General features: G+C 69.2%; 55 protein-coding genes (1 of these 55 only partly in view). 25 read left to right on the plus strand and 30 right to left on the minus strand.

Annotation, left to right across the window (positions count from 1 at the left end; all coding sequences use genetic code 11):
• Positions 1 to 138 precede the first annotated feature (138 nt).
• Together PV762_RS22945 and PV762_RS22950 are read right to left on the minus strand one after the other, a co-directional pair.
• Positions 139 to 1077 carry an MBL fold metallo-hydrolase gene (locus PV762_RS22945; RefSeq protein WP_421037297.1) on the minus strand — a complete coding sequence of 313 codons (939 nt, stop codon included), beginning with the start codon at positions 1075 to 1077 and terminating at the stop codon, positions 139 to 141.
• Positions 1078 to 1104: 27 nt separating this feature from the next.
• Positions 1105 to 2799, minus strand: coding sequence for a long-chain-fatty-acid--CoA ligase (locus PV762_RS22950; RefSeq protein WP_421037298.1), 1695 nt, complete (start codon positions 2797 to 2799; stop codon positions 1105 to 1107).
• A 223-nt stretch (positions 2800 to 3022) separates the two neighbouring features.
• Between PV762_RS22950 and PV762_RS22955 the strand changes: the two genes are divergently transcribed.
• On the plus strand, positions 3023 to 3979 hold the full coding sequence (locus PV762_RS22955) for an esterase/lipase family protein (RefSeq protein WP_421037300.1): 957 nt from the start codon (positions 3023 to 3025) through the stop codon (positions 3977 to 3979).
• Here the strand turns inward: PV762_RS22955 and hppD are convergent, their stop codons facing one another.
• Entirely contained in the window at positions 3980 to 5104 is a 1125-nt protein-coding gene (gene hppD, locus PV762_RS22960) for a 4-hydroxyphenylpyruvate dioxygenase (protein ID WP_421037301.1), read from the minus strand.
• A 138-nt stretch (positions 5105 to 5242) separates the two neighbouring features.
• On the opposite strand from hppD, the gene PV762_RS22965 reads away from it, so the two are divergent.
• Positions 5243 to 5725: an Lrp/AsnC family transcriptional regulator gene (locus PV762_RS22965; RefSeq protein WP_088407753.1), complete on the plus strand. Its 483-nt coding sequence runs from the start codon at positions 5243 to 5245 to the stop codon at positions 5723 to 5725.
• 33 nt (positions 5726 to 5758) lie between these two features.
• Here PV762_RS22965 and PV762_RS22970 read toward each other — a convergent pair whose 3' ends face one another.
• The 6 genes from PV762_RS22970 to fusA form a co-directional block, all read right to left on the minus strand.
• On the minus strand, positions 5759 to 6370 hold the full coding sequence (locus PV762_RS22970) for a methyltransferase domain-containing protein (protein WP_421037302.1): 612 nt from the start codon (positions 6368 to 6370) through the stop codon (positions 5759 to 5761).
• A 4-nt stretch (positions 6371 to 6374) separates the two neighbouring features.
• Entirely contained in the window at positions 6375 to 7148 is a 774-nt protein-coding gene (locus tag PV762_RS22975; RefSeq protein WP_421037303.1) for an HDOD domain-containing protein, read from the minus strand.
• 264 nt (positions 7149 to 7412) lie between these two features.
• Complete coding sequence (locus PV762_RS22980; protein ID WP_421037304.1) at positions 7413 to 7664, minus strand: hypothetical protein; 252 nt, start codon at positions 7662 to 7664, stop codon at positions 7413 to 7415.
• A 66-nt stretch (positions 7665 to 7730) separates the two neighbouring features.
• Positions 7731 to 7916 (minus strand): hypothetical protein, encoded by a 186-nt coding sequence (locus PV762_RS22985; RefSeq protein ID WP_421037305.1) that lies wholly within the window; start codon positions 7914 to 7916, stop codon positions 7731 to 7733.
• 286 nt (positions 7917 to 8202) lie between these two features.
• On the minus strand, positions 8203 to 8799 hold the full coding sequence (locus PV762_RS22990; RefSeq protein WP_421037306.1) for a hypothetical protein: 597 nt from the start codon (positions 8797 to 8799) through the stop codon (positions 8203 to 8205).
• 54 nt (positions 8800 to 8853) lie between these two features.
• Positions 8854 to 10986: an elongation factor G gene (gene fusA, locus PV762_RS22995; protein WP_421037307.1), complete on the minus strand. Its 2133-nt coding sequence runs from the start codon at positions 10984 to 10986 to the stop codon at positions 8854 to 8856.
• Positions 10987 to 11300: 314 nt separating this feature from the next.
• Between fusA and PV762_RS23000 the strand changes: the two genes are divergently transcribed.
• The gene (locus PV762_RS23000; protein WP_421037308.1) at positions 11301 to 12470 is read left to right on the plus strand and encodes a PQQ-dependent sugar dehydrogenase; all 1170 of its coding nucleotides are present in this window, start codon (positions 11301 to 11303) and stop codon (positions 12468 to 12470) included.
• A 45-nt stretch (positions 12471 to 12515) separates the two neighbouring features.
• On the opposite strand, the gene PV762_RS23005 is transcribed toward PV762_RS23000, so the two are convergent.
• Both PV762_RS23005 and PV762_RS23010 read right to left on the minus strand, forming a co-directional pair.
• Positions 12516 to 13025, minus strand: coding sequence for a GNAT family N-acetyltransferase (locus tag PV762_RS23005; protein WP_421037309.1), 510 nt, complete (start codon positions 13023 to 13025; stop codon positions 12516 to 12518).
• Positions 13016 to 13561, minus strand: a complete 546-nt coding sequence (locus tag PV762_RS23010; RefSeq protein ID WP_421037310.1) for a GNAT family N-acetyltransferase — start codon at positions 13559 to 13561, stop codon at positions 13016 to 13018. The genes PV762_RS23005 and PV762_RS23010 overlap by 10 nt, the downstream gene beginning before the upstream one ends.
• A gap of 49 nt (positions 13562 to 13610) precedes the next feature.
• Here PV762_RS23010 and PV762_RS23015 point away from each other — a divergent pair, with 49 nt between their 5' ends.
• A complete protein-coding gene (locus PV762_RS23015) occupies positions 13611 to 14447 on the plus strand; it encodes a TetR/AcrR family transcriptional regulator (protein WP_421037312.1) in 837 nt (278 codons plus the stop codon).
• A 1-nt stretch (position 14448) separates the two neighbouring features.
• Here PV762_RS23015 and PV762_RS23020 read toward each other — a convergent pair whose 3' ends face one another.
• Together PV762_RS23020 and PV762_RS23025 are read right to left on the minus strand one after the other, a co-directional pair.
• Positions 14449 to 15081 (minus strand): GNAT family N-acetyltransferase, encoded by a 633-nt coding sequence (locus tag PV762_RS23020; protein ID WP_421037313.1) that lies wholly within the window; start codon positions 15079 to 15081, stop codon positions 14449 to 14451.
• A 250-nt stretch (positions 15082 to 15331) separates the two neighbouring features.
• Complete coding sequence (locus PV762_RS23025; RefSeq protein WP_421037314.1) at positions 15332 to 16513, minus strand: GGDEF domain-containing protein; 1182 nt, start codon at positions 16511 to 16513, stop codon at positions 15332 to 15334.
• Positions 16514 to 16641: 128 nt separating this feature from the next.
• Between PV762_RS23025 and PV762_RS23030 the strand changes: the two genes are divergently transcribed.
• A complete protein-coding gene (locus PV762_RS23030; RefSeq protein WP_421037315.1) occupies positions 16642 to 17658 on the plus strand; it encodes a lactonase family protein in 1017 nt (338 codons plus the stop codon).
• A 105-nt stretch (positions 17659 to 17763) separates the two neighbouring features.
• On the opposite strand, the gene ftrA is transcribed toward PV762_RS23030, so the two are convergent.
• On the minus strand, positions 17764 to 18711 hold the full coding sequence (gene ftrA, locus PV762_RS23035) for a transcriptional regulator FtrA (RefSeq protein WP_421037316.1): 948 nt from the start codon (positions 18709 to 18711) through the stop codon (positions 17764 to 17766).
• Between the two features lie 100 nt (positions 18712 to 18811).
• On the opposite strand from ftrA, the gene PV762_RS23040 reads away from it, so the two are divergent.
• The gene (locus PV762_RS23040; RefSeq protein ID WP_421037317.1) at positions 18812 to 19231 is read left to right on the plus strand and encodes a rhodanese-like domain-containing protein; all 420 of its coding nucleotides are present in this window, start codon (positions 18812 to 18814) and stop codon (positions 19229 to 19231) included.
• Here the strand turns inward: PV762_RS23040 and PV762_RS23045 are convergent.
• Positions 19225 to 20169 carry an AraC family transcriptional regulator gene (locus tag PV762_RS23045; RefSeq protein WP_421037319.1) on the minus strand — a complete coding sequence of 315 codons (945 nt, stop codon included), beginning with the start codon at positions 20167 to 20169 and terminating at the stop codon, positions 19225 to 19227. The genes PV762_RS23040 and PV762_RS23045 overlap by 7 nt on opposite strands.
• Positions 20170 to 20288: 119 nt before the next feature.
• Here PV762_RS23045 and PV762_RS23050 point away from each other — a divergent pair, with 119 nt between their 5' ends.
• The gene (locus tag PV762_RS23050; RefSeq protein WP_421037321.1) at positions 20289 to 21170 is read left to right on the plus strand and encodes an oxidoreductase; all 882 of its coding nucleotides are present in this window, start codon (positions 20289 to 20291) and stop codon (positions 21168 to 21170) included.
• A 3-nt stretch (positions 21171 to 21173) separates the two neighbouring features.
• On the opposite strand, the gene PV762_RS23055 is transcribed toward PV762_RS23050, so the two are convergent.
• From PV762_RS23055 to PV762_RS23070, 4 genes are all read right to left on the minus strand, one after another.
• Positions 21174 to 21599 (minus strand): CreA family protein, encoded by a 426-nt coding sequence (locus PV762_RS23055; protein WP_421037377.1) that lies wholly within the window; start codon positions 21597 to 21599, stop codon positions 21174 to 21176.
• Positions 21600 to 21723: 124 nt separating this feature from the next.
• Positions 21724 to 22914 (minus strand): acyltransferase family protein, encoded by a 1191-nt coding sequence (locus tag PV762_RS23060; protein WP_421037323.1) that lies wholly within the window; start codon positions 22912 to 22914, stop codon positions 21724 to 21726.
• A gap of 109 nt (positions 22915 to 23023) precedes the next feature.
• A complete protein-coding gene (locus tag PV762_RS23065; RefSeq protein WP_421037324.1) occupies positions 23024 to 23371 on the minus strand; it encodes an antibiotic biosynthesis monooxygenase family protein in 348 nt (115 codons plus the stop codon).
• Entirely contained in the window at positions 23368 to 24405 is a 1038-nt protein-coding gene (locus PV762_RS23070; protein WP_421037325.1) for a hypothetical protein, read from the minus strand. Before PV762_RS23070 ends, PV762_RS23065 begins: the two co-directional genes overlap by 4 nt.
• Before the next feature lie 51 nt (positions 24406 to 24456).
• Here PV762_RS23070 and PV762_RS23075 point away from each other — a divergent pair, with 51 nt between their 5' ends.
• The 3 genes from PV762_RS23075 (at position 24457) to PV762_RS23085 (ending at position 27319) form a co-directional block, all read left to right on the plus strand.
• Positions 24457 to 25164 (plus strand): ArsR/SmtB family transcription factor, encoded by a 708-nt coding sequence (locus PV762_RS23075; protein ID WP_421037326.1) that lies wholly within the window; start codon positions 24457 to 24459, stop codon positions 25162 to 25164.
• A complete protein-coding gene (locus tag PV762_RS23080; protein ID WP_421037327.1) occupies positions 25161 to 25958 on the plus strand; it encodes a DUF72 domain-containing protein in 798 nt (265 codons plus the stop codon). Before PV762_RS23075 ends, PV762_RS23080 begins: the two co-directional genes overlap by 4 nt.
• Positions 25959 to 26122: 164 nt before the next feature.
• Positions 26123 to 27319: a diguanylate cyclase gene (locus PV762_RS23085; protein WP_421037328.1), complete on the plus strand. Its 1197-nt coding sequence runs from the start codon at positions 26123 to 26125 to the stop codon at positions 27317 to 27319.
• Positions 27320 to 27390: 71 nt separating this feature from the next.
• Here PV762_RS23085 and PV762_RS23090 read toward each other — a convergent pair whose 3' ends face one another.
• Entirely contained in the window at positions 27391 to 27705 is a 315-nt protein-coding gene (locus PV762_RS23090) for a DUF1801 domain-containing protein (protein ID WP_421037329.1), read from the minus strand.
• A gap of 59 nt (positions 27706 to 27764) precedes the next feature.
• On the opposite strand from PV762_RS23090, the gene PV762_RS23095 reads away from it, so the two are divergent.
• Positions 27765 to 28880 (plus strand): calcium:proton antiporter, encoded by a 1116-nt coding sequence (locus PV762_RS23095; protein ID WP_421037330.1) that lies wholly within the window; start codon positions 27765 to 27767, stop codon positions 28878 to 28880.
• A gap of 33 nt (positions 28881 to 28913) precedes the next feature.
• Here PV762_RS23095 and PV762_RS23100 read toward each other — a convergent pair whose 3' ends face one another.
• On the minus strand, positions 28914 to 30041 hold the full coding sequence (locus PV762_RS23100) for a serine hydrolase domain-containing protein (RefSeq protein WP_421037331.1): 1128 nt from the start codon (positions 30039 to 30041) through the stop codon (positions 28914 to 28916).
• Between the two features lie 175 nt (positions 30042 to 30216).
• On the opposite strand from PV762_RS23100, the gene PV762_RS23105 reads away from it, so the two are divergent.
• On the plus strand, positions 30217 to 30900 hold the full coding sequence (locus tag PV762_RS23105; RefSeq protein WP_421037332.1) for a glutathione S-transferase family protein: 684 nt from the start codon (positions 30217 to 30219) through the stop codon (positions 30898 to 30900).
• A 28-nt stretch (positions 30901 to 30928) separates the two neighbouring features.
• On the opposite strand, the gene PV762_RS23110 is transcribed toward PV762_RS23105, so the two are convergent.
• The 7 genes from PV762_RS23110 to PV762_RS23140 are packed head-to-tail and all read right to left on the minus strand — an operon-like array spanning position 30929 to position 39326.
• Positions 30929 to 31999, minus strand: a complete 1071-nt coding sequence (locus PV762_RS23110; protein WP_421037333.1) for an ABC transporter ATP-binding protein — start codon at positions 31997 to 31999, stop codon at positions 30929 to 30931.
• Between the two features lie 55 nt (positions 32000 to 32054).
• Positions 32055 to 32927, minus strand: a complete 873-nt coding sequence (locus tag PV762_RS23115) for an ABC transporter permease (protein WP_421037334.1) — start codon at positions 32925 to 32927, stop codon at positions 32055 to 32057.
• Positions 32924 to 33757, minus strand: coding sequence for a hypothetical protein (locus PV762_RS23120; RefSeq protein WP_421037335.1), 834 nt, complete (start codon positions 33755 to 33757; stop codon positions 32924 to 32926). Before PV762_RS23120 ends, PV762_RS23115 begins: the two co-directional genes overlap by 4 nt.
• Positions 33754 to 34728, minus strand: coding sequence for an alkaline phosphatase family protein (locus PV762_RS23125; protein ID WP_421037336.1), 975 nt, complete (start codon positions 34726 to 34728; stop codon positions 33754 to 33756). The genes PV762_RS23120 and PV762_RS23125 overlap by 4 nt, the downstream gene beginning before the upstream one ends.
• Entirely contained in the window at positions 34725 to 35852 is a 1128-nt protein-coding gene (locus PV762_RS23130; protein ID WP_421037337.1) for an ABC transporter substrate-binding protein, read from the minus strand. The genes PV762_RS23125 and PV762_RS23130 overlap by 4 nt, the downstream gene beginning before the upstream one ends.
• Positions 35849 to 37060 carry an alkaline phosphatase D family protein gene (locus PV762_RS23135; RefSeq protein ID WP_421037338.1) on the minus strand — a complete coding sequence of 404 codons (1212 nt, stop codon included), beginning with the start codon at positions 37058 to 37060 and terminating at the stop codon, positions 35849 to 35851. The genes PV762_RS23130 and PV762_RS23135 overlap by 4 nt, the downstream gene beginning before the upstream one ends.
• A 4-nt stretch (positions 37061 to 37064) precedes the next feature.
• On the minus strand, positions 37065 to 39326 hold the full coding sequence (locus PV762_RS23140; protein WP_421037339.1) for a TonB-dependent receptor: 2262 nt from the start codon (positions 39324 to 39326) through the stop codon (positions 37065 to 37067).
• Between the two features lie 243 nt (positions 39327 to 39569).
• Between PV762_RS23140 and PV762_RS23145 the strand changes: the two genes are divergently transcribed.
• Entirely contained in the window at positions 39570 to 40328 is a 759-nt protein-coding gene (locus PV762_RS23145; protein WP_421037340.1) for a DeoR/GlpR family DNA-binding transcription regulator, read from the plus strand.
• Between the two features lie 13 nt (positions 40329 to 40341).
• On the opposite strand, the gene PV762_RS23150 is transcribed toward PV762_RS23145, so the two are convergent.
• Positions 40342 to 41301 carry a tetratricopeptide repeat protein gene (locus tag PV762_RS23150; RefSeq protein ID WP_421037341.1) on the minus strand — a complete coding sequence of 320 codons (960 nt, stop codon included), beginning with the start codon at positions 41299 to 41301 and terminating at the stop codon, positions 40342 to 40344.
• A gap of 193 nt (positions 41302 to 41494) precedes the next feature.
• On the opposite strand from PV762_RS23150, the gene purE reads away from it, so the two are divergent.
• The 12 genes from purE to PV762_RS23210 all read left to right on the plus strand — a co-directional run bounded on the left by purE (position 41495) and on the right by PV762_RS23210 (position 54392).
• Positions 41495 to 41959 (plus strand): 5-(carboxyamino)imidazole ribonucleotide mutase, encoded by a 465-nt coding sequence (gene purE, locus PV762_RS23155; RefSeq protein WP_421037378.1) that lies wholly within the window; start codon positions 41495 to 41497, stop codon positions 41957 to 41959.
• Positions 41959 to 43128: a 5-(carboxyamino)imidazole ribonucleotide synthase gene (locus PV762_RS23160; RefSeq protein WP_421037342.1), complete on the plus strand. Its 1170-nt coding sequence runs from the start codon at positions 41959 to 41961 to the stop codon at positions 43126 to 43128. The genes purE and PV762_RS23160 overlap by 1 nt, the downstream gene beginning before the upstream one ends.
• A gap of 16 nt (positions 43129 to 43144) precedes the next feature.
• A complete protein-coding gene (locus PV762_RS23165) occupies positions 43145 to 44152 on the plus strand; it encodes an L-threonylcarbamoyladenylate synthase (protein ID WP_421037343.1) in 1008 nt (335 codons plus the stop codon).
• 22 nt (positions 44153 to 44174) lie between these two features.
• Positions 44175 to 45113, plus strand: a complete 939-nt coding sequence (locus PV762_RS23170) for an esterase (RefSeq protein ID WP_421037344.1) — start codon at positions 44175 to 44177, stop codon at positions 45111 to 45113.
• Positions 45114 to 45368: 255 nt separating this feature from the next.
• Positions 45369 to 46766 (plus strand): alpha/beta hydrolase family protein, encoded by a 1398-nt coding sequence (locus tag PV762_RS23175; protein WP_421037345.1) that lies wholly within the window; start codon positions 45369 to 45371, stop codon positions 46764 to 46766.
• A 30-nt stretch (positions 46767 to 46796) separates the two neighbouring features.
• Positions 46797 to 47495, plus strand: a complete 699-nt coding sequence (locus tag PV762_RS23180) for an OmpW/AlkL family protein (protein WP_421037346.1) — start codon at positions 46797 to 46799, stop codon at positions 47493 to 47495.
• Between the two features lie 94 nt (positions 47496 to 47589).
• Positions 47590 to 48324 carry a tRNA (adenosine(37)-N6)-threonylcarbamoyltransferase complex dimerization subunit type 1 TsaB gene (gene tsaB / locus PV762_RS23185; protein WP_421037347.1) on the plus strand — a complete coding sequence of 245 codons (735 nt, stop codon included), beginning with the start codon at positions 47590 to 47592 and terminating at the stop codon, positions 48322 to 48324.
• A complete protein-coding gene (gene rimI / locus PV762_RS23190; protein WP_421037348.1) occupies positions 48321 to 48818 on the plus strand; it encodes a ribosomal protein S18-alanine N-acetyltransferase in 498 nt (165 codons plus the stop codon). The genes tsaB and rimI overlap by 4 nt, the downstream gene beginning before the upstream one ends.
• Entirely contained in the window at positions 48815 to 49693 is an 879-nt protein-coding gene (locus PV762_RS23195) for a uracil-DNA glycosylase (RefSeq protein WP_421037349.1), read from the plus strand. The genes rimI and PV762_RS23195 overlap by 4 nt, the downstream gene beginning before the upstream one ends.
• Positions 49694 to 51799 carry a putative bifunctional diguanylate cyclase/phosphodiesterase gene (locus PV762_RS23200; RefSeq protein ID WP_421037350.1) on the plus strand — a complete coding sequence of 702 codons (2106 nt, stop codon included), beginning with the start codon at positions 49694 to 49696 and terminating at the stop codon, positions 51797 to 51799.
• Complete coding sequence (locus PV762_RS23205) at positions 51796 to 52992, plus strand: class I SAM-dependent methyltransferase (protein ID WP_421037351.1); 1197 nt, start codon at positions 51796 to 51798, stop codon at positions 52990 to 52992. The genes PV762_RS23200 and PV762_RS23205 overlap by 4 nt, the downstream gene beginning before the upstream one ends.
• A 170-nt stretch (positions 52993 to 53162) precedes the next feature.
• On the plus strand, positions 53163 to 54392 hold the full coding sequence (locus PV762_RS23210) for a histidine kinase (protein ID WP_421037352.1): 1230 nt from the start codon (positions 53163 to 53165) through the stop codon (positions 54390 to 54392).
• Here PV762_RS23210 and PV762_RS23215 read toward each other — a convergent pair.
• Positions 54361 to 54927, minus strand: the end of a protein-coding gene (locus PV762_RS23215; protein WP_421037353.1) for a multifunctional CCA addition/repair protein. Its footprint extends 663 nt past the window's final position; the window shows 567 of its 1230 coding nt (coding positions 664–1230); the start codon falls outside the window, past its right edge — the gene reads right to left on this strand; its stop codon occupies positions 54361 to 54363. The genes PV762_RS23210 and PV762_RS23215 overlap by 32 nt on opposite strands.

The raw sequence follows: 54927 nt of genomic DNA on the forward strand, positions 1-54927 counted from the left end.
AGGACCGTGAAACGACTCAGCGCCGATGATAGTGCGGATTCCCGTGTGAAAGTAGGTCATCGTCAGGCTAATACACCTCCAAACCCCTCGATCAGCAATGATCGAGGGGTTTTGTCTTTTCTGATTCGCTTTGGCGATTCAGACGCCTCGCGCGTATATCGTGTTCGAGTCTTGTCGCAGCGCTCCGGCCCGCACGAGTTCCTGAAGGAGTTGGTTGGTCCACACGCTGAGCGTTGTCGAAGAAAAGAAACTTTGCCAAGTGCTGATCAAAATCGGGGTTCTCTGCAGCCAAGTGAGCAATTCCTCCAGCGAGCTTTGCCGGACCTCTAACATGTGGAAAACAGTCAAGGCTCTGACGGCATGCAACGCATGTCTTTCAGGCTTTCGAATGAAATACTCAAGCCGCTCCCGTGCTGAGTTCAAGGCTGTTTGAAGGTCTTGGAAAGGCGCGCCATGTCCAGGAATGACAAGTTTGGGTTGAAGATCTTCGATGACGGCCAATGTGGATTCGACCTCGGCGAATGCGCAATCGCCATCGAGTTCCGGGAAGACGATTCCGAAACCGCGTTCCCAAAGCGCATCCGCCGAGATCAAGGTGCGGCTTTCAGGCTCGAAGAGAATAATTGAATGCGGATCGTGCCCGGGTGCCGCATGGATCTGCCAGTCAAGGGAGCCTTGTGGCAGCGTGTCGCCGGGGATCAGTTTTCCGGCTGGGCTGAATTGCTCGCACTGCTGTCCGGTAGCGACGTAGCTCAGGGCTGACTCGTTCCACTGCGCTATGGCAGAGAACTCGCCGGGTGGTATGAGTATCGGGCAGTCGTAGCGTTTTGAGACCGCGTGATTCCCACCGCAGTGATCTGAATGCAGATGGGTATTGGCAATGAGGCGGACAACCTCTCGTGGCCGAAGGGCATTGGCAATTAGCGCGAGGGTTTGCGCCGAATGGGAGGCGTATCCGGTATCGACCAGGATAGCGCCCTCTTCAGCCGTCGCCCCATGCAACAAGATATTGTTGGAAGAGAGCCAGCCCCGCTCCATGACGGTGATTCCGGCGGGGCGCGGAGCAGGCTGACTCATCGTTGCAAAAATGTTTGTTGGGGTTGCCTACTGTCGTAGTTCGCGTCGAAGAATCTTGCCGACGTTCGTCTTCGGCAACTCGTCGCGGAATTCGATGTATTTAGGACGCTTATAGCCCGTCAATTGCTTGTGGCAATAGGCGGACAGGTCCTCTTCCGCAAGCGCCGAGTCCCTCTTGATGACAAAGAGTTTGACCGCTTCGCCCGAGTGCTGATCCGGTACGCCGATTGCGGCACATTCGAGGACCCCGGGATGCAGATTGACGACCTGTTCTATCTCAGTGGGATACACATTGAATCCGCTGACGAGAATCATGTCTTTCTTGCGATCAACGATGCGGGTGAAGCCCTCTGCATCCATGACGCCGATGTCGCCTGTCTTGAAGAAGCCGTCAGGGCCGATGGCTTGGGCCGTTTCTTCAGGGCGATTCCAATAACCAGCCATCACTTGCGGTCCGCGGATGCAGATTTCACCCCGCTGGCCCAATGGCACATCGTTGCCGTCGTCGTCGCGGATGGCGATTTCCGTGTTCGGGACCGGCAGTCCGATTGAACCGTTGAACTGCCCCAGGTCGAGTCGATTGATCGTGGCAACCGGTGCGGTTTCAGAGAGGCCATATCCTTCGACGACCGGACAACCGGTGATGCGAGCCCACTTTTCGGCAGTCGCTTGCTGAACCGCCATGCCGCCGCCGTTCGAAATCACCAGCTCACTGAAATCGAGTTTGGCGAACGCAGGATCATTCGCCAAGGCATTGAACAGCGTATTGACCGCCGGGAACATGTTCACGCGGTAGTTGCGCAGGGTGGCGATCAGGCCGGGAATATCGCGAGGGTTGGGAATCAGCAGATTCATGATCCCCATGCGCGCGCCCAGCATGTAGCAGGCCGTCAGCGCGAAGATGTGATACAGCGGGAGTGCACAGACGATGGTCAATGGCTTGTCGCCCAGCTTTCCAAGCATTGGCGCAAACCACGCCTCGCTCTGCAGGATGTTGGCGACGACGTTGCGGTGGAGGAGCGTGGCGCCCTTCGACAGCCCGGTCGTGCCACCGGTGTATTGCAGGAAGGCGGGGTCGTCCGCGCCCACCTGAACCGGCTTCAGCGACAAGCCGGCACCTTCTGCCAGCGCCTTATTGAAGCGCGTGACGGTGCGGCCGCCGGTGAGCGGCAGCCGGAACTCGGGGACCATCTTCTTCACGTGCCGGATCACGAAGTTGATCAGCGGCCGACGCCACCAACCCAGCATGTCTCCCAATCCGGTCAGCAGTACATGCTTCACCTGGGTCTTGTCGATCACCTCCGACAAGGTCTTGGCGAAGTTCTCCAGCACGACGATCGCTTCGGCTCCGGAGTCCTTCAGCTGGTGTTCAAGCTCGCGAGGGGTGTACAGCGGATTGACATTCACCACGACATAACCGGCGCGCAGGATGGCGGCGATCGTCACCATGTACTGAAGCACGTTGGGCATCATGATGGCTACCCGCGCGCCGCGGGACAGGCCAACCTGCTGCAGCCAGGCACCCAACGCAGACGAGAGTTCATCGACCTGGGCGAAAGTCAGGCGCTGATCCATGCAGGCTGCCGCGTCACGGCGGGCGTGCTTTCGAAATGCCTCCTCAAGGAGGGCGACCAGCGATGGGTAGACATCGACGGGGATTTCAGCGGGAACGCCGGGCGGATAATTCTTCAGCCAGGGCTTGTCGGTGTGCGTTGCGGTCATGTCTCCTCGTCGCGTTCTTGGTGTGTGGCGGGGTGGGCTCCGGAGTAACTGCCGATGCTGGCGGCTGGCACGTCCTCGTCGTAGCGGGGATGCCCTAGGCAGGCTCGTCACGTGAGGGACAACGCCGGCGTTCCGAGGCCTGGGATCGTTGATCTCAGAGTTTTCCGAAGCGGAGCTCAGGTCGAGCCCGCCTCTACACTCGACCTTTTGTCCAGGAGCCCGGATGAACGGCCGGCTGCAGCGCCTCTTTGCCCTGATTCGTTGGATCGTCGGTCCGTTGCTGGCCCTCTGGGTGGCTGGTCAGTGGGGGGCATGGATCGGCATCGCGATGCTGGCCCTGTTCGTGCTCGGACCGCCGCTCACGATGCTGCCGCACTTCCTCGTGTTGCGTGTCGTGCCGCCGGCACCGGGGCTGCCCACCGCGCCGTTGGCGGACCTGCTGCAAGCCTGGTGGCGCGAGGTCGTCGTCGTGACGAAGGTGTTCTGCTGGCATCAGCCGTGGGCCGAGCACCGGGAACCTGATCTACTGCCTGAGGCAGCGCTGGCGCGCGGTCGCCGCGGCGTGGTGCTCCTGCATGGCTACAACTGCAACCGAGGCATGTGGAACGGCTGGATGAAGGCGTTGCGCGCGCGAGGCATCCCTTTCATCGCGATCACGCAGGAACCGGCGTTCGGCTCGATCGACCGCTACGCGCCGCAGATCGACGCGGCCATGCGTTCGCTGCAGGAGCGTACCGGCCTGGCGCCGCTGATCGTCGCGCACAGCATGGGCGGCTTGAGCGCCCGCGCCTGGTGGCGCAGCCAGGGCCATGCCTTCGATCGCATCCACCGCATCCTGACGTTGGGCACGCCTCATCACGGCACCCTGCTGGCGAAGCTGGGCACCACCGAGAACGCCCGACAGATGCGAGGCGACTCGGAATGGCTGAATCAGATGGCGCGAGATGAGCCGGTGCAGTTCGGCAGTCACTTCGATTGCCTCTACGGTCACTGCGACCAGATCGTGTTCCCGGCGGAGACGGCGATCCTGCCCGGCGCCCGTGTCCTGCACCTCCCGGCGCGCGGACATCTGCAGCTGGTGTTCGAGCCGCAGGCATTCGAGCGTGCGTTGCAATTGCTCGAAGAGCCCGCCCTGAGCGCACCCCGCGAGGTGGACCGGGCGGGCCGAGTCAGGGGATGATCAAGCGTCGGCCTTCAGCACGCCTCGGCGGATCTGGTCGAGTTCGATGCTCTCGAACAGCGCCTTGAAGTTGCCTTCGCCGAAGCCTTCGTTGCCCTTGCGCTGAATGATCTCGAAGAAGATCGGCCCGATCACTTCCTTGGTGAAGATCTGCAGCAGCAGCTCGTGCGGCGCGCCCTGGTGCGCGGCGCCGTCGATCAAGATGCGCAGGCGGCGCAGCTCCTCGAGGTTCTCGTTGTGCTCGGGCAGCCGCTTGGCGACCAGGTCGTAGTAGGTCTCGATCGTGTCCTGGAAGACGACGCCCGTGTCCTTCATGCCCTCGACGGTGCCGTAGATGTCGTCGGTACCCAGCGCCACGTGCTGGATGCCTTCGCCGTGGTACAGGTCCAGGTACTCCGCGATCTGGCTCTTGTCGTCGCTGCTCTCGTTGATCGGGATGCGGATCTTGCCGCAGGGGCTGGTCATGGCCTTGGACTTCAGCCCGGTCAACTTGCCCTCGATGTCGAAGTAGCGGACCTCGCGGAAGTTGAACAAGCGCTCGTAGAACTCGGCCCATTCCTTCATGCGACCGCGGAAGACGTTGTGGGTCAGGTGATCGATGTAGGTGAGGCCGTGGCCCTTCGGCGTCGATTGCACGGGCTTGCCCTCGGCGTCGAGCACGGGCACGAAATCCACGTCATAGATGCTGATGTTGCCGATCTCGCCGGCGGCCGCGCCGTTCTTGCCTTGCCAGCGGTCGACGAAATAGATCAGCGAGTCGCCGATGCCCTTGATCGCCGGGATGTTCAGCTCCATCGGGCCGGCCTTGTTGTCGAAGCCCCAGGCGCCAAGTTCCAGCGCGCGGCGATAGGCGAAGGCGGCGTCCTTGACGCGGAACGCGATCGCGCAGATCGACGGGCCGTGCATCCGCGCGAAGCGCTGCGCGAACGCATCCTGCTCGGCGTTGATGATGAAGTTCACGTCGCCCTGGCGATACAGGGTCACGTCCTTGTGGCGGTGGCGGGCGACGGCGACGAAGCCCATCGAGGTGAACAGCGCGCCCAGCGCGGCGGGATCGGGGGCGGCGAACTCGATGAACTCGAAGCCGTCGGTGCCCATCGGGTTGTCCCAGGGGGTGAATGCCATGTGTGTCTCCGAAGCCCCGGTCAAGGGGATCTGGTCAGAAATGCGATGGCGTCACTGTAGAAGGTGGTGAGCGCAGGATTTCTGCGATCCACGTTGTCCACCTGGGGTGTTGCGCAGGAATCCTGCAAGAATCCGATCATGGACAAGCAGATCGAGCTTGATGCGATCGACCGACGCATCCTCCACGCCCTTCAGGCCGATGGCCGCATGACCTACGACGCGCTGGCGGCGCAGGTCAACCTGTCGTCGTCCGCCGTGTTGCGGCGAGTTCGGCGGCTGGAGGAGGGGGGCGTCATCACGGCTTACGTGGCGTTGGTGAATCCCGAGCGGGTGGGCCTCGGGCTCACGGCCTACATCAACGTCCGGCTGGAAAAGCACACCGAAAGCCACAAGCGCACCCCGATGGACCTGTTCCGCGCGGCCGTCCAGACCTGGCCCGAGGTGGTGGAATGCGCCGCCCTGACGGGGGAAATGGACTACCTGCTGCGCGTACTGGTCGAGGACATGAGCCACTACGCGCGCTTCATCAGCGACACCCTGCTGCGCCATCCGAGCGTGCAGGACTGCAAGACCAGCTTTGTCCTGGACCGCTTGAAGAACACGACCGCGCTGCCGGTGTGATCCAGCGCCGGCCCCACCCCAGCGCCAATTCCTTCAGCGGCGTTCCAGCACGACCGCCAATTCGAACCATCCCCGCTCGTGGGGGCGTTGCACGTAGGGCGGCGCAGGCCACTTCCAGAGTGCGAGGGGGAACAACGCGCGCACGGCGTTGATGTCGCAGTGGTACGGCGGGCCGATCACCTGACCGAGTTCGGACTCGTCGCGACGGGCCTGCATGAACAGCGCGAGCAGCCGCCCACCCGGCTTGAGCCAGCGTTGCAGTTGCTCGGCGTAGGTCGTCCATTGGTCGGGATGCAGGGCGCAGAGGCAGGTCTGCTCGTAGACGAGGTCGAGCGGCTGGTCGGGCCGCCAGGCCAGTACATCCGCCTGCTCGATCCGGCCCGGCAGATGCTCGTCCTTGAGTCTGGCACGGGCGCTGTCGACGGCCGCTGGCGTGTAGTCGAGGCCGGTCACGTCGAGCCCCTCCCGGGCCAGGACGGCCAGTTCGTGGCCGCGGCCGCAACCTGGCACCACGATACGCTGGCCCTTGCCGAGCAGGCCTTCGCTCAGCCAGGCGGCCAACTGCGGATGCGGCGCGCCGCGATCCCAGCCGGTCTGACCAGTCTCGAAGCGCTGCTGCCAGAACGCCTGATCGGGGCCGGCCATGGTGTCAGACGACCCCGTCCACTTCGTGGACCAGCTTGAGCGTGTGGGCCGGGGAGAGGCTCATCAGTTCGCCGATCTCGATGAGATCGTCCGGCACGGCCGGGTTCTCCCAGCTCTGCGCGGTGTGCCGTGCCAGCCGCACCGCGAGCATCACGCTGCGGACCTGCGGATCGTGGACCTTCTTGTCGTCGACGATGTGGGCGAGCAACTCCGGCAGATGCCAGGCGCGCATCAGCGCCTGTTCCAGATCGCCGAGCTCCACGTTGAGTACCGCGCGCTGCGCGGCGACGCTGCGCAGCGCCGGATCGGCCTCCTGACGGCGCTGGATCTCGAGCGCCAGATCGGGGGCCTCGCACCACAGCAGCATCTCGGAGAAATCATGCAGCAGCGCGGCGCTGTGGACGATGGCCGCGTCCGGATCGGCGCGGTGCGCGGCGAAGCCCAGCGCAAAGCGGGCCGCTCGTTCGGCGCGATGCAGCACGCGCTGCATGCCGGCGAACGCATCCGGCCGGTCCGCCAGGCGCTGCTCGACGGTCGGCTGCACGCCGAAGGCCTTGAAGAACGGGGTGATGCCCATCAGCACCAGCGCGGCCGTGACCGTCTCGGTGTCGGTCAGCAGCCGGCTGGAGCGCTGCGACGCAGCATGCGCCAGCAGCTTGAGCGTCATCAGCGGGTCCTTGCTCAGGAACTCGCCGAGCAGGTGCGCGTCGACCGCGTCCTCATTCGCGCGCCAGAGCTCCAGCTGCTCGGCCGTGCTGGCCAGCACCGGGATCTCCATGTCGCGAAATCGGGCCGTCCAGGCCGCCAGATCCGGCAGGGGCCGGATCAAGGGCTGGAACGGCGCCGGAGCCGGGGCGGGAATCGGCGGATTCCCCGACCCGTTCCCGGACGGGGCAGACGCAGCGGGCGGAGCGCTCTGGGTCATGAAGCGGGGTCGTCGCGTGGGCGGCGATGCACAGTGGACGTTGTCCATCGTATATCGGCTCGGCCCCCGCGAGCTTGATCCCCACCGCGGCCACGGCGACCGCGAGCCAGACCGGCATCACAGCCGCTGCACACCCGCGAGGGTGCCCTGCAATTGGCCGTCGATGTAGATCCGGCCGGCGCCGTCGGCGTCGGCATGGAATTCCAGCCCTTCCACGGGGGCTTCGCGGTCCGCCGCCGGGGCGACGTGCCACGCCCAGCTGATCAGGCGCCCGCCAGCGCTGAGCAGCAGGATCGCCAGCCAGCCGCGAAGGCTCTGCTGGCGGGCCAGGCCATGCATGCGGCCCGGCATCAAGGTGATCTCTTGCATTTCTTGTCTCCCTGGGCGGCCTGCGCCGGACCGGGAAGACATCCCGTTCCGTCGGAGGCTACCCGTTCAAGGGCTGAAGTCGTCGTGCCGCTGAAGCGCGCGCTTCAGGGCCTGCTGTTCCTGCTGGCGGCGACCGCCGGCGCTGGGGCCGTGGCGGCCCGCGGAGCGGCCGTGGCTCAGGGCCACGAAGGGATTGCGCGGCTTTCGCGGTGTGATGGCGAGACGCGGACGGGGAGTGATGAACTGGGCCATGGCAGCCTCCTGTGATGACGGACGGAAAGGGAAAGGAAGGGGCGAACAGCTTGAGCGCCTCGGTCCCGGGACGGCGCCTGACAGCGCGGCCGTTCCGGCGGGGGCTCAAAATTTGCGCAAATGATAAACATCTGATTATCAAGCGCAAGTAATTTTGCTCGGACGTTGTCCCCGGGCGACGGGACGCGCGCAGGCCTGCGCCCGCCGGGGTCGACGCGGCGCGATCAGGGGGCGGGCGGGATGGAGCGCGACGGTCAGCGGGGACCGCTGACAACGGCGGCGGCGCTCAGCGCTTCTTCGTTTTCAGCGGGGCGATGCTGCGCTGGAGCTTGTGCCAGTCGTCGGTGTCGGACGCCGCAGGCGCTGCCTTGGGCGGCGGCGCCGGCGGCGTGTTCGGCGCGGGCGGCGTGAGCACCTCGCCCAGCAAGTCCAGCAGACGCGTGCGCGCCCGCTGGGGATGCCGGCGGTAGTAGGTCAGCACCAGGCCGACGATGAAGCGCTCGTCATCATCCTGGGGCAGGCTGGGGGAGTTGTCCGCCGACGCGGGACGGCTTGCATTTGATAAAGCCGTGTTGCTCTGCGAGGTACCGCCGGCGGCCGGCGCGGCGGCGCCGAGCGGGCCGTGCTCCTGATCCATCCAGCCGTTGGGTTTGTGCGTCAGCTGTTCGAACTGGCGGGCCAGCCGCTCACCGATCTGCCGCGAACGCCCCTTGATCTGGCTCCAGTAGCTGGGCTGGATTTGCAGGCGCTCGGCGAAACGGCGCTCCAGGCCGCGAAGGGCGGCGACATCGGGATTCTTGATCGACGCGGCAACGAACTCATCGAACAAGCGCATCGCGTTGTCCAGGCGGATCTGCGCGACGTCGCGGGGGGCTGAACACATCCCGACATGATAAAGCTTCGTTGACCAACCCCCGGCTGGCCGGGGCGTCCCCCGCTACTCCTCCTCCTTCAGGTGGTAGCCGGCGGCCAGCTGGGCCTGCGTATTGGGGGGCACCGCTTCGTAGTGGGACAGCACCATGGTGTAGCGCCCCTGCCCGCTGGTCATCGCGTTGAGGCGGTTCTGGTAGGCGCTCAGCTCGGCCAGCGGCGCCAGACCGTCCACGCCGATCTGCCCCGGCACGCTGCCGCGCGTCCCGAGCACCTGACCCCGTCGCGACGCCAGGTCGCCGGTGATGTCGCCGGTGGCGTTTTCCGGCGCGCTGATCTCCACCTGCACGATCGGCTCCAGCACCACGGGCCGGGCCTCGCGCACCGCCGCGATCAGTGCGCGCTTGCCTGCGGTGATGAAGGCGACTTCCTTGGAGTCCACCGAGTGGTGCTTCCCGTCGAACACCGTCACCCGCAGGTCCACGACGGGATAGCCGGCCACGACGCCCTGCGCCAGCGCCTGTCGCACGCCCTTCTCGACGGCCGGCATGAACTGGCCGGGGATCGTGCCGCCCTTGACCTCGTCCCGGAACTCGAAACCCGCGCCGCGCTCCAGCGGCTCGATGCGCAGCCACACCTCGCCGAACTGCCCGGCGCCGCCAGTCTGCTTCTTGTGACGGTAATGGCCCTCCGCCTTCGCCGAGATCGTCTCGCGATACGCGATCCGCGGCGGCTGGGTCTGGACGTCGAACTTGTAGGTCTCCTTGAGCCGATCGAGCAGCACCCGCAGGTGCAGTTCGCCGAGCCCGTAGACCAGCGTCTCCCCGCCCTGCGGGCCGCGGCCCTCCTCGTGGCCGCCACCTCGCTCCAGGCGCAGGCAGGGGTCCTCCTCGACCAGCCGTGTCAGCACCTCCCACAGCCGCTGCTCGTCGCCATGGCGGCTGGGCCGGATCGCCACGCCGTGCACCGGCGTCGGCAGCGCGATCGGCGCGAGGTGGAGGTGCTCGTCCTCCTGCGCGTCGTGCAGCACCGCGTCGTAGTGCAGTTCGTCGATCTTGGCCAGGGCGCACAGGTCGCCGGGCAGCGCCTGGTCGATCTCGACGTGTTCCTTGCCCTGCAGCATGAACAGATGCGCGACGCGCACCGCCTTGCGGGCATGGCCGACGAAGAGCTGGGCGTTCCTCTTCAGCGTCCCCTGGTGGACGCGCAGCATCGCGAGCTTGCCGAGGTAGGGATCCGACTGGATCTTGAAGACGTGCGCGACGACGTGCTGCGCCGGATCCATCGACACGAGCAGCGGTTCCGCCTCGTCGCCTTCGCGGCGCATGAACTGCGGCGGGTTGGCTTCATAGGGATTGGGGAGCAGCTTCTCGATCACGTCGAGCAGCTCCGCGACGCCCGCGCCGGTGCGGGAGGACACGAAACACACGGGGATCAGATGGCCTTCGCGGAAGGCCTGCTCCAGCGGCGCGTGCAACTCGGTGGCGGGTACGTCGCCGTCGTTGAGATAGCGGTCGACGAAGTCCGGGTCGACCTCCACGACCTGCTCCACCAGCGCGCGGTGGGCGGCTTCGACCGAGCCGAAGTCGCTCTCGCCGCTGCAGCCGAAGAAGCAGTCCTGCACCCGCGCGCCGCCGGCGGCGGGCAGGTTCAGCGGCAGGCATTCCCGGCCGAAGGCGTCCTGCAGCTGACCGAGCAGCGCCTGGGCGTCGACGCCGGGCGCATCGATGCGGTTGACGATGACCAGCCGCGTGAGTCCGCGGCCCGCCGCGGCCTCCATCATCCGGCGGACCATCAGTTCGAGGCCGTTCTGGGCGTTGACCACCACGGCGACCGATTCGACCGCTTCGAGCGCCGGCAGCGCCTGCCCGATGAAGTCGGGCGCGCCGGGGGTGTCGAGCAGATGGATGCGCACGCCTCCGTGCGCGATGTGCATCTGCGAGACCTGCAGCGAGTGCAACATCCGTTTCTCCAGCGGATCGTGGTCGCTGACGGTGCTGCCTTTCTCGATGCTGCCGGCGGTCTTGATGGCGCCGGCCTTCAGCAGCAGGGCCTCGGCCAGCGAGGTCTTGCCGGCGCCGGCCGGGCCGGTCAGCGCCAAGGTGCGGATCGCCGCGATGCCGGGATGCTGCGGCAGCGCGGCGCCGCCTGGGCTGCCGGCGGTCGTGCCTTCCGGATCAGGGGAGGGGCTGGGGGACATGGCTCGTTCCTCTCAGGCAAGAGTTGGACGCGGGTCTGGAGCCGGACTGCGGCCAGCGTAGAGGATGCGCCGGGCCTGCACAAGCAGGGGCATCGGATCGGTGTTGGGCCGCGCACGGCGATTGCCCGCGATGGAGCGCGCGATGGCAAGGGCGAAGGCCAGAGAAGCGTCAGGGTCGGCGGCGCCGATTTCATCCGCTTGCAACTCCGTGTCGTGGTCGACCTAGACTCGTCCCCTTCACGGCGTCGTGACGCCGTCCGGGGGGCTGTCCTTCTCTTGGCCGGCCCTTCGAGATCAGCACAAGGAGAACGGGCATGAGCGTGGCGGAATGGATGTCGACCCTGGCGGTCGCGATGGCGGCGACGGCCTGTGGCGGCGGAAGCGGGGGCGGGGACGCCGCCGCCGCACCGACGGAACCTGGCGGTGGAGCCGCGGCGCCGTCCATGCAGACCTTGAACAGCACGCTGGATCGCCCTTGGGGCCTCGTGCAACTGCCGGACAACCGGCTGCTGGTGACGCAGAAGGGCGGCACCATCGTGCGCCTTTCCGCGGCCGGCAAGACCGAAGCGACGATCACCGGCGTGCCCAAGGTGCTGGACAGCGGACAGGGCGGTCTGCTGGGCATCACGATCGATCCCGATTTCGCGACCGCGGGCAGCAACTGGGTTTATTTCTCGTACGCCGAGGCGGGCACCGGCACCGAAGCCGGAAAGGCCGGCACCACGGTTGCGCGCGGCCGGCTGGAGGGCGACGCGCTGACCGGCGTGCAGGTGATCTTCCGCCAGGCGCCCAAGGTCGACGGCACGGGGCATTACGGCTCGCGGCTGGTTTTCGCGCGCGACAAGACGCTCTACATCACCACCGGCGAGCGCATGAAGGGCAGCCCGTCGCAGGACCTGCAGCAGACCTTGGGCAAGGTGATCCGGGTGAACCGCGACGGCAGCATCCCGTCGGACAACCCGGCCTTCGCCGCGGGCGCCAGGCCCGGCATCTGGAGCTACGGCCACCGCAACATCCAGGGCGCCGCGCTGCATCCGCAGACCGGCGAGCTCTGGCTCACCGAACACGGCCCGCAAGGCGGCGACGAGGTCAACATCGCGCGCGCCGGCCAGAACTACGGCTGGCCGGTGAAGAGCTACGGCTGCGAGTACGGCTCGCCGGTCGGCGACGCCTGCCGCATCGGCGGCGGCACGCATGCGCCGACCTACATCGAGCCGCTGACCACCTGGACGCCGATCTCGGTCGCGCCGGCGGGACTCGTCTTCTACACGGGCAGCCTGTTCCCGGAATGGCGCGGGCAGCTGATCTCGGGATCGCTGGCGGGCACCGCGCTGTGGCGCATCACGCTGAACGGCGACACCGTCACGGGCAAGGAGAAGATGTTCGGGGACCTGGGCGAGCGCTTCCGCGACGTGATCCAGGCGCGTGACGGCGCATTGCTGACGGTGACCGACGGGGGCAAGCTGATGCGCGTGTCGCGGTGAGGCGGTGAGGCGGTGAGGGTGAAGCGCTCAGGCGCGACGGTCCGCTCAGTCCAGCCGTTTCCAGTACAGCGCGGTCGCTTGCAGTTCGCCTTGCGGGTTGGCGGCGAAGAACGGAATCTGGCCGGTGCGCTGGAAACCTTGCGACTGGTAGAAGGTCTCCGCCGCCGAGCCGGCTTCGGTGTCGAGCGTCAGCAGGCTGAGCCCCGCGTCGCGTGCGGTCTGCTCCAGCACGGCCATCAACTGCACGGCGACGCCGCGTCGCCGCGCGTCGCGATGGACCATCAGCTTCATCACGTCCGCGCGATGGCGCTGATTGGGCTTGCCGCAGATCGACAGCTGCACCGTGCCGAGCGCGCGATCGCCCTCTCGCGCTACCCACAGCCGGTGCCGCGGCCCGAGCTGCTCGAACACGCCTTCCCAGTACTCGCGCATCTGCGCCTCGTCGACGTCCTCCAGGAATCCCAGGGAGCCGCCGCCGTCGACGACGTCGAAGAACAGTTCGCCGAGCGCCGGCATCCAGTCGCGGTCGGTGCCGCGCAGTTCGATCAGGTCCATGAGGGTTCCTTGCGCTGGTTGTCGGACGAAGCGGCGACGCGCAATGGCTTGCCGAGACACACGGCGTCCTGGCGTCCGACGTAGCTGCCGTAGTTGGGAATCTCGGAGTAGCCGTGCCGTCGATAGAAGCGCAGTGCGCGGTCGTTGACGCGCCGTGTTTCCAGCCACAACGCGCGATAGCCCATGGCCAGGGCGTCGCGCTCCAGCGCGATCAGCAGCGCAGCGCCGACGCCGCGCGTGCCTTCGCGGGCGAACATCCGTTTGAGTTCCGCCACCGGCGCCGCGCCGGCCTGCGCGAGGGGCCGGACCGCGCCGCAGCCGAGAAGCGCGCCGTCTCCGCTGCGGGCGACCAGGAATACGGACCGGCCTGCCGGCATCGAGGCGGCCTCGAATCCGCCGGCGCCGGAGTCGCCGCTGAGCGACGCCAACCGCTGGTTGAGCTGATGCATCAGCAGCACCGCATCGGGATGGGTGACGGGGACGGGCTCCAGCAACGGCCGGTCAGTGGGCACGTCGGCATGGTCAATCGCAGGCATTTGTGGCATGGTTCAGACTTCATTGAAACCGTCGATCAAATACTAACCAATGGTTAGCAAATCCACAAGCGGCGGCCGTGCGCCGATGCCGGATCCGCGTCCCAGCGGGCCGAAGGGCCTGCACAACACTTCCGGCGTGGTGCAGGACAGGCCCGACGGCGCGGCGCAGGCGCGGCCGCAGACGAAGCCCCAGCCGCGCGTCCGACAGAAGGTGGCCAAGCCGGAGGGACCGCTCAAGCGGCAGGCGCAGCGCAAGGCGATGAACGGGGACGAGGGCGACGGGACTGGCGATGGCGACCCGGCACTGGGCCTGGACGCCGACGCCGGCGTCCCCCCGACCGCGTCACAGCAGCGCCGCGCCGCGCACAAGCTGGCGCTGGAGGCGGGGATCCTGGCCGCGGCGCGCGAACTCTTCGCCGAGCGCGGCGCGGACGCGCTCACGCTGCGCGAGGTGGGCGCGGCGGTGGGCTACTCGCACGCGACGCTCTACAGCTTCTTCCACGACAAGGGCGAGCTGCTCGCCCGCCTGGCCGAGGACAGCCTGCGCACCCTGCTCACGCGGCTGCAGGGCGCGTCGGACGGGGCCGCTTCAGGCGGGGAGGCTGCCGCGGTGGCGCGGGCCTTCGTCAACTGGGGGCTGCAGCATCCGCACGACTACCGGCTGCTGATGCTCGACACGCCGATCGCCCTGCGCGAAGCGCTGATCGCGGGCCTGGACGCGCTGATCGCGCCGGCGGCGTTGCCGGCCGCGCGCGCCGCGGCGCTCTGGGCCGGGCTGCACGGGCTGGTGATGCTGGAGCAGGGCGGCCTGGCCGCGCTGGGCGGCGTCGCGGCACGAGCGAAACGCGTCGAGGCCTTGCTCGCTGGCCTGCTCGCCACGCGCTGAGTCAGACCAGATGCGGCAGTCGCTTGTAGTACAGCGCGGCGGCCTGCAACTGGCCCTCGGCGCCGTGGCAGTGGTCGGGGATCTGGCCGGCGCGCTGCCAGCCGAGATGGGCGAACACCGCTTCCGCCTGCGAGTCGGCGCAGGTCTCGAGCTGCAGCAGGAAGCGGCCCTGCGTCGCCGCCGCGCATTCCAGACGCGACATCAGCTGGCCGGCGACGCCGCGGCTGCGTTCCTGGCTGTGCACCATCAGCCGCTGGACTTCCCCGCGGTGGTGCGCATTGGCCAGCGGGCACAGCGACAGCTGGACGGCGCCGAGCAGACGGCCCGGCCCTTCGGACTCGCAGGCGATCCACAGCATGTGGTGCTGGCCCAGCCGGGCGAAGACGCCGTGCCAGTAGTCGAGCGCCTGGTAACGCGACAGCGGGGCCAGGAAGCCCAGCGTGGCGCCGAGATGGACGTTGTCGATCAGCAGGGTCGTCAGGGCGGGCAGCCATTGCAGGTCGCGGGAAGTCAGCTTGACGACTTCCATCGGCGCGCGCTGCAGGTGCTGCGACGCGGCAGCGTCGCTGGCCAGCGGATTGAGGGCGCGCGGGGCTCGGGCGTGAACGGCCGTGGGGCTGAGGGCGACATGCATGGCGGGAACTCCAGGTCTGGGTACAACGACGTCCCGACCCGTCTCGTGGCGGGCGGTGGGACCTGGAAAACCCTGACGCAAACGTCATGCCAGCCGGACGCTGGGGCGTGTCGACTGGGCGATTGCCGCGCGGCTGGGGCGGTGCGCGTGAACCGCGTCACGTCCGGAGGACGACGAAGCGGGAAAGCGGGCTCGATCGCGCCCTGTGCAGATGTCGTCGCCGCGGCCGGCGCCGGGAGCGCGGGCGCCGTCAGGCCGGCACGGCCACGCTGAGTTCGGCCTCAAGCCCCGGTTCGGCGCACAGACGCCCCTTTCCCTGGCGCTTGGCGGCATACAGCGCCGCCTCGGCGCGGTGCAGCAGGTCCTCGAGGCCGCGATCACCGTGGCGCAGCTTGGCCCAGCCGGCGGAGTACCCCAGCGTGAAGCCGAGTTCGCGCGGCGCGAGGTCGAGCAGCGCCTCGCGTTGCCGCCGGTCGAGCGCGGGCGGCCCGACCAGATCGGAGCGCGCCATCAGCACGGCGAAGCGCTGGCCGTCGATGCGCGCGACGACGTCGCCCAGGCGCTTCTGCTCATCCAGGCAGCGGCCGAAGAGCGCGAGCGCCTGGTCGCCCTTGGCCTCGCCGTGGGCGGTGTTGATCGCCTTGCAGCCGTCCACGTCCATGACGACCAGCATCAGCGGCTCGCTGTAGCGGCGCGCCATCGAGATCATGTCCACCGAGCGCTGCTGGAAGGCGCGACGGTTGGCCAGCCCGGTGGCCGCGTCGATCTGTGTGAGGCGGCGGAGTTCGGCCTCGCTCTCGCCGCGCCAGGCCACGAGGATCGCGATCGCCGCGGCGAGCACGCAGACGTTGGCCACGACGGCGAACACCATGTTGAGCGGATGCGGTGCGTCGAAGCTGGGCAGATTCGCGGTGTCGAAACCGGCCAGATAGGCGCGCGCCAGGTTGAGCACGGCCAGCAGGCCGAGGCTGACGGTGAACAGCAGCCGCCAGCGCAGGTTGCCGACCGGCGCGCGCTTGACCGGCTGCATCAGGCTGGCGCCGAGCGCGAGCATCTGCAGCCCGATGCAGCCGTTGGACCAGGCCAGACGCAGCGCGTAGTTGTCCCAGCCGGCCCCGTAGCCGACCATGACCAGCACCGGCATGCCGTACTGGAAGAGCCGACCGAGCCTGCCGGGCAGCCACCGGTCGGCCGCCATCCACAGCAGCGTCACGCTGGCGCTGAGCAGCCCGAGCGCCGCGATGGCCGTCAGGCGCGTGCCGTCGGGCGGCAGCAGCAGCAGGGCCCAGCCGGCGGCCTGCGCGGCCGCGCTGAGTTGCGCGCGTCGGGCGGCGATGCTGTCGCACCAGCCGAGCAGCAGCGGCAGCAGCAGCGCCAGTACCAGGGACTGGATCAGCATCAGGCTGAACAGCGTCGGGACGTCGAAACGCATACGCGCGGCACCCGCCGGCGAGGCGGGCTGGAGCTGGTCGTGACAGGGCATTGTGGCCGTAAAGTCGCGCTCCGATGACCCCCCCGACCCCCTCCACACCCTCGAGCCCTGTCCCTTCGCCCGAGGGCTTGCCCTTCGCGTATGCCGGCGGCTATGCGCCGCAGTGCGGCGGGATCCACGCGCTGAGTCGCGCCGCCGACGGCCGCGTGCATGCGCGTCTCGCGGCGTCCGTGCCGGGCAGCCCGACGTGGCTGCATTTGGCCGACGGCGGCCGGCGTCTGCACGCCTTGCTGGAGGACGGGAACGAGCTGGCGACCTTCGATGTCGGCGTCACGGACGGCGCGCTGACGCTGCTGTCGCGGCATGCGACGGGCGGTGCGCTGCCGGTGCATCTGGCCGTCGACGCGCAGGCGCGCCACGCCTGGATCGCCCACTACGGCGACGGCACGCTGCGCCGCGCGGCGATCGACGCGCAGGGGGCGCTCCAGCCCACCGACCACGTCCTGATGCCTCGACCCGGTGCCGACGACGCCGCGCAGGCACATGCGCACATGGTCCGCCGCCACCAGCGGTGGCCGTTGATGCTGGGCAGCGATCTCGGGCGCGATGTGCTGAGGGTGTGGCGACTCGAGGCGTCTTCCCAGGATCCGGTGGAGCTAACCGGCCTGTCGCTTCCGTCAGGCTCAGGACCGCGCCACTTCGTTTTCCACCCTCGCGAGGACGGGCAGCTCTATCTGCTCAACGAGCAGGCGAACGCGCTCGACTGGCTGGGCCTGAACGAATCGGGACATCTCACGCATCGGCTGCGCCTCAGCAGCCTGCCGACCGGCTTCGAGGGCCTGAGCTACGCGTCGGACCTGCTCATCGCGCCGGACGGCCGTCGACTGTTCGCGCTGAACCGTCTGCACGATGCGATCGCCGTCTTCGATCTCGACGAGTCCGGTCGACCGTCGTGGCACGGTGAGACCTGGGCGCAGGGGAGCTACCCGCGCAGCGCGAGCGTCAGTCCGGACGGACGTGAGCTGTGGGTCTGCCTGCAGCGCAGCCACCAGATCTGCGTGTTCGACATCGATGGCGCGGCGCTGCCGCGCTTCGACGGCCGTTTCATCGCCATGCCGGGCGCGGCCTGCGTCGTGTTCCGTTGAACTGCCGCTCGCTCGCTCGCCCGCTCGCCCGCTGGCCTCTTGCCCCTCGCCCGCACTGCGGGAGAAGGGTTGGGGTGAGGCACGCGGGAACGACCGTCCCGGCGCTCAGCCGAACTGCCGTCGATAGCGGGAAGGCGCCGGCAGACCCATCAGCCGGAAATGCCGTCGCATCGATTCCGGCGAGCCCAGTCCGGCGAGGTCGGCGACCGCCTCGACATCGAGCGTGTCCCTGGTCTCGAGCAGTTCCTTCGCGACGCCGACGCGTTCCCGGGTCAGCCATTCGAGCGGCGGCAGTCCCGTGGCGTCCTTGAAGCGGCGCTGCAAGGTGCGGGGACTCATCGCGGCACGGCGGGCCATGGACGCGACGGTGTGCGCCTCGCGCGGATGCGCGCGCAACCAGTCCTGCAGGACGGCGATGGGACTGGACGCCTCGGCCGGCATCGGCCGCGGCACGAACTGCGCCTGACCGCCTTCGCGGTGCGGCGACATCACCAGTCGCTGCGCCACCGCGTTGGCGACGCGCGGCCCGTGGTCGCGACGCACCAGATGCATGAGCATGTCGAGTCCCGCGGCGGATCCCGCCGAGGTGATGAGCGCGCCCTCGTCGACATAGAGCGCGGAGGGATCGACCTCGATGAGCGGGAACTCCCGGGCGAGCCGTTCGGCATATCGCCAGTGGGTGGTCGCGCGTTTCCCGTCGAGCAAGCCGGCATGCGCCAGCACGAAGACGCCGGAGCAGATCGTGCACAACCGCGCGCCGCGCGCGTGGGCGGCCCGCACGGCCTTGAGCAGCGGCTCGGGCGGGCGCTCGGCGGCGTCGCGCCAGCCGGGGATGACGATGGTGTCGGCGCGTCGCAGCATCGCCAGCGTGTGCGGCGCCTCGACACGCACGCCGCCGGTGCCGCGCAGCGGACCGGGTTCCGCGGCGCAGATCGCGTGCCGGTACCAGGCGACGTCCAGTTCCGGTCGTTCGAGCGCGAAGAGCTCCACCGCGCAGCCGAATTCGAACATGCAGAGCCGGTCGTAGGCCAGGATCGCGACGAGATGAGACATGGCGCGATCTTACCGATCAACGGCGTTCCGGCCACTGGTCGGGAAGGGCGGCAGTCCCGACACTGACGGCCAGTCACCCACGCCCTTGAAAGAACCGACGATGAGCTCGCACATCTCCGCCGTCCCCGCCGCGCCCAGCGATCAGGCGCTCGCACACTTCGAACAGGCGTTCGCTTTCGAGACCGACTGCTGGGACGTGCACGACGCGTTCGCGCGCGGCGTCGAGGATTTCGTCCTGCTCGACGTGCGCAGCCACGAGCTCCACGGGCGCGGCCATGTGCCCGGCGCCGTGAACCTGCCGCACGGCAAGATCACCGAGGGCAAGATGGCCGCGTATCCGATGGACACGCTGTTCGTCGTGTATTGCGCCGGACCGCATTGCAACGGCGCGCACCGCGGCGCGATCCGGCTCGCGAAGCTGGGGCGGCCGGTCAAGCTGATGATCGGCGGATTGACGGGCTGGATCGACGAAGGGTTCGAGGTGACCCGCGTCGCCGCGTCGGAACCCGGTGCTCAGTGAGACGACACGAACGTCTCGTCGTCCTGTTCCGGGATGGCGAAGGATGCCTTCAATCGCGCGACCTCCGCCTGCGGCGTCTGCCCGAAGAGCCGGCGGAACTCGCGGCTGAATTGCGAAGCGCTGGCGTAGCCGACGCGATCCGCGGCCGCCGCGGCTGTCATGCCCTTCTGGAGCATCAGCAACCGTGCGCGGTGCAGGCGCGTCGATTTCACGTACTGCATCGGCGTGGTCTGCGTGATCGCCTTGAAGTGCGCGTGGAAGGCGGCGAGGCCCAACCCCGCCTCGCGCGCCAGCCGGGACACGTCGAGGCGGTCCGCGTAGTCGGCATGGATGCGCCTGAGCGCCAGGGCGATGCGGCCCAGGTGCCCTCTCTCGCCGAGCACGCTGCGCAAGGTGGCGCCCTGGGGCCCGCCGAGGACGCGGAAATACAGCTCCCGCAGAAGCGCGGGGCCGAGCACGGCCGTCTCGACGGGATCGGCCATGGCTTCGAGGAAGCGCAGCAAGGTGGCCTCGATCCGGTCGTCCATGGGCGAGGCTTCGAGTCCGAGGGACTCGGCCGGCTCGATGCCGTCGACGGTCGCGCCGCCCTGGTCGATCGCCAGCGCGACCTCGGCGGCCAGCGCCGCGTCGAGCCGCAGGTAGGCGGCCAGCAGCGGCGCCTCCTCGCTCGCATCGGTCGCCATCGTGAACGGCACCGGCACGGCCACCACCAGGTAGTGGCGCGCGTCGTAGACGATGGTCCGGTCGCCGATGAAGCCGCGCTTGCGGCCCTGGAAGACGAAGACGATGCCCGGCTCGTACAGCACCGGGGTGCGGGCGAGCGGGCGGTCGCTGCGCAGCCATCGCACCGATTCGATCGGGCTCGCGGTGTAGCCCTCGTTCGGAGCGAGGCGGAGCAGGAGATCGCGGATCTGGCGCTGGCGGGTGGCGTCGGGCATGGGATGCGCCGCATTGTCGTCCGCGTGAGGTCAGCCTCGCGAGGGCGTGGAGGAATAGGCAAGACCGGCAGGGCGATGGATCTGCACAGACGGGCCGTCGATTCCTAGCATTCACTCCCATGAACACGACCCATGCTTCACCTCCGCAGTCGTCGGAGCGATCCGCCAAGACTTTCCTCATCACCGGCGTCAGCAGCGGCTTCGGACGCGCGATCGCGGACCGGGCGCTGTCCGACGGTCATGTCGTCGTCGGCACGGTGCGCAACGCCGAAGCCGCGCGCGACTTCGAGCATCGCTGTCCCGGCCGGGCGCACGCACGCCTGCACGACGTGACGGCGCTCGACCTCGCCGCGCCGCTGGTGGCGGCCATCGAAGCGGACATCGGTCCCATCGACATCCTCATCAACAACGCGGGCTACGGCCACGAGGGCATCCTGGAGGAGAGCCCGATCGAGGAGTTGCTGAACCAGTTCCAGGTGAACGTCTTCGGCGCGGTCGCGATGATGAAGGCGATCCTGCCGTTCATGCGGGGCCGCCGCGCGGGCCGCATCTTCAACACGACGTCGATGGGCGGCTTCATCACGATGCCGGGCATCACGTACTACTGCGGCAGCAAGTTCGCGCTGGAAGGGATCTCCGAGGCACTGGGCAAGGAAGTCGCCGGCCTGGGCATCAGCGTCACGGCGATCGCGCCGGGATCGTTCAGGACCGATTGGGCGGGCCGATCGATGGTGCGCTCCGAGCGTGGCATCGCCGACTACGACGCGATCTTCGACCCGATCCGCGCGCGGCGTCAGGCCGTGAGCGGACGGCAGCTGGGCGACCCGGCGCTGGCGGCGGCGGCGATCGTGGACCTGTCGGTCGGCGCGGCACCGCCGCCCGCGCATCTGCTGCTCGGCAGCGATGCGCTCGGGCTGGTGCAACAGAAACTGGCCTCGATGAGCGAGTCGATCGACGCGTGGCGCGCGGTGACCGTCAGCACCGACGCGCCGCTCGAATGACGGTCACTTCACCGGGATGACGGTCGCCCGATCCACCGGCACCGCCGTCACGCTGTTCTGCGGCGAGCCCTCGATCACGCGGTCCGAGTAGGTCAGGTAGACCAGCGTGTTCCGCTTCGCGTCGACCATGCGGACGACGCGCAGCCGCTTGAACACGAGCGAGGACCGTTCGGAGAACACTTCCTCCTGCTTCGGAAGCGGTTTGGGGAAGCTGATCGTGCCGACGGCGCGGCAGGCGATCGAGGCTTCGGACTTGTCTTCGGCCAGGCCGAGGCCGCCCTTGATGCCGCCGGTCTTGGCGCGAGACACGTAGCAGGTCACGCCGTTCACCGCGGGGTCGTCGTAGGCGTCCACCACGATCTTGTGGTTCGGGCCGACGAACTTGAACACCGTGCTCACTTCGCCGATCTCCTCGGCGCTCGCGGCCATGCAGGCGGAGGCGACGAGCGCCAGCGCCGCGGCGCCGAAGGACAGGATGGCCGGACGCGGCGCGCGAGCACGGCCGGAGATGACGGACGGGCCGGCCAGGCGGGACGGGTCGGAAGGACGAGGGCTACGCATGCTGAGGGCTCCTTGGATCCGCCGTTGTAGCACGCGACGCGTCGACGAAGTGCGAAGGGATCCAGCGGTCCCGCAGGGCCAGGAACGGGAGCTCCACCCGGCGGTAGAGCAGCCAGCCGCCGAGCAGGCAGGCCGCTGCGATCACCGGCACCGTCCCGCCTGATCCCCGCATCAGGCCGAGCGCCGCCAGCGGCTTCAGCAGCGCGTACGCGATCGGCTTGTGGGTCAGGTACAGCGCATAGGACCAACGGGCCAGGGCATTCGCGCCCGGCACCCGGACGCGCGCCATCGGCCCCCGCGGCGCGAGCGCCGCCAGCACCATCAGTCCGAAGCTCCAGGCCAGCGCGCTGTAACCCCAACTGCTCATCGCGTGGCCGTAGCCGTAGTCGTCGATGTAGTAGAAGTGCAGCATCAGCGTCAGCATGCCGAGGCTAGCCGCGACGCCGATCGCGAGCAGCGTTTTCGCACGTTGCATCAGCGCCGCCCAGAGGTCCGCGTGCCCGTGCTTGAGCAGCGCGACGGCGACGCCGGGCAGGAACTCGTCCAGCCGCGCGAGGCTGCCGTAGTACAGCTGCGGGTAGTAGCCGAGCGACGGGTTCTGCGTGCCGTACAGGCGCCACAGATGATCGCGCCAGAGGATCGCCGCGAGCGTCAGCACGCCGATCAGCGACCACGCCAGCGTCCGGCGGCGCTGCTGGAGCGCCGCACCGAGCATCAGCGCCGCGGGCAGCACCAGGTAGAACTGCTCCTCGATGCACAACGACCACGCGTGCGAGAACGCCGTCCCCGGCGTCAGCGCGATGTTCTGCGTGAAGCTCAGGAAGCGCCACAGCGGCGGCGGTTCGCGTCCGCCCATCACCTGCGGGAACAGCCAGTAGAGCGCGAGCACCACATAGAAGTTGGGCAGCGTGCGCAGCAGGCGGCGTCCGTAGAAGCGCGGCAACGAGAGCCGGCCGCCGCGTTTCATCCCGCCCATCAGTTGGTTGGCGATCAGGTAGCCGCTCAGCACGAAGAACAGGTCGACGCCGGTCCAGCCGATGCCGCTCAACCAGCCGAAGGTCGGCGTGCCGCTGACGAAGACCTGATAGTGGTATGCGAAGACCAGCAGGATGGCGGCGGCGCGCAGCGTGTCCAGGCCGTGCTGGCGCGGCGAGCCCGGGGCGGGGAGGGGGAGAGATGACATGGGCGGATCGTCGATGAAATCTCCGGCCGCACGACGAGGCGCCGAGGGAAGTCGCGTTACGCACGTTACGCACGTTACGCGCGTCACGCGCGTAATGTGCATGCGAGCCTCAAGCGCGGTGCCGTTCGCGGCTGTCCGCCGGCGCCTGTTCCCGCTCGGTCATGCCGTAGTCGCGCAGCACGGCAGCGACGCGCAGCCGGTAGTCGGCGAAGACACCCGCGCGGCCCTCCGATTGCGCGCCGCGATGCGCTTCGATGCGACGCCATTCGCGCACCGCCTCTTCGTCGCGCCAGAAGGACAGCGACAGCAGCTTGTCGGGATCGGTCAGGCTCTGGAAGCGCTCGATGCTCAGGAATCCGTCGACCTGCTGCAGCAGCGGCTTGAGTTCGGCCGCGAGTGCCAGATAGCGCTCGCGCCCCTCGGTGCTGGGAATGACTTCGAAGATGACGGCGATCATGGCTGGGGCTCCTTTTCCAGGTCGTGCAGGTCGTGCAGGTCGTCCGGGTCGGGCAAGTCGTTTAGGAACTGTGGAATGTCCATGTTGGGCAGCGACAGCGGCGCGGCGGGCTCCGGCCGACGGAGACGGGGCTGTGCCGAGAGCCAGGTCAACGCCGCGTGCACGCTCGTCAGTGCCAGGCCTTGCCCGGGGCAGCGATGGGCGCCGTCGCCGAAAGGGTGGTCGGTGCCAGCCAGCGGAACGCTCACCGGTGCAGCGGGTTCCTGCCGCACATCGAAGCGGCGGGTCACGCGAACGGCGCCGCCCTCGCGGGCGATGCGCTGCAGGTCCTCGCGCGAAGGCACCTGACCGAAGGCTCGGCCGGTTGACCGCCACTCGAGCATCGCGTGACCCAGCAGCGCGGCGCCGGCCTCGTGGCCCTGCCAGATCAGCGCCAGCCGGTTGGCGGTGAACGCCGCCCGGTCGGTCCATCGCGTCGGGGCCGCATGACGCAGCAAGGTGCACTGCAACGGCGCATCCGGCGAACGACGCTCCGCGTCGTCGAGCGCGTCCAGCAGTGCCGTCACCGCTTCGCCGCCCTGACGCACGGCATCGGCGTCGGCATCGGCGCCCAGGCCCGCGGCCATCGCGCGCAGGGCGGCATGCAGCCGCTGTTGCGCGTCGACATCGAGGATCTCGATGCCGAGCAGGCTCGCGACCGTCGACGCCGGCACGGCCCAGGACCAGTGCGACCAGCCGCCCGCCAGCGCGATCGCGGCCTGGCGTCGCGCGTGGGCGCGGATGTCGTCATCCGACAGCGCCGTCAGCGCACGCGTCAACGCCGTTTTCTCCGGAGGATGCGCGACATCGTCGCGCTGGCGAAGCCAACGCGCGAAGACGTCCGCCAGCGGTCCGCCGTGCGCGCGCAGCGGCGGTGGCAGCGGCTCGCCGGGTGGCCGCATGCGCAGCCCGGGATCGAGCAGCGGCGAATGGAAGGGACAGGTCGGCGGGGGCGGCAGCGGTGGCACGGGCGGTGGGGGCGGTGGGGTCGGCATGGGGGAATCTTCGCGATGGTTTGCCGGGAACGCTTCGCTTAGCATCGAAGCATGATTGACGCCCCCACCGCCGACGAGGCGCTGGCCCACATTGCCGCCAGCATGGCCGAGCCGGTGCGTGCGCGCATGCTGTGCTGCCTGATGGACGGCCACGCGCGCACGGCGACCGAACTGGCCGCCGTCGGCGACGTCGCCGCGTCGACGGCCAGCGCGCATCTGGCCAAGCTGCTGGGACAGGGCCTGGTCGGCTGCATGGCGCAGGGCAAGCACCGCTACTACCGGCTGGCCGGGCCGGAGGTCGGCCAGGCGCTGGAGGCGATGCTGGTGCTGGCCGGCCTGCCGCGGCCGCGCTTCGAGCCCAGCACCCCGCCCGCGCTGCGACAGGCGCGTCGCTGCTACGACCATCTCGCCGGCCACTGGGGCGTGCGACTGCACGACCACGCGCTGCGCCTGCACTGGATGACGCCGGACCCCGACGAGGTCCGCGGCTATCGCTTCACCGACGCGGGCCTGGACGCGCTGCGCGGGCTCGGCGTCGACGTGGCGGCTGCCGCCGGCGCGCGCCGCCGCCGCCTGGCCTGCGCCTGCATGGACTGGAGCGAGCGGCGTCCGCACCTGGGTGGCGCGCTCGGCGCCGCATGGCTGCAGGCGATGCTCACGCAGGGCTGGCTGGACCCCGACCCCGACAGCCGCGCATTGCGCGTCACGCGCCGCGGACAGACCCGACTCGACCGACTTCTGGAGGACACGACGACATGAGCACCTCGATCCACGTGGGCATCGGCGGCTGGAACTTCGAGCCTTGGCGCGAGACCTTCTATCCCAAGGACCTGCCCGCCTCGCGCGAGCTGGAATACGCCAGTCGCCAGCTGAGCGCCATCGAGGTCAACGGCACCTATTACGCCACCTTCAAGCCGGCCACGTTCGCCAAGTGGCGCGACACCGCGCCGGAGGGCTTCGTGTTCTCGCTCAAGGCCAACCGTTTCGCGACCAACCGGCGCGTGCTGGCCGAGGCCGGCGAGTCGGTCACGCGCTTCGTCGACAGCGGCGTCGCCGAACTCGGTCCCAAGCTCGGGCCCATCGTGTGGCAGTTCGCGACCACCAAGCGCTTCGATCCGGTCGACTTCGGCGCCTTCCTGAAGCTGCTGCCGAAGGCGTCCGCGGGCGTCCCGCTGCGGCACGCGCTCGACGTCCGCCACGAAAGCTTCCGCTCGCCGGAGTTCCTGGCGATGGCGCGCGATCACGGTGCCGGTGTCGTCTTCACCGAATCCGACGACTATCCGCCGATTCCCGACCTCACCACCGACTTCGTCTACACGCGGGTGATGCGGACGCGGTCGGAGCTCGTCACCGGGGTGACGGAGGAGGAACTCGACGGCCTCGCCGCCAGCGCGTCACGCTGGGAGTCGGGCGGCCAGCCCGATCGTCTGCCGCTGGTCGAGACCGACCGCACGCCGCCCAAGCGGGCGCGCGACGTGTTCGTGTTCTTCATCAGCGGCGCGAAGGAACGCGCGCCCGCCGCCGCGATGGCACTGATCGAACGCCTGTCCTGATCGTCGGTGCTGAGCGTCGGCCCTGAGCGTCGGCCCTGTGCCGACGGACGGACGGCCGGCGCCGGCCGGACTCCCATGAGCAACTCGGTCTGACGCGTCTGTAACGGGCAACGCCTGTGATGTAGGGGGGCACCGACGGGGCGTCGTCACTACACTTCTGCGTCATGGCGTCCATCCACATCCCCACGCTGATGTTGGCGCTGCTGAGCGGATTCGCGATGCTCGGCGTGCAGCTGTGGGCGGCGCAGCGCAGCCGGTTGCATTACCTGGATCTCGGCGTGTGGACCTGGGGCTCGTGGACGCTGCTGTTCGGCTTCGTGGGGCTGGCGTCGCGCCTGGTGCTGCCGATCTGGTTCTCCGCGCTGGTCGGCAACGGGCTGATCGCGCTGGGCCTGGTGTTCTACAACGAGGCGATCCATCGTCATGTGCTGGGACGTTCGCTGCCGCGATGGATGTGGTGGGCCGGACCGGCGGTGGCCTGGGGGCTGACCGCGTGGATGCTGACCTGGCCGCTGGCGCTGCGCACCAGCGCGATCTCGCTGGTCTTCGCGCTGCTCCTGCTGCCGGCGATCTGCCTGCTGCTGGGGCCGGGATGGCGCGGCGAGGCCTCGCTGCGCGCCGTCGGCGTCACCCTGGTGGCGGCCGCCGCGAGCCTGATGCTGCGCAGCGTGCATGCGCTGACGAATCCGGACGAGTACCAGGACCTGATGCAGGGCAGCCTCGGCCAGGGGCTGACCTTCCTGTTCAGCTTCATCTGCCTGATCGGCGCGGGCTTCGGATTCGTGCTCGCCAACTTCGAGCGCATCGCGCGGCGCATGGAGGAGGTCGCCTCCATGGACGGGCTCACCGGCTGCCTCAACCGCATGACCGCCGACGCGCTGCTGCGGCACGAACTGGAACGCGGCCGGCGCGAAGGCTCGCCGCTGGCGTTCGTCCTGCTGGACCTGGACCATTTCAAGGACGTCAACGACTGCCACGGGCATCACGCCGGGGATGACGCGCTGCGCGCCTTTGCCGCGGAGGTCCGGGCCCGGCTGCGCGCGTCGGACGTCGTGGGCCGCTGGGGCGGCGAGGAATTCGGACTCGTGCTGCCGGCCACCGACGGATCGGGCGCGAGAAGCCTGGTCGAGCAGATCCGGGAAGCGGTGGCGACGCTGCAGCTGTGCGACGGCGACGGCCGCGCCTTCACGCTGACGGTGTCGGCGGGCATCGCGGTGGCGGAGCCGGGCGGTCAGCTCACGGCCGACCAGCTGTTCATGCGGGCCGACCGCGCGCTGTATCGCGCCAAGGACGGCGGTCGCAACAACGTGCAGGTGCACGACAGCGGCTTGGAGTTGGGGACGGAGTCTCCCGTCGGCTGAGGCGCAGACGGCTTGGGCGGCTTGGGCGGCTTGGGCGGCCTGGACGGCGTCGAGGGCGCCATGCCGGCACCTCAGCAGTTCTCGTACTTCCAGTTCCGGCGCTTGCCTTCGGCGAGCCACTCGACGGCCTGCGCCAGCCGACGCTCGCGCGTCTCGGCCTTCTTGGCCTCGCCGTGCCAGAAGCCGATCGAGCAATGCGCGTTGAAGGCGGCCATGCTGGTCAGGATCTTGGCGCGGTAGGTGAAGTTGGGGAAGCCCCACTTGATCGTCTCGACGACGTCGGGGCAGTGCGTGTGGACGGCCGCGCGCCAGTGGCGCAGGAGGTCCCGTGCGAACGGGGCGGCGCGCTCGATGTAGGCGTCGACGCGGGGATCGAGGGTCGGCATGGTGGGCGTAGCCTAGCGCGTCCGCGGTCGCCCGACCATCGTGGTCTATGCTCGGACGCATGACTGCGAAGCGCTCCAACTCCCTCCTTGCCCGCCTGCCCGCGGCCCTACCCCTCTGGTCGCTGGCGGCGCCGCTGGCCGCGGTCCTCGCGCTGGCGGGCCTGACGGCCGGCGCCAATTCGACGCTGGTGCTGGGCGTGGTGAGCGTGCTGCTGATCGCCGCGGTGCTGGCGGCGGTGCATCACGCCGAGGTCGTCGCGCACCGCGTGGGCGAGCCCTACGGCTCGCTGGTGCTGGCGGTGGCGGTGACCATCATCGAGGTGGCGCTGATCGTGTCGCTGATGCTGGCCGGCGGCGAGTCGACCAATGCGCTGGCGCGGGACACGGTGTTCTCCGCGATCATGATCGTGTGCAACGGCGTGCTGGGGCTGTGCATCCTGGTCGGCGGCTGGAAGCATCAGGAGCTGGCCTTCCGCGTCGAGGGCACGAGCCCGACGCTGGCGGTGCTGGCCGCGCTGTCGGTGCTGACGCTGGTGCTGCCGGCGTTCACGACGAGTTCCGCCGGCCCGACCTTCACCACCACGCAGCTGCTGTTCGCGGGCGGCGTGTCGCTGGTGCTCTACGGCGCTTTTGTGTTCGTGCAGGCGGTGCGGCACCGCGACTACTTCCTGCCGGTGACTGGCGTCGACGATCAGGACGCGCACGCGGCCCCGCCGAGCTGGCGCGTGGCCGGCACCAGCCTGGCGCTGCTGCTGGTGTGCCTGGTCGGTGTCGTGGGCCTGGCCAAGCTGCTGGCGCCGACGATCGAGCGCGGCGTGCAGGCGATCGGCGCGCCGCCGTCGCTGGTGGGCGTGATCGTGGCGATGCTGGTGCTGCTGCCGGAGACGGTGGCGGCGGTGCGCGCGGCGCTGCACAACCGTCTGCAGACCAGCCTGAACCTCGCGCTGGGCTCGGGGCTGGCGAGCATCGGCTTGACGATCCCGACGGTGGCGGTGCTGTCGCCGCTGTTCCCGCACTCGCTGGTGCTGGGGCTGACGCCGCTGAGCATGGTGCTGCTGTTCCTGACCTTCATCGTCGGCGGCCTGACGCTGGGCGGCGGTCGCGCGACCGTGCTGCAGGGCGCGGTCCACATGGTGGTGTTCGTGGTGTTCCTGTTCCTGGCGGTGTTCCCGTGATGCCGTGACGCCGTGAGGCGGCGCCTGGCGTGCTCAGCGCATCCATCCCGACGCCTTCGGACCGTACTCCCACATGAACGGCACACCCGTCTCGCCGAGCACGCGTCGCACGATCGCCGGATAGAGCCGTTCGGCCATGACGTCGTTGGACAGCAGCACGACGCAGGCGCGGCGGCGTTCGACGCACACCATCGTGTTGCCGGTCTGGTCGTCGTGGCCGCCCTTGAAGTAGCCGCGCCCCTGGGGTCCGTCGAACACGACGACGCCGAGTCCGGCCGCGAGGTCCGCCCGCCGCTGCGATGCAGGCAGTTCCTGCTGCACGGTCGGGAACTGCGAGGCGGTAGTGATCGGCGCCTGCGGTCGCGTCATCTCCGCGCGGCTGCGCGAAGAGAGCCCGTCGCCGCGCGCGAGTCCGGCAGCGAAGCGCGCGAAGTCGTCGATCGTCGTGTCCATCGACCCCGCGGCACGCACCCGGCTGCGGGGATCGTGCGGGACCCAGCGACGAGCCTCCGTCACGCCGTCCGCCAGATTCATGGCGAAGTCCTCGCGCCACTTCATGGCCGTCATCGTCATGCCGAATCGGTCGAACACGCGGCGCTGCATCTCCTGGCCGAGATCCAGCTTCAGCCGCCCCTGTTCGAGCACGAACTGCAGCAGGATCAAACCCTCGCCGGAATACGCGTAGCGACTGCCCGGATCGAAGTGGAAGCGCAGCTTGCCGTCCGGTTCCAGGAACGCGAAGTTGCCGAAACCGCCGCGATGCGAGAGCAGCAGCCGCGGCGTCAGGGCCCGCCAGCGCTCGTCGCCGCGCAGGTCCGGCCAGGGGCCATAGCGCGAGTCCTTCGGATAGTCCGGCAGCGGTCGGTCCAGCAAGGTCGCAATCGAGGCGTCGAGATCGACCTGGCCCTCATCGACAAGCTGCAGGACCGTGTAGGCGAAAACCGCTTTGGTGAGCGAGGCGCCGTACATCACCGTGCCGGTCTGAAGCGCCTGGCCCTCGGCGTTGCGATGGCCGTAAGTGCGCACGGCCCGGATCTGACCGTCTTCGATCACCGCGATCGCCAGGCCCTTCACATCGCCCGAGGTGATGACCGCCCGGATCAACGATTCCGCGCCCTCAGGGTCGTCTGCCGTCGCTGCGGCGATCGCCGGTGCGGTCACAGAGACGATCGGCGCGGTTGGTTCTTGAGCGCAGCCGCTCAGCGCCGCGAACGCCGCGATCGATGTGATGAACCGGCCTGGCGCGCGGGAGATGAGCCCGGCCAAGGATGCGGCGATGCCCCGCGGGCGTTGCGATAAGCTTTCTCTCACGGCAATCTCCCTTCAGGTGAATGACATGGCGTTGAGCCTCCATTTCCATCCGCTGTCGTCGTTCTGCCACAAGGCGTTGATCGCCTTGAACGAACTCGATGTCGAGGTCGAGCGTTGTTTCCTCAATCTCGGCGACCCCGCGCAACGCGCCGAGTTTCTCGCACGTTGGCCGACGGGCAAGATGCCGCTGCTGGTCGACGGGGACAAGGTCGTTCCCGAGACCAGCGTGATCATCGAGTACCTCGCGCGGCGCCATGCGCGGCCGGACCAGCAACTGGTGCCGACCGACGGCGACGCGGCGCTGGAGGTCCGGCTGATGGATCGGTTGTTCGATCTCTACGTGATGCAGCCGATGCAGGCCATCGTCGGGGACCGGCTGCGCGCGGAGGAGGACCGCGATCCAATCGCCGTCACCAAGGCGCGCGACACGCTGTCGATGGCGTACGGGATGCTCGATGAGCGTCTGGCCGACCGCGATTGGGCCGCCGGCGAGCACTTCAGCATGGCCGATTGTGCGGCGGCACCGTCGCTGTTCTACGCGACCACCCTGGTGCCGCTCGGCCCCTCGCATCCACGGCTCGCAGCGTACTTCTCGCGGCTGATGCAACGCCCGTCGGTCGTGCGCACGCTCGACGAGGCACGGCCGTTCTTCAAGTTCTATCCGTATCGGGAAGCGCTGCCGACGGAGTACCGTCCGCAGGACGTCTGAGGTCGTCGGACGCCGCCAGACGCCAGGGCTACTCCTCGATCCACCGCAGCGCCGGCTCGGCGATCGCGATCTGCAGTGGGCTACCGGGCGCGAGTTCGGCGTCCTCATGTCGCCGCCACATCGTCAGCGTCTGGCCGCCCGGGCCTTCCAGCTCGCAGGCCACGCGCTGCTGTCCCGGATAACTGGCCCGCAGCGTCGCCGTGAAGCGCAGCGCCTCGCAGGACGCCTCGCCGCTTGCTCGGCCGTCGGCGTGGTCGTCGGCAAGCACCAGCGTTTCCACCGGCGCGATCCAGTGGCCCGTGTCGCGGCGCCAGGCGCCGTCCAGCGTCCGCGCCTCCAGACGATTGAAGATGCCCAGGAAGTCCGCCACCCGGCGGTTCGCCGGCGCCCGTCGCAGCTCGCGCGGTGAGGCGCATTGCGCGATGACGCCGTCGAACATGACCGCCACCCGGTCGGCGATCTCGAAGGCCTCTTCGCGGTCGTGCGTGACGATTGCGCAGCTCTGGCCGAGCTCGCGCTGCAGCTGCCGGAACTGTCGTCGCAGCGGCAGCCGGAAATGCTCGTCGAGCGCCGAGAACGGCTCGTCCATGAGCAGCAGCATCGGCCGTGTCGCCAGCGCGCGAGCAAGCGCCACGCGTTGCCGCTGCCCGCCCGACAGCGCCTGCGGCAGGCGGTCCGCCAACGCGCGCAGATCAATGAGGTCCAACAATTCGTCGGCCCGCGTGTCGGCGAGCGAGGGCTCCTCGCCGCGCGCCAGCGGGCCGAAACGGATGTTCTCCCGTACCGACAGGTTGGGGAAGAGCGCGTAGTGCTGGAACACCATGCCGATGTCGCGCAGCTGCGGCGGGAGCGTCTGCACCTCCTGGCCGGACATCGAGATCGTTCCCCGGTCCAGGCGCTGCAGGCCGGCGATCGACCGCAGCAGCGTCGTCTTGCCGCAGCCGGAAGCGCCCAGCAGCGCGACGACTTCGCCGCGCGCGAGCGTCAGGTCGATGCCGCGGAGCACCGGTCGGCCGCCCAGCGCGAGCTCCGCGCCGCGGACCGCGAGCTGCGCCGGCGTGTCGTCATCGAGGGAAGGCGAAGGAGCGATCGATGTCATCGGGCGGAGATCGTTGAAGTGGGGCGGGCGTGCGAGATCTTGGCGAGGCGCGCGTTCATCGGTTCTGCGCTGCCGACGTCCAGCGGCGGGTGAGCGCGGCCACCGCCGCGACCACCGCGCCGACGCCGGCGAAGGCCAGCATCATCAGCGCCGCGGCCTGGTGACCGTTGGCGTTGCGCAGGCTGTTCATCAGCGGTTGCAGCAACTCCACCTGTCCGCCGAGCAGCAGGTTCGCGATCGCGAATTCCATCGCCGCCGTGACCCACGCGAGCAGGAATGCGGCCAACAAGGCCGGCGCCAGCATCGGCAGCAGCACGCGCCGCACGGTGTGCCCGTCGCTCGCGCCGAGCGTCCGGCCGGCTTCGATCAGCGAGGCGGCATTCAGCTGCGCCAGCGCGGATTGAAGCGTCTTGTGGATCAGCGGGAACAGCGTCGGCGCGACCACCGCGACATAGACCAGCGGGAGCGGCAGCCAGCCGCCCCAGCGCCCGACGAAAAGCTCCAGCGCGCTGATGGCGATTACCACCGGGGCGATCGCGAAGGGCAGCAACGCGACGAGGTCCAGCGTGCGCTGCAGCCGCCGCGCGGCCGGACCGTCGTCGAGTTGCGCTGCGAGCGCCGCGGGGATCGTCGCCAGCGCGCCGCAGACCAGCGCCAGCGTCGCGCTCGACAAGGCGAGCAGGGTGGTGCGGATCACCGCTCCTTGCACGCGCGGATCGGCGAGGGCTTCGACGACCCAGCGCAGCGTCGGATCCTCCGGCCACCAGTGGCGGTCCCATCGCCCGGTGAGGCCGTAGACCAGCAGGGCCGCCATCGGCACGAGCACCACGACCAACAGCGCGGTCAGCGCGGCCGCCGAGAGCAGCGGCCGGTGCATGATGCCGTTCGAAGTCGAAGTCGAAGTCGTCGACCGGGAGACCGCGTTCATGCGCGACCTTTCCGGAGCCGAGCGGCCAGCCAGCGCGTCAGACCGATCACCACCGCGAGCATCACGAACAGGAGGAGCGCCAGCAGCGCTGACAGCTCGGGCTGCGCAAAGATGTCGCCGCTCACGAGCGAGGCGATGCGGACCGCGAGCACGTGCGCGGCTGTGCCGCTCAATGCGAACGGCGTGGCGAAGGCCGCCGCTGCGTTGGCGAAGAGCAGACCGAAGACTTCCACCAGGCTGGGCAGCATCAACGGCAGCCCGACGCGCCGCCAGTACAGCACCGGCCCCGCGCCGAGCGTGGCCGCCGCGTCCTGGAGCGAGCCGTCCAGCATCTTCACCGGCGCGATGAGCAGCAGCGTCGCCAGCGGCGCCTGGAAGCAGACGTAGGCGAGCAGCAGGCCGTCGAGTCCTTGCAGATCGACCCACGGCGCGAGGCCTGCGGCCTGCATCGCCGCCGTCACGACGCCCTGCGCGCCGAAGAGCAGCAGCAGCGCCACCGCGAGCGGCACGCCGGAGAAGTTGGCGCCGAGGCTGGCAAGAAGCGTCACCGACGACTCGAGACGAGGGAGACGCAGCAGCGCGATGGCCGCGCCGAGTCCGACGATCAGCCCGATCGCCGCCGACAGCGCGCTCAGCCACAGGGTGTTCCAGGCCGCTTCGAGGTAGTAGCCGTCGGCGGTCAGCTCGCCGATCGCGCAGCCGTTGCCCTGGCCGACGCAGTCGACGAGCAGTGCGATCGCACGCCAGCCGAAGGGCAGCAGCAGGGCCGCCGCCGTCAGCAGCAGCAAGGGACCGGCGAGCCGCGTGGCGGTCCGCGCATTCAGGCTCATGCCGTCGCGCCTCCTGGCGCCGGGGCAATGCCCAGCCTCTCCAGGATCCATCCCGCGATGTCCGTCTGCTGCTCCGGCAGCGCCAGACCCACCGCGCCGTCGTGCGGCACCCAGACCAGCGGCACCTCGCGCTCGACCGGCAGCGGGCCGCCGTGCATGCGATCGGCTTTCATGCCGTGATCGCTGGTCATCAGCAGGTCGAAGCCCTCGGCGTGCCAGCGCGGCAGCAACTGTGCAAGCAGCATGTCGAGCTTGCGCGCGCTCATCGCGTACGGCGTCGATTCGCCGCCGTGCATATGGCCCGCGAGGTCCGGTCCCATCGGATGGATGAACAGCAGCGACGGCCCCTGCACCGGCAGGTGCGCACGGCGCAGCGATTCGGCGTCGGCGAGCAGGTGGCTATCCGGATAGTCGTCTTCCCAGTACCAGCGCGCCGCCTGCAGGCCGCAGCCCGTCGGCACGGCATCGCGATGGCGCAGCGGGTCGAAGATCTCGCCCGCCAGCAGTTCGTAGAACCAGTGGTACGCGGCGATCGCGGCCGGAATGCCTTGCGCGTCCAGCTGCTGGAACAGGTGGTGCGAGAGCGCCTGTCCGGCCTGGCCGTTGCCGAGGATGCCGTGCGTCAACGGCGGCTCGCCGTTGATCACCGTCGCGTACAGCGGGCGCGACAGGCTCGGCAGCTCGCAGCGCAGCGAGCGCCACTGCGCGCGACCCGCCTCGTTGAGCGCCTGCAGGTAGCCCATGTAGTCGCGCGCGGTGTCGGCGCGCAGACCGTCGGCCAGCAGCACGACGAGCTTGCGCGCGGGATCCGCGGCCTGCGCAATCGCGGCAGCAGCCTCTGCCGCCGCGTCCAGCGACGACGAGGACGCCGGCAGGACGGCAGCCGGTGCGGCGGAGGTGGCACCTGCCGTGGAGGTGGGTGTGTCGGCACTGGTCGAGGCGCCGGGAAGCGGGGCGGCGTTCTGGCTCATCGCGCGGCTCCCAGCACGTCCCGCTGCCACGCGCGCGGCAGCTTCTTGACCTCTTCCGTCCAGAGGGCGGGCTTCAGCGCGCGCGCCTTCGCGTACTGCGCTTCAGGTACCAGCAGCGCCTTCAGGTCGGCCGGCAGCGGCAGCTGCGCGATCCGGATCGGCCGAGCGTGGCCGCGCGCGAGGTTCATCTGCCCCGCGTCGCTGAAGATGTATTCCCTCGCCAGCATCGCCGCATTCGGATGCGGCGCCCAGCGGTTGAGAATGGTCGTGTAGCCGCTGGTGACCGAACCGTCGGACGGGATCAGCACCTCGTAGTCCGCCGCGTTCGGCAGCTTCGCCCGGTAGGACAGGGCGTTGAAGTCCCACAGCAGGAAGACGTCGGCCTCGGCGCGTTCCATCAGCGCGGGCGTGGCGTTGGTGCCGATCAGCCGCTTGTCCTTGGCGATCTGCGCGAACGCGGCCAGCGCCGGCTGCAGCGTCGTCTCGTCGCCGCCCAGCGCCACCGCGGCGGCCAGCACCGCCGCGTTCGACTGCGCCGCGCGGCCGACTTCGCCGATCATCACGCGCGCCTTGGACGCGAACAGCGCCTGCCAGCTCCGCGGCACGTCCTTCAGCCGCTTGCGGTTGACCGCGAACGCGATCGTGCCCGTGTACGCCAGCGCCCAATGCCCCTCGGCGTCCTTGGCCCAGTCCGGGATCTGCGCCCAGGTCGTCGGCTTGTACGGCTGCGTGATGCCGCGCGCCTTCGCGATCGCGCCGAACTCGAAACCGACGTCGCCCAGGTCCGCGCTCGCGTTGGACTTCTCGGCCTCGATCTTGGCGATCTCCTCGGCGCTGCTCATGTCGGTGTCGACATGGGCCAGCCCGTAGAGCCGCTGCAGGTCGGCCCAGGTCGCGCGCCAGTTGGCCCAGTCGTCGGGCATGCCCAGGCTGTGCACGCGGCCTTCCTTGCGCGCGGCAGTCATCAGCGCGTCCAGCGCCGCCGAGGCCGGCTGGCCGCCTTGGGCCGCCTGGGCGAGGGCGTCAAACGCAAAAAGCCCGAACGAGGCGGGCAGGGTGGCGGGCACCAGGGCAGGCAGCGAAGCGGGCAGGGTCCGCAGCAGGCTGCGTCGGGACAGGGTCATGCGGTCTTCTCCTTTTCAGGGAAACGCAGGCCCGACAGCGTCAGTTCCTTCGTCACCTTGGCCTTTCCGTTCACGTCGCACAGCGCGAAGCGCAGGCGGAGATCATCCTCCCCTTCGGTGACAGGCTCGACATCGAGCAGGCCGAAGTTGAGTTCCGCCATGACCGCGGAGCGCCGGTTGCGGTTGGGCGTGGGGATGTCCCAGACCTCGGTCAGGCCGCTGGAGGTCGCGTCCCACAGCGGATAGCCGCCGGCGACGTCGATGCTGGACATCTCCGCGTAATGCATGTCGCCGCTGAGGAAGACGACGCCTTCCGCGCGCGTGGTCCGGATCAGCTCGACCAGGCGCGCGCGTTCGCGCGGGAAGTTGGCCCAGCCTTCCCAGCCGCTGCCGTCCGCCGCGAACTGCACGCTGGAACCGATCAGCCGCACGTCGGCCGGAACGCGCAGCTGTTCCTCCAGCCACGCCCACTGCGTCTCGCCGAGCAGCGTCGCCCCGGGCCGTGTGTCGGGCACGTACCAGCCCGTCATCGGCTGTCCGCTGAGCTTGGCCCGCAGCACCATCGCGGCGTAGCTCGACTTCAGCGACGGATCCGCCGTCAGCATCGTGCGGTTGAAGCGCAGGTCCGGCAGGATCACCTGGATGCGCCGGCCGAAGGCCTCGTAGACGTAGCTCTGGTAGATCCCGTCCGCGCGGCGGCGCGGCGAGTCCGCCGGCTCGTTCCACGCATCGCAGAACAGCTGCTGCGACAGCTGCTTGAGCGGGTAGTCCGCGCCTTCGTCGTCGTCGCCGAAGTCGTGGTCGTCCCAGATCGCGACGTGGCGCGTCGAGCGCCGGAACGCCTGCAGCGGCTCGACCGCCATGAACTCGGCGTAGCGCTGACGGAGCGTGGCCTCGTCGCGCGCGTCGGCGTACAGGTTGTCGCCGAGGAAGACGAACAGGTCCGGCTTCGCCGCCCCGATCGCGCGCCAGATCGGCTGCGGCTTGGACTGCTTCGCGCAGGAGCCGAAGGCGATGCGGAAGCGACGGGGCGCCTTTGCATCGACCTTCGTGGCCTGCTCGACCACCGCGGTCGCCGGGTCCGCTGTCGCGCAGCCCACCAGGGGCACCGCGATCGGCACCGCCAGCGAGCCCGCCAGCAGCCGCCGGCGCGTCAGCCGCCCGCCCGCGTCCGCGAGCCCCTTCACGTCATCGACGTCCCCGGCCATGGCCTCAGAACTTCCCGGTCAGCGTCACGAAGAACTGACGGGGCGCGCCCGGCAGCAGCGTGGCGTAGGTGCCCGTCGGGTCGCTGTTGGTGAAGCCGTTCGAACCGATCGTCGAGATGTAGCGTTTGTCGAACAGGTTGGTCACGCTGCCCTGCAGGCTCAGCTCGCGCAGCATCGAGACGTTCTTCAGCTTGTAGCCGACGCTCGCGTTCACCAGCGTGCGGTCCGGGACCGAGGCGTCGTTGGTGTACGAGTAGTAGCGCTTGGACATGTAGTCCACGCCGATGTTGCCGAACAGCGCGCCGTCGTCGTAACCCAGCTGCGACTTGATCATCGTGTCCGGCGCGTCGGCCACGCGCTTGCCGCGGGTCGCGATCGTCGTGGTGCCGCTGACGACGTCGTCGCGGTAGGTCGACTTGGACAGGCTCACGCTGTTGTACCAGGTGAGCGCCGAGGCCAGGCGGAAGGAGATCGCGCCTTCGATGCCGGTGGCCCGCACGTCGCCGACGTTGGACAGCACGACCGGGTTGCCCTGGATGCCGCTGCCCTGCTGGATGCTCAGCAGGCGGTCCTTGAAGTTGACCAGGTAGGCGCTGACCGAGCCTTCGTAGCCGCGGCCGCTGGTCCGCCAGCCGGCTTCGACGGTGTCGGAGGTCTCAGGCTTCAGGCTGCCCTTGATCGCGTCGAAGCCCGCGGTGGTCGTCGCGAACGGCGAGGTGCCGGTGGCCGCGCCCTGGTAGGCGCGCATGTTGCGGGCCAGCGTGCCGTACAGCTCGTTGTTGGCCGAGAGGCGGTAGTTGATGCCCAGCTGCGGCAGGAAGCCCTTCTCCGCGCTGATCGAGCCCGACGGCATGCCGGTGCCCGCTTCCAGCTGGCCGTCGATCTTGACCTTCAGCGCCTTGAAGCCGGCGCCGACGGTCAGGTCCTTGGTGACCGACCAGGTGTCCGACAGCGAGAACTGCGAGGTCTTCGTGTTGAACGCGTACTGCCACTGCGTCAGGAAGGGGTTGCTCGGGAACTGGTAGACGCTCATGCCGGCCGAGGCGGCGTAGAAGCGGCGGGCCTGGTCGAAGTCGTTGTCCTCGAACCAGACGCCGGCCTTGACCAGGTGGTCGCCGAGGTCGAACTCGGCGTTGGAGACCACGCCGCCGCGCTGGATGCCGTACTCGGTCGTGCGCACCGAGATCGGCGTGCCGTCCGGCGAGGCCTGGTACGGCGTGAACCACAGGCCCATGCCCTTGTTGTGGTGGTAGTAGGCGGTCGTCTTCCAGGTGATGTTCTGCGCCAGGCGCAGGTCGGCGGAGACGCCGTAGAGCTCGTCGTTGCGCAGGCCGGCGCCGGCGTAGTACTGGTCGTCGCAGGCGGCCACGTAGGTGCTGCCGTTGGCGCCGCACAGCGTGTTGGCGGCGTTCACCGCGGCAGCGAAGTCCGGATAGAAGTTGTCGAGCGTGTCGCCCTTGCGCTTGATCAGGTCCAGCGACAGATCCTGGTAGTCGACTTCCTTGCGGCGCGAGGTGTTGATGAAGGCCGACAGGCGGCTCTCACCGATCGCCTTGGTCCACTTCAGGTTCCACTGCTCCTGCTTCTGCTGGCCGTCGCCCTTCCACTTGTCGGCGTCCTGGTTGGTGTAGCTGACGTAGAACTCGCCCAGCACCGAGCGGCCGCTGTCCACGCGCACGAAGGTGCGGGTCGTGGATTCGCTGCCGAGGGTCTGCGAGGCGCGGAAGCCGAAGGTCTGCAGCGGGTCGCTCGAATAGAACTGCAGCGTGCCCCCCAGGTTGCTGGACGAGGCGGTTTCCAGCGCGCCGGCGCCTTGCGACAGCGAGGCGCGGCCGACGTTCTCGCTGGAGATCGCGCGGCTGATGTGCAAACCGTTGAAATTGCCGTAGGACATGTCGCCCAGCGGCACGTCGTCGAGCGTGAAGCCGAGCTGGTTCTGCGAGAAGCCGCGCACCGTGAAGCGGGTGGACCACTCGTAGTTGCCCAGGCCGTCGGCGGACTGGAAGTTCACGCCGGGCAGGCGGGCCACGGTCGCCAGCGGGCTGCTGCCGGCCAGGGCGTTGTCGAATTCGGTCTGGCTCAGGCTCTGCACCGAGCGCAATTGGCCGCGGCCGACGGAGACGGTGACGCGTTCCAGCTCGGAGCGCTCAGACGACGAGGCGGCGGTCGTGTCGGCCGACTTCGACGCGTCGGTCGACGAGGTCGATTGGGCGGCGGCGGGGAGGACGTAGGCCAGGCTGAGGGCCAGGACCAGGGCGGTGGGCATCGGGTGCTTCATGGTGGGACCGGGTGCGTTGGGAATGGCCCGCACTGTCACAACCGTCCACGACAAGACAACGACAAACACGAAAAACCACAGGGAGCGTCGCATGGGATGCTGGAAATCCACAACATCACCAATCAATCCTCAAACTGTCATGAAGATGCTGCGGGGATCTGGGGGAATGCGAGGTCCGGTGACAGCGCGCCATGCGGCGGCGGACGCACCGGCAGGGAGAACAGGCGATCCATGTGGTCCCAGGAACGACACGACAAGATCCTCTTGCTGCTGCGCGAGCGGCACCGCCTCACGACCGACGAGGCGGCGCGCGAGCTCGGCGTCTCGCGCGAGACGGTGCGGCGCGACCTGATCGAGCTGGAGCAGGGCGGCAAGCTGGCCCGCGTGCACGGCGGCGCGGTGCCGTCGGAGGTCCCGGCGGAGGCCAGCTATGCGGAGCGCGCGCAGTCGCGCCGCCGGCAGAAGCAGGCGGTCGCCCGGCAGGCGATGTCGCTGGTGAAGCCGGGGATGAGTTTGTTCATCGACGCGGGATCGACGACGCACGCGCTGGCCCAGGCCCTGGCCCAGGCGCAGGCGCTGCGGGTGATCACGAACTCGGTCGCGGTGTGCGACGCGATGGCCGGACGGCAGGGGCACGAGCTGCTGATGCTCGGCGGCGCGTACGTGCCGGAGACCTCCGGCACCTTCGGCGAGTTCACCGTCGCGGAGATCGCGCGGCACCGCGTGGACATCGCGCTGATCTCGCCGACCGCGCTCGATGCGCGGCAGGGCGCGTCAAGCTACCTGTGGGCGGAAGTGGCGGTGGCGCAGGCGATGCTGGCAAGAGCGCGGCAGCGGGTGCTGCTCGCCGATTCGAGCAAGCTCGGGCAGGGAAGCCGGATGCAGGTCTGCGATTGCGCGGCGATCGATGTGCTGATCACCGACAACGAGGCAGATCCTCAAGAACTGGACCGGCTCACCCGCGCCGGGGTGGCGCGGGTGATGTTCTGAGGGGATGTCCTGATCAGAACAGCGCCATGCTCAGCTTGCGGCGGTACTGGTCGACCAGCGGATCGGACGGGGCCACGGTATTGTGGCCCGACAGTTGCAGGCCGCCGGCCTGCGGCGCGGCGGCGCCGTGCGCCGCAACTGCCGGCTTGGTCATGATCTCGAGGATCGCGACATAGGTCTTGCGCGCGAGCTGGTCGTTCCAGGTCTTGTCACGCATGATGATCTCGAGCAGCTCGTCCATCGCGCCGGTGAAGTCGCGACCCGCGAACAGCCCCTGCGCCAGCGCGAAGCGCGCATCGAAGTCGCGCTTGTTGCTGGCGATCGCCGATTGCAGCGCGGCCGGATCCAGGCCTTGCTCGGCGCGTTCGGATGCGGCGATCCACGCCGACAGCGCCTTGAATCTCGCGTGCGGCGTGATCGTGTCGGCCGCCTGGTGCGCCACCGGCGCGAAGGCCGCCTTGGCGTGCTCCAGCTGGTCGTCCTCCAGCAGCGCGCGGATCAGGTCGAAACGCGCCGCCTCGTTGTTCGGATCGGCCTGCACCGCCGCCTGCAGCTTCTGCAGCGCGCCGTCGGCATCGCCTTCCTCCAGCAGCGCCTGCGCCTCGGCCAGGTCCTCCTCGGCTTCCAGCGCCTCGCCGGTCGGCACGTGCCGGTCCAGGAACTCGCGGATCTGCGCCTCGGGGATCGCGCCCACGAAACCGTCCACCGGCTGCCCGCCGACGAACATCACGCAGAACGGGATCGAGCGCACCCCGAAGGCCTGGCTCAGCTGCGTGGCGATCTCGGGCTGGTCGTCGCTGTTGAGCTTGGCCAGATTCCAGCGACCCGCATACGCCACCTCCAGCTTCTCCAGCATCGGGCCCAGCGTGCGGCAGGGACCGCACCATGGCGCCCAGATGTCCAGCAGCACCGGCTGCTGCATGGAGGCCTGCAAGAGGTCGGCTTCGAAGTTCTGGAGGGTGATGTCGGTCATGGTGGGGGCAGCGGGGCGGGAGCAGGAGGCGGCACGGTGGCTGGACCGGACGACCGTCGGGCGGACGTCGAACGGCAAGAACGGCACCTGAGGCTCCCCGCCTACAATTCAAGGTTTCACGATTTGACAGATCGAGGACCGACCCGTGAGCAGCGCCACCACTCCCGACATCGCCCCCGTCATCGGCGTGGTCATGGGCTCCAGCAGTGACTGGGAGACCATGAAGCACGCCGCCGACATTCTCACCGAGTTCGGCGTGCCGTTCGAGGCGCGGGTGGTTTCCGCCCACCGCATGCCCGACGAGATGTTCGCCTACGCCGAGCAGGCCGAGGGCCGGGGCCTGCGCGCCATCATCGCCGGTGCCGGCGGCGCCGCCCATCTGCCGGGCATGCTGGCCGCCAAGACCCTGGTGCCGGTGCTCGGTGTGCCGGTCGCGAGCCGTCATCTGCAGGGCGTGGATTCGCTGCACTCCATCGTGCAGATGCCCAAGGGCATCCCCGTCGCGACCTTCGCCATCGGCAACGCCGGGGCGGGCAATGCGGCGCTGTTCGCCGTGGCCGTGCTGGCTCGCGACAATCCCGACCTGCGCGCGAAGCTCGATGCCTTCCGCAAGCGCCAGACCGCCGCCGCCGCCGCGATGAGCGAGGAGCTGCGCTGATGCCGTTGTTGCCGGGAGAAGCGACGCTGGGCGTGCTGGGAGGCGGCCAGCTGGGCCGCATGTTCGTCCACGCCGCGCAGGCGCTGGGCTACCGCTGCGTGGTGCTGGACCCTGACACGGCCAGCCCCGCCGGCGCCGTCGCGCAGGAGCACCTGAAGGCGGATTACCTGGATCCGGCGGCGCTGGACGATCTGGCGCGCCGCTGCGACGCGGTCACCACCGAATTCGAGAACGTGCCGGCCCGCGCGCTGGAGCACCTGGCGCGCGTGCGCGCCGTCGCCCCCGGCGCGGCGGCCGTGGCGGTCTGCCAGGACCGCGCCCGTGAGAAGGCCCACTTCGACGCGAGCGGCGTGCCCTGCGCGCCGTACGCGGTGCTGCGGCACGGCGCCGGCGCGGCCGAACTGGCCGCCGTGCCGGCGGCGCTGCTGCCGGGCATCCTCAAGACCGCCCGCCTCGGCTACGACGGCAAGGGCCAGCGCCGCGTGTCCGACGCCGCGCAGCTCGCCGCCGCCTTCGACGAGTTGGGCCGCGTCGACTGCGTGCTCGAGCAGATGCTGCCGCTGGCGCTGGAGCTCAGCGTGCTGGTCGTGCGCGGGGCCGACGGAGAGGTCGTCACCTTCCCGGTCCAGCAGAACCTGCACCGCGACGGCATCCTCTCGGTCACCGAGGTGCCCGCGCCCGACGTCGACGAGGCACTGCAGGCGCAGGCGCGCCGCTCGGCCGCGGCGATCGCGACCGGCATGGCTTACGTCGGCGTGCTGTGCGTCGAGTTCTTCGTGCTGAAGGACGGCCGACTGATCGTCAACGAGATGGCGCCGCGACCGCACAACTCCGGTCACTACACCATGAACGCCTGCGACATCTCGCAGTTCGAGATGCAGGTCCGTGCGATGGCCGGGCTGCCGCTGCGCGAGCCGCGCCTGCACTCGCCGGTGGTGATGCTGAACCTGCTGGGCGATCTGTGGTTCGACGCGGACGGCCGCGAGCGGGCGCCCGACTGGGCCGGCGTGCTCGCGCTGCCCGGCGCCGAGCTGCACCTCTACGGCAAGGCCCAGGCGCGGCACGGCCGCAAGATGGGTCATCTCAACCTGATCGGCGCCACCGTCGAGGATGCTCGCGCCAGCGCCCGTCGCGCCTGCGCGATCCTCGGTCTGCCCGAGACCTGGTGACGGTGTGGTGAAAGACGTGGCGACGGACGCCGGCTCCCGGGTGCTCGACGGCCAGTCCCCCGAGGCGGTGCGGGCGACCGCGCGCGTCCTGGCCGGAGGGGAACTGGCGGGCGTGCCGACCGAGACCGTCTATGGCCTGGCGGCGCGCGCCGACCAGGACGGCGCCGTCGCGAAGATCTTCGCCGCCAAGGGGCGCCCGAGCGATCACCCGCTGATCGTGCATGTGCTCGACGAGCAGGGCGCGCGCGTGTTCGGGCAGGACCTGCCACCGATCGCCCATCGATTGATCGAGGCCTTCTGGCCGGGCCCGCTGACCTTGATCGTCCGGCGCGTGCCCGGCATCGCCGCCGCGGCCGCCGGCGGCCAGGACACGGTGGGTTTGCGCTGCCCGTCGCATCCGGTCTTCCGCGCGCTCATGGCGGAGTGCCGCGCCCTCGGCGTCGAAGGCCTGGCCGCGCCGAGCGCCAACCGCTTCGGCCGCGTCAGCCCGACCACCGCCGCGCATGTCGCCGACGAGTTCGACCCCGGTCTGACCGTGCTGGACGGCGGTCCTTGCGACGTGGGCATCGAATCGACGATCGTCGACGTCAGCCGCGGCGGCCTGGTGCTGCTGCGCCCCGGCGTGCTGACGCCGGAACAGCTGGAGGCCGCCGCGGGCCTTCCTTTACAAGCGCCCGATGCCCGGGCGCCACGCGCGTCGGGCACACTGGCCGCGCATTACGCACCGCGGGCGACGGTCCGGCTGATGTCCACCGAAACGCTGCGGGAAGCGTTGTCGTCCGAGCCGCCGGCGGGGCTGGCGGTATATTCCCGCACGTCCTTCGATGGGACTTGCGCTCCGGCGCTGCACCGGGCCATGCCGGCCCAGGCGCGCGCCGCGGCGCGTCAGCTGTTTGCCGTCCTGCGCGAGCTGGACGCGGCCGGCGCGACGGAGATCTGGATCGAGGCGCCCCCGCAAGAGGCCGCCTGGGATGGGGTGCGGGACCGCTTGTCCCGCGCGGCGGCGGCCTTCGCGCCCCGCTGAGTTTTCGAGATTTGGAGAGTTCATGAAGAGTGTGAAGCGCCACCTGGCCGTCCTGCTGGGTGCGACCGCGATGCTGGCGGCCTGCGGTGGCGGCGGCGAGCAGATCGACCCCTTCCGTCCGACGCGCGTCCTCGCCTTCGGCGACGAGACGAGCACCATCCGCGCCGACGGCACCAAGTACTCCATCAACGGCACCGACGCGACCACTTCGGCCGTGACCTGCACCTTGAACCAGGTGTGGACGCAGCAGGTCGCGGGGCATTTCGGCCTGGTGTTCGGCGAATGCAATCCGGACAAGTTGGCCACGCCGACCGCGCGCATGTACGCGGCCGCCGACGCCAAGGTCGCCGACGTCCAGGCGCAGATCGACCGCCAGTTCGCGCTCGACGGCTTCAACCCGAAGGACCTGGTCACCATCCTGGCCGGCGCCAATGACCTCCTGGAGCTGTACGCACAGTACCCGGCGCAGGACGCCGCCACGCTGGGCAACGCGGCGCAGGCGCGCGGCGAACTGCTGGCCGCGCAGGTCAACCGCATCGTCGACGCCAACGGCCGCATCATCCTGTCCACCGTGCAGGACCTGGGCCTGTCGCCGTTCGCGTTCCGCGAGAAGGCGGTCCACGCGGACACCGACCGCGCCGCGCTGCTGACCGAACTGTCGCGCCGCTTCAATGCCGGCCTGCGCCTGAAGATCCGCAACGACGGCCACTACATCGGCCTCATCCTGACCGATGAGCTGATGGGCACGATGAGCCGCTATCCGACGCTGTACTCCGCGTCGAACTCGGCCGATGTCGCCTGCCTGGCGAGCTCGCTGCCGCCGGTCTGCACCGACAAGACGCTGGTGGCGAACGCCACCTCCGCCACCCACATGTGGGCCAGCAACGTGCTGGTCGGGCCGGTGATGCACAACAACATGGCATCGCAGGCCATCAACCGGGCCACCAACAACCCGTTCTGAGGACGAATCCATCGCGCGCATCGCGCGCAGCCGGATGACGGAAGTGTTGCAGCCGCGCCTCGAAGGGGTCAGGTTGTGCGTCCGTCGTCCCCCCGACCCTGGCATGCTGTGGCTTGTCAGGGTTTTCCTTTTGTAAGCGCCGCCGGACGTGCGCTTAAAGTGATCCCTGAGAAAAACGAACGACCGTTCGATTTAGTGCCGACCGCGATGCCGGGGACGGTGCAGACGACGGAGACAACCCCTGGAGAAGTCCGAATGAACAGCCAATTCAAACTGGCCAGCCTGACGCTGGCCGCCGTGGCCATGCTGAGCGCCTGCGGCGGCGGCAGCAATCCTTCGAGCGACGATCCGCCGCCGGCGCGCGGCACGCTGGAACTCGGCCTGAAGGCCGGCGCGGCGACCGCCGCCCAGATCGACGCGGGCACCCTGGCCAAGGGCATCCAGCCGATCAGCGGCAAGGCCGCCTGCGACGTGGACGTGCGCTACGTCTACTACTGGACGCGTGATCCCCAAGGCCTCCCGGCCACCGCCTCGGCCGCCGTGCTGGTGCCGGCCGGCACCGGTGCCGCCTGCACGGGCGATCGCCCGGTGGTGCTCTACGCCCACGGCACGACGACGGACCAGGCCTACAACATCGCCGACCTCACGAACAACGCCGAAGGGTCGCTGATCGCGGCGTTCTACGCCGCCCAGGGCTTCATCGTCGTGGCGCCGAACTACCTCGGCTACGACCGCTCCGGCGCCCAGTACACGTCCTACCTGAACGCCGAACAGTCCGCGATCGAGATGATCGACGCGATGCGCGCGGCCAAGACCCATCTGGCCGCCGAGAGCGCGGTCAAGCCGTCGGCCAAGCTGCTGCTGGCCGGCTACTCGCAGGGCGGCCACGTGGCGATGGCCACGCAGAAGGTGATGGAGCGCGACTACGGCACCGAGTTCCCGGTCACCGCCGCCGCGCCGATGTCCGGCCCGTACAACCTGGTGGGCTTCGGCGACACGATCGTCACCACCGGCCCGGTCAACGCCGGCGCGACGCTGTTCCTGCCGCTGATGCTGACGAGCTACCAGAAGGCCTACGGCAACATCTACGCCGCTCCGACGGACGTGTACGCCTCGCAGTTCGCCGCGACGGCCGAAACGCTGTTCCCGTCGAAGAAGTCGATCACCACGCTGATCCAGGAAGGCAAGCTGCCGAACGATCCGACCTTCACCAACCTGTTCGGCACCGGTGGCCTGCTGAATCCGGCGTTCAAGACCGCGTACCCGACCTCGAACTTCCGCAAGGCGCTGCAGACCAACACGCTGCTGGGCTGGACGCCGAAGGCGCCGGTCGCGCTGTGCGGCGGTTCGGGCGACCCGACGGTGTTCTTCACCAACACGCTGCAGGCACAGGCCGACTTCGGCTCGCGCGGCAAGCTGTACCCGGCCTCCAACCTGGAAAGCTCGGCCTCGATGGCCTGGGCCGGCCAGGTGACGGCGGCAACGATCGCGGGCGGTTTCGCCCAGGCCAAGAACGCCACGTCCGCTGCGGCCGGCGGTGGCGCGGCCGGTGCGGCCGCGGTGCAGGGGGCCTATCACGGCACGCTGGTCCCGCCGTTCTGCAACGCGCTGGCGCGCGGCTTCTTCCAATCGGTCCTGGCTGCTCAGCCTTAATCGCCGACGACCAGCACGGAGACATCATTCATGAAGAAGAACATCACCCTCATCCTGGCCGCCTCGCTGATGGCGCTGGCGGGCGCCGCCCGCGCCGAGGAGCCGGCGGTCGGCACGCACACGGTCTACCTGGGCCTGGCGCACATCGACGTGAACAGCAAGGCCGCGCCGCTGGAAGGCGGCAGCAAGCAGTTCCCGGCGCCGGGCGCGCAGATCCGCGTCGGTGACGCGACCACCACGGGCTTCGGCTACACCTACCGCTTCGCGCCGCGCTGGAGCGGCGAGATCGCGCTGGGCATCCCGCCGTCGCACAAGATCTACGGCAACGGCGTGCTCGCCAACGCCGGCCAGATCGCGGTCGTGCGCCAGATGCCGCCGACGGTGTTCGTGAACTACCACCTCGGCGAATGGATCCCGAAGTTCCACCCCTTCGTCGGCGCGGGTGTGAACTACACCTACTTCGAGAAGAAGCGCAGCACGCCCACCGGCGACGCGATCAGCGGCGGCCCGACCCGCATCACCCTGGAGAACTCGTGGGGCCTCGCCGCCCACGCGGGCTTCACCGTGGCCTACACGAAGCAGTGGTCGCTGAACGCGACGGTCGCCTACGCGGACGTGCGCAGCAAGATGCGCTCGTACACGACGACCAAGGACGGCGTGGAAGAGCTGCACACGGACATCAACTTCCGTCCGGTGGTGTACACGCTGTCGCTGGGTTACTCGTTCTGATCGGACGTCCGATCGGACGACCGACCGGCATCGGGCCTCACGGGGTCGGGGGATCTCCCCGCTCCGCGAGGTCCCGGGCCACTACACTTCAGACATGAGCGTGTTGCTGGCCCTGGATAGCTCGACCGAACACATGGCTCTGGCCCTCGTGGGCCAGGGCCATGATGCTTTTGTGGACGCCGATGGCGGGGCGTTGGCCTCCCAGCGTCTGGTCCCCGATGTGATGGCGCTGCTGAAGCAGGCCGGCCTGGCGCTGGCCGCCGTCGACGCCGTCGGCTTCGGCCGCGGCCCCGGTGCGTTCACGGGACTGCGTACGGCGTGCTCGGTGGCGCAGGGCCTGGCGTTCGGCGCGGGCAAGCCGGTGCTGGCGCTGGACAGCCTGATGCTGGTCGCCGAAGACGTGCGCCAGCAGCTGCTCGCTGCAGGTGATCCAGGCAATCCGGGCGATGCCTCGCTCGACGTGTGGGTCGCCATGGACGCCCGCATGAACCAGATCTACCTCGGCCGCTATCGCTGGAACGGCGCGCGCTGGACCACGGTCGTCGAGCCGCTGCTGACCGACCTCGACCCGCTGCAGGTGCTGTGGCGCGAGGAGCCGCCGACCATCGTCGCCGGCTCCGCGCTGGGCGCCTTCGAACTGGATACCGGCAACGCCCGCCGCTTCCCCGCGACCGCCTCGCGCGCCCGCGCGCTGGGTGCGCTCGCGCGGCAGGCCTTCGATGCGGGTCTGGCGGAAGACGCCGCCAACGCGCTGCCGCTGTACGTGCGCGACAAGGTGGCGCTGACGACCGCCGAGCGAGAGGCAGCCAAGGGAGCGACGACGAGATGAGCGCCCAACCCCGCGATCTGGCCTGGCCGCCGTCGCTGCAGTCGCTGCAGCCCCTGCGCGCGCTCGACCTCGACGAGGTGATGGCGATCGAAGCCGTCTCCTACAGTCATCCCTGGACGCGCGGCAACTTCATCGATTCGATGGCCGCGGGCTACGCCGGTTTCGTCATGCGCGACGAACAGGCGCGTCTGTGCGGCTACTTTCTCGCCATGCAGGTGATCGACGAGATGCACCTGCTCAACATCACCGTGACGCCGGAGCGGCAAGGGCAGGGGCTGGCGCGGCGCATGCTCGACGCGCTGGGCCTGCTGGCGCGGGCGCGCGGCTGCCACCAGGTGTGGCTGGAGGTCCGCGAGAGCAACGTCCGCGCGCGCCGGCTGTACGAGCGCTACGGCTTCGTGCAGAGCGGCCTGCGTCGCGGCTACTACCCCGGCGCGGACGGTCGCGAGGACGCGGTCCTCATGACCTTGCGCCTGACGGAGCCCGCCGCATGAGCTGGAACGAACGTCAACGCGCGATGCTGGAGGCGATGGGCCTCAAGCTGTGGACGCCCGCGGTGGTCGAGACGCCGTTGATCGAGTCGGACGTGGCCGTCGCCGAAGCGCCCGCGCCGCCCGCGACGCCTCGCGTGGTGGCCGCGCCGGCAAGACCCCCGATCGCCGCGCCGGCCCCGGCGCGTGCGGTTGCTCCCGTGACCGCGGCGGCCGCGGTCGATGCCGCGCTCGCCCAGGCCCGCGGCGTGGCGCGCGAAACCATCACCCGACTGGACTGGCCCGGCCTGCGCGACGAGGTCGCCGCGTGCCGCGCCTGCAGCCTGTGCGAGTCGCGCAAGAACACCGTGTTCGGCGTCGGCAACGAACGCGCGCACTGGATGGTCGTCGGCGAAGCGCCGGGCGAGCAGGAGGATCTGCAGGGCGAGCCCTTCGTCGGCGCCGCCGGCAAGCTGCTCGACAGCATGCTGCGCGCGGTCGGCCTGGGCCGCGGCGAAGGCCCGCCGGAACGTCAGGTCTACATCGCCAACACGCTGAAGTGCCGGCCGCCGCGCAACCGCAATCCGGACCCGTCGGAACTCGCGCAGTGCGAGCCCTTCCTGCAGCGCCAGATCGAGCTGATCCAGCCGCGCATCATCCTGGCGATGGGCCGCTTCGCGGTGCAGCAGCTGTTGCGCAGCCAGGAGCCGATCGGCAAGTTGCGCGGGCGCGTCCATCGCTATCAGGGCGTGCCGCTGGTGGTCACCTATCACCCCGCCTACCTGCTGCGCAACCTGCCGGACAAGGCGCGCGCGTGGGAGGACCTCTGCCTGGCGCTGAAGACGCTGGAGGAGTCGCCTCTGCGCGAGGACGGCGCCGCGCCGGCCGGGACCGACTGAATGAACGCGCCGGTGCCGCCTCTGCCGCCGGCTACGCCGGCGCCCTCGGCCGAGGACCAGGCCGCGCAGTTCCGCCTGCTGGCGGACAACGTGCCGGTGCTGATCGCGGTCTTCGACGCCGCCACCCGCACCTGCCGCTTCGCCAACCGACAGTACGCGCGCAGCTTCGGTCTGGACGAGGTCAGCGTGCTCGGCCGCACCTTCGCGCAGATCATCGGCGAGGAGGCCTCGCAGGAGATCGAGCCCCACGTGCAGCGGGTGCTGCGCGACCGCGTCAGCGTCAGCTACGAGCGCCGCCTGGAGCGCCGCGACGGCAGCCCGCGCTGGATCGAGGTCAACCTCATTCCCTACGTGCCGCCCGGCGCGGACGAGGTGCAGTCCAGCTTCGTGCTGATCTCCGACATCACGCGCTTCCGCGAGGCGGAACTGGCCGCGCGCGACTCCGAGGAGCGCATGGGCAAGTTCATGCAGGCGTCGATGGAGGGCATCGTCTTCCATCGCGACGGCGTGATGACCGACGTCAACCCGCCGCTGTGCGAGCTGGTGGGCTACGCGCTTGAGGAACTGGTGGGGCGGTCGGCGCTGTCGATGATCGCGCCGGACCAGGTCGACACGGTGCGCGACGTGATGATGAGCGGCAAGGAGACGCGGTACGCGACCGCGATCCTGCATCGCAGCGGTGAGCGCATCGATGTCGAATTCATCGTGCGGACCCTGTGGCGCAACGGCGAGCGGCTGCGGATGACGATCGTCCGCGACCTGCGCCCGCACCTGGAGGCGCTGGCGCGCATCCAGCACCTCGCGCAGCACGATCCGCTGACGGGGCTGCTGAACCGCTCGACCTTCATGGAGCGGCTGCGCGAGCGGCTCGCCCTGGGCAACGCGCGCCGCGCCGCGCTGCTGTTCATCGACCTCGACAACTTCAAGCGGGTCAACGATTCGCTGGGTCACCTGGAAGGCGACCGCGTGCTGCGCACGGTCTCCGAGCGCCTGCGCGGCGGGCTGCGCGGCAGCGACCTGGTGGCGCGCTTCGGCGGCGACGAGTTCGTCGTGCTGCTCGACGACGTGCACCAGCGCAAGGACGTGCAGACGGTGCTGAACGCGCTGCTCAGCGTCGTCGAGGTGCCGGTGCAGGCGGACGGGCGCGACCTGTCGGTGACGCCGTCGATCGGCGTGGCGATGTACCCGGAGCACGGCGACTCGCCCGAGGAACTGCTGCAGCACGCCGACACCGCGATGTACCTCGCGAAGACCGCGGGACGCGCGACCTACCGCTTCTTCGAGCACGCGATGGCCGAGAACGCCTACGCGGACCTGGTGCTCGAGACCGAACTGGCGCAGGCGCTGACGGCCGACCAGTTCGTGCTCTTCTATCAACCGCAGGTCGACGCGCGCACCGGCGAACTGGTGGGTGCCGAGGCGCTGCTGCGCTGGCGCCATCCGGAGCGAGGGCTGCTGACGCCCGACGCCTTCATCGTCGTGGCCGAGCGTCACCGCCTGATGCTGCCGCTGGGTGAGTGGGTCATGTACGAAGCCGCTCGGCAGACGCGCACCTGGCACGAACGCGGCATTGCCGCGATCCCGATCGCGGTGAACCTGTCGAGCATGCAGTTCCGGCTGGCCAGCTTCTCGAAGTCGGTGGCCCACGTGTTGAAGACGGCGGGCGTGCCCGGCGAGTGGCTGGAACTGGAACTCACCGAGCGCATGCTCACCGAGGAGATCGACCGCCTGCCCGAACTGCTGCAGACCTTGCGGTCGCAGGGGCTGGCGATCTCGATCGATGATTTCGGCACCGGCTACACGGCGCTGAACCAGTTGATCCGGCTGCCGCTGGACAAGCTCAAGATCGACCAGAGTTTCGTCGCGGTGCTGCCGGACGATCGCGGCGCGGCCGCCATCACGCGCGCCATGGTGCAGATGGCCAAGGGGCTGGGCATGCGCGTCGGCGCCGAAGGCGTGCGCAACGCGCGGCAATGGCACCTGCTGGCCGAGTGGGGCTGCGACGAACTGCAGGGCGAGGTGATCGCGCCGGCGATGCCCGCCGAAGAATTCGAAGCCTGGCTGGCCGACCGCGGCCAACCGACGCTTCCCGGAATCGATACATGACCTCAAAGACACCTGATTCCGCCCGCCTGAACGGCGCGGCGTCCGCGCCGCGTGGCGCTTCCCGTCCGGCCGAGCCCGGCGCATCGACCCCTGCGACCGATCCGGCCATGACTGCGCTGCTGCGCGAGGCACTCGCCGCCGCGGGCGGCTGGCTGCCTTTCGACCGCTACATGAGCCTGGCGCTGTACGCGCCCGGCGTGGGTTATTACGCCAACGCGCGCCGCAAGTTCGGCACGATGCCCCAGCAGGGCTCGGACTTCGTGACGGCGCCGGAACTGTCGCCGCTGTTCGGCCGCGCGCTGGCGAAGCAGGTCGCGCAGGCGCTGGCGGTCAGCGGCACCGACACGGTGATCGAGTTCGGCGCCGGCAGCGGCGCGCTGGCGGCGCAGCTGCTGGAGACGCTGGACGCGTCGGGGACGCCGGTCTCGAAGTACTTCATCGTCGATCTGTCGGGCTCGCTGCGCGAGCGCCAGGCGGAGCGGCTCGCGCGCTTCGCGCCTCGGGTCGAGTGGCTGGACCGCTGGCCCGACGAGATCCACGGCGTGCTGGTCGCCAACGAGCTGCTGGACGCGATTCCTGTCGAGCTGCTGCGCTGGGACGGCCAGCACTGGCTGCAGCGCGGCGTGACGATGGATGAGCAGGGTGCGCTGTCTTTCGACGACCGGCCCGGCGAGGCGCGCCCGCCGACGCCGCCGGAGCACGATGTCGGCTTCGTGCCCGGCACGGTGACCGAGGTGCATCCGCAGGCCGAGGCCTTCGTGCGCACCCTCGCGGAGTGCCTCAAGCGCGGCGCGGCGTTCTTCATCGACTACGGTTTCTCGGAGTCGGAGTACTACCACCCGCAGCGCACCGGCGGCACCTTGATGTGCCACCACCTGCACCGCGCCGACCCCGATCCACTGACCCTGCCCGGGCAGAAGGACATCACGTCGCATGTGAACTTCACCGGCATCGCGCTGGCGGGGCAGGACGCGGGGCTGAGGGTGCTGGGCTACACGAGCCAGGCCAACTTCCTGATCAACTGCGGCCTGGTCGACCTGATGAGCGGCGCCGACCTCGCGCAGCGCGGCATGGCGCACCGGCTCATCGCGGAGCACGAAATGGGCGAGCTGTTCAAGGTCATCGGCTTCGCACCGGGCGATGAGTTCGACTCGCTGGGGTTCAGCGCGGGGGATCGGTCGCATACGTTGTGAGCGCCGAGCGACAGCGAGAGTGACCCATGTTGGTGGGAATTCAAACGGGCATGACTGACATCAGTTAGCCGCAGGTCCCGAAGGCGTTCGAGTCCTCGCGGGCGTTGTTCAATCATCGCTCCAGTCGCATGCGCCGCACCGGCGCGAAGCAGCGAATGAAGCGAGGTGCCATGCAGCAAGAGGAATTTCGAATCGAGGTTCAGTCGAGGATCGCCGGACGTCCGCCGTTCGATCTGAGCAGGAGCCACTTCCGCACGATCGCGGCGCAAGAAGCTCGCAGCTTCGTCGCCGAATGGAAGGCGGAGAAGATCTATCCGTTCCCCGACGATGAACCGGCGACTCCGCTCGAGTTGATTGAGCGACAGGTTTTCGACATCGTCGCCCTCAATGTCGCCCGCCATCTTCCGGACTTCGAAGACGCGCCGTCGAAGAGCAAGGCCCTCCACCTGCGGATGCTTCGTCAGGCCATCGAGAAGGGCCCCGAGGATCTTCAACTGATCCTGACGGAGGTCCTGAACCTCCCCCCTCGACAGCAAGAAGTGCTTGCCGAACTGCTGCGAGAGGGCTCGCTCTCCTCGATCATCAACGGGACGAAAGTCATCTCCGATCGGCTGAAGTTCCTGGACGGCCTGGAAGCGATTCTCTTCGACAAAGGGCCGAAGCAACGGTTGAAGGAGCGGTCGCAACTCCATCGGATCCTTGCCAAGAATCCCTGGATCTTCGGTGAGGAGTTCCACCTCTCGGTCGATGACCTGTCGCTGACGGAGGTGCTGCGCAAGCACAAGTCGCTGCTGGGCGATGACATCGTGATCGACGCGCCGGTCAAGCACGTGTCCCAGACGCGCGGATTCGTCGATCTGATGCTCTCAAGGCAGATCCGACGCCATCGCGTCAATGATCTGACCCATCTGGTCGTGGAACTCAAGGCCCCCAACGTCAAGATCGGCGGCAACGAAATCGGGCAGATCGTAGGCTATGCCGCATCGGTCGCCGCTGATGAGCGGTTCCGGAACATCAACACGAGGTGGGTGTTCTGGGTCATCAGCGATGACGTCGACGCGATCGGCCAGTACACGATCGGAGAGAACACCGCGACAGGGCTCATTCTCAAGAACGCGAATGCCTCGATCTACGTCAAGACCTGGGCCCAGGTGTTGGACGACAACCGCGCGCGTATGCAGTTCTTTCAGGAACGGCTGGCCTACCAGGCCGACAAGGGCGCAGCGCTCAAGCATCTGCATGAGCGTTACTCGAACTATCTGGAAGGTGTGATCGATCCCACCGATATGCCGTCGCAGCCCGACGCTTCGCAGGCCGCCCCTCAGACTGAAGCCGCGGCATCCTTCCAGAGTATGAATCGCCTGGACCTCAGCGCGGTCGATCGCCCTCACACGCCCTGAGCGCGGCCTTGCGGGCCTCGTGGATCGCCTGGCCGATGGCCGGGCCCTTCTTGCCCGCCGCCAGCGCGGCGGCGGAGATCGCCGCCTGATCGACCGACTGCACCGCACGCAGGTCGTGCAGCAAGGCGGGACGCTGCGGATAGGGGCGGTCGTGCAAGCCAGTGCGGCCACGGGCGTCGCACTCGCAGGCCAGCAGCAGCTGCGCGAAGCGCTCCGGCCGGCGCAGCGCGTCGCTGCGCTCGATCAGGCGCAGGCGCGCCTCGGCGCTGAAATCCAGGCTCTGGTGCACGTGCGTGTGTTCGCGCGCGACCAGCTCCGACAGCTCCTTGCAGTCCGACGGTACCCGCCAGCGCTGTGACAGCGCCGCCGCCAGCTCGACGCCGCGTGATTCATGCTTCAGGTGACGCGGCCATTCCTCCTCCGGCGTCGTGCCTTTGCCGAGGTCGTGGCACAGCGAGGCGTAGCGCACCGGCAGCGGTGCCTCGACACGCGCGCATTCCTCCAGCACCAGCAGCACGTGGACGCCGGTGTCGAT

This window comes from Mitsuaria sp. CC2 (genome assembly GCF_048957715.1).
Classification (GTDB): Bacteria; Pseudomonadota; Gammaproteobacteria; order Burkholderiales; family Burkholderiaceae_C; genus Roseateles.

Bases quoted from the DNA above. Each gene is read 5' to 3' on its own strand.
- PV762_RS23210 (WP_421037352.1), top strand. From the start codon at position 53,163: ATGCAGCAAGAGGAATTTCGAATCGAGGTTCAGTCGAGGATCGCCGGA.
- PV762_RS23085 (WP_421037328.1), top strand. From the start codon at position 26,123: ATGGCGTCCATCCACATCCCCACGCTGATGTTGGCGCTGCTGAGCGGA.
- tsaB (WP_421037347.1), top strand. From the start codon at position 47,590: ATGAGCGTGTTGCTGGCCCTGGATAGCTCGACCGAACACATGGCTCTG.
- fusA (WP_421037307.1), bottom strand. From the start codon at position 10,986: ATGTCCCCCAGCCCCTCCCCTGATCCGGAAGGCACGACCGCCGGCAGC.
- PV762_RS23175 (WP_421037345.1), top strand. From the start codon at position 45,369: ATGAACAGCCAATTCAAACTGGCCAGCCTGACGCTGGCCGCCGTGGCC.
- PV762_RS23180 (WP_421037346.1), top strand. From the start codon at position 46,797: ATGAAGAAGAACATCACCCTCATCCTGGCCGCCTCGCTGATGGCGCTG.
- PV762_RS23005 (WP_421037309.1), bottom strand. From the start codon at position 13,025: ATGGACCTGATCGAACTGCGCGGCACCGACCGCGACTGGATGCCGGCG.
- PV762_RS23095 (WP_421037330.1), top strand. From the start codon at position 27,765: ATGACTGCGAAGCGCTCCAACTCCCTCCTTGCCCGCCTGCCCGCGGCC.
- PV762_RS23125 (WP_421037336.1), bottom strand. From the start codon at position 34,728: ATGAGCCAGAACGCCGCCCCGCTTCCCGGCGCCTCGACCAGTGCCGAC.
- PV762_RS23080 (WP_421037327.1), top strand. From the start codon at position 25,161: ATGAGCACCTCGATCCACGTGGGCATCGGCGGCTGGAACTTCGAGCCT.
- PV762_RS22975 (WP_421037303.1), bottom strand. From the start codon at position 7,148: ATGGAGATCCCGGTGCTGGCCAGCACGGCCGAGCAGCTGGAGCTCTGG.
- PV762_RS23010 (WP_421037310.1), bottom strand. From the start codon at position 13,561: ATGCCTGCGATTGACCATGCCGACGTGCCCACTGACCGGCCGTTGCTG.
- PV762_RS23140 (WP_421037339.1), bottom strand. From the start codon at position 39,326: ATGCCCACCGCCCTGGTCCTGGCCCTCAGCCTGGCCTACGTCCTCCCC.
- hppD (WP_421037301.1), bottom strand. From the start codon at position 5,104: ATGGCATTCACCCCCTGGGACAACCCGATGGGCACCGACGGCTTCGAG.
- PV762_RS23145 (WP_421037340.1), top strand. From the start codon at position 39,570: ATGTGGTCCCAGGAACGACACGACAAGATCCTCTTGCTGCTGCGCGAG.
- PV762_RS22950 (WP_421037298.1), bottom strand. From the start codon at position 2,799: ATGACCGCAACGCACACCGACAAGCCCTGGCTGAAGAATTATCCGCCC.
- PV762_RS23205 (WP_421037351.1), top strand. From the start codon at position 51,796: ATGACCTCAAAGACACCTGATTCCGCCCGCCTGAACGGCGCGGCGTCC.
- PV762_RS22945 (WP_421037297.1), bottom strand. From the start codon at position 1,077: ATGAGTCAGCCTGCTCCGCGCCCCGCCGGAATCACCGTCATGGAGCGG.
- PV762_RS23090 (WP_421037329.1), bottom strand. From the start codon at position 27,705: ATGCCGACCCTCGATCCCCGCGTCGACGCCTACATCGAGCGCGCCGCC.
- PV762_RS23195 (WP_421037349.1), top strand. From the start codon at position 48,815: ATGAGCTGGAACGAACGTCAACGCGCGATGCTGGAGGCGATGGGCCTC.
- PV762_RS22970 (WP_421037302.1), bottom strand. From the start codon at position 6,370: ATGGCCGGCCCCGATCAGGCGTTCTGGCAGCAGCGCTTCGAGACTGGT.
- PV762_RS23105 (WP_421037332.1), top strand. From the start codon at position 30,217: ATGGCGTTGAGCCTCCATTTCCATCCGCTGTCGTCGTTCTGCCACAAG.
- PV762_RS22985 (WP_421037305.1), bottom strand. From the start codon at position 7,916: ATGGCCCAGTTCATCACTCCCCGTCCGCGTCTCGCCATCACACCGCGA.
- PV762_RS23050 (WP_421037321.1), top strand. From the start codon at position 20,289: ATGAACACGACCCATGCTTCACCTCCGCAGTCGTCGGAGCGATCCGCC.
- PV762_RS23130 (WP_421037337.1), bottom strand. From the start codon at position 35,852: ATGACCCTGTCCCGACGCAGCCTGCTGCGGACCCTGCCCGCTTCGCTG.
- PV762_RS23110 (WP_421037333.1), bottom strand. From the start codon at position 31,999: ATGACATCGATCGCTCCTTCGCCTTCCCTCGATGACGACACGCCGGCG.
- ftrA (WP_421037316.1), bottom strand. From the start codon at position 18,711: ATGTCTCATCTCGTCGCGATCCTGGCCTACGACCGGCTCTGCATGTTC.
- PV762_RS23065 (WP_421037324.1), bottom strand. From the start codon at position 23,371: ATGATCGCCGTCATCTTCGAAGTCATTCCCAGCACCGAGGGGCGCGAG.
- purE (WP_421037378.1), top strand. From the start codon at position 41,495: ATGGGCTCCAGCAGTGACTGGGAGACCATGAAGCACGCCGCCGACATT.
- PV762_RS23150 (WP_421037341.1), bottom strand. From the start codon at position 41,301: ATGACCGACATCACCCTCCAGAACTTCGAAGCCGACCTCTTGCAGGCC.
- PV762_RS22965 (WP_088407753.1), top strand. From the start codon at position 5,243: ATGGACAAGCAGATCGAGCTTGATGCGATCGACCGACGCATCCTCCAC.
- PV762_RS23045 (WP_421037319.1), bottom strand. From the start codon at position 20,169: ATGCCCGACGCCACCCGCCAGCGCCAGATCCGCGATCTCCTGCTCCGC.
- PV762_RS23000 (WP_421037308.1), top strand. From the start codon at position 11,301: ATGAGCGTGGCGGAATGGATGTCGACCCTGGCGGTCGCGATGGCGGCG.
- rimI (WP_421037348.1), top strand. From the start codon at position 48,321: ATGAGCGCCCAACCCCGCGATCTGGCCTGGCCGCCGTCGCTGCAGTCG.
- PV762_RS23025 (WP_421037314.1), bottom strand. From the start codon at position 16,513: ATGCGTTTCGACGTCCCGACGCTGTTCAGCCTGATGCTGATCCAGTCC.
- PV762_RS23120 (WP_421037335.1), bottom strand. From the start codon at position 33,757: ATGAGCCTGAATGCGCGGACCGCCACGCGGCTCGCCGGTCCCTTGCTG.
- PV762_RS22955 (WP_421037300.1), top strand. From the start codon at position 3,023: ATGAACGGCCGGCTGCAGCGCCTCTTTGCCCTGATTCGTTGGATCGTC.
- PV762_RS23135 (WP_421037338.1), bottom strand. From the start codon at position 37,060: ATGGCCGGGGACGTCGATGACGTGAAGGGGCTCGCGGACGCGGGCGGG.
- PV762_RS23055 (WP_421037377.1), bottom strand. From the start codon at position 21,599: ATGGCCGCGAGCGCCGAGGAGATCGGCGAAGTGAGCACGGTGTTCAAG.
- PV762_RS23070 (WP_421037325.1), bottom strand. From the start codon at position 24,405: ATGCCGACCCCACCGCCCCCACCGCCCGTGCCACCGCTGCCGCCCCCG.
- PV762_RS23160 (WP_421037342.1), top strand. From the start codon at position 41,959: ATGCCGTTGTTGCCGGGAGAAGCGACGCTGGGCGTGCTGGGAGGCGGC.
- PV762_RS23060 (WP_421037323.1), bottom strand. From the start codon at position 22,914: ATGTCATCTCTCCCCCTCCCCGCCCCGGGCTCGCCGCGCCAGCACGGC.
- PV762_RS23075 (WP_421037326.1), top strand. From the start codon at position 24,457: ATGATTGACGCCCCCACCGCCGACGAGGCGCTGGCCCACATTGCCGCC.
- PV762_RS23040 (WP_421037317.1), top strand. From the start codon at position 18,812: ATGAGCTCGCACATCTCCGCCGTCCCCGCCGCGCCCAGCGATCAGGCG.
- PV762_RS23020 (WP_421037313.1), bottom strand. From the start codon at position 15,081: ATGCATGTCGCCCTCAGCCCCACGGCCGTTCACGCCCGAGCCCCGCGC.
- PV762_RS23015 (WP_421037312.1), top strand. From the start codon at position 13,611: ATGGTTAGCAAATCCACAAGCGGCGGCCGTGCGCCGATGCCGGATCCG.
- PV762_RS23115 (WP_421037334.1), bottom strand. From the start codon at position 32,927: ATGAACGCGGTCTCCCGGTCGACGACTTCGACTTCGACTTCGAACGGC.
- PV762_RS23200 (WP_421037350.1), top strand. From the start codon at position 49,694: ATGAACGCGCCGGTGCCGCCTCTGCCGCCGGCTACGCCGGCGCCCTCG.
- PV762_RS23170 (WP_421037344.1), top strand. From the start codon at position 44,175: ATGAAGAGTGTGAAGCGCCACCTGGCCGTCCTGCTGGGTGCGACCGCG.
- PV762_RS22990 (WP_421037306.1), bottom strand. From the start codon at position 8,799: ATGTGTTCAGCCCCCCGCGACGTCGCGCAGATCCGCCTGGACAACGCG.
- PV762_RS22980 (WP_421037304.1), bottom strand. From the start codon at position 7,664: ATGCAAGAGATCACCTTGATGCCGGGCCGCATGCATGGCCTGGCCCGC.